This is a genomic window from Microvirgula curvata, from assembly GCF_054781615.1.
The window spans coordinates 281,579-334,923 of record NZ_BAAGUB010000004.1; the positions used below are offsets into that span (position 1 = coordinate 281,579).

Below are 53,345 nucleotides of genomic sequence, written 5' to 3' on the forward strand. Positions count from 1 at the left end.
GTCATTGAAATACGCGACGTCGCCCCATACTGATATTCGTCAATTTTTTTAAGCACTGACTAAGCACCACGCTGCAACATCTGCCCACATCAATACGGTCGTGGGCGATTTTCCGCCCCCGCCCGGACAACCGGAAACCGGCAGCGTCGGACCTGCCACCAGAGGAGTCCCACATGTCCCCGAAATCCCGCCAGCTGGTACTTTCACTCGCTTGCGCCGCATTGCTGGCCGCGCCATTCGCCGAGGCAGCCCGTATCGGCAAGGGCCGGTCGTCGGGCATGCAGCGCAGCGCCAAGCCCGCACCGACCTATCAACAGGCCGCCCCGACGCCGAACTACCCGGCCCAGGCCGCCCCGCAGCCGCGCAGCGGCCCGGGTGTCGGTACCGCCATCGCCGCCGGTGCCGCCGGTGCGGCAGCCGGCTACATGCTCGGCAATGCCATGAGCGACAAGGGCACCGCCCAGGCCAATACCGCCGCCGAGAAGCAGGCTGCCGGCGAGCCGGCCGCCCCGCAACAAAGCAGCGGCATGGGCATCGGTACCATCCTGCTGCTCGCCGTTGGCGGCTTCTTCCTGTTCCGCATGCTGCGTCGCCGCCGTGAACAGGCTGCAATGAATGCGCCGCTGCAGACGGCACCGCAGGCGCGTCCGATGGACCCGAACGCCTTCCGCGTGAACCCGACCGGCAGCGTGCCGGTCCCGCCGATCGGTGGCGGTTACGCACCGCAGGCCGCGCCGTCGCTGGCCCGTCTGCCGGACGGCACTGAAACGCCGCATTTCCTGCGCCAGGCCAAGGCGACCTTCATGCACCTGCAAAGCATGAACAACCCGGACAACGTCGAGGAAGTGCGCAAGTACATGACGCCGGAACTGTTCGAGCAACTGAAGGCCGACATCACCGAAAATGGCGAAACCGCCGATTTCCCGCAGCTCGACTGCCAGCTGATCGACGCCGAGTCGAACAGCAGCGGCCTGGTCGCCAGCGTGCGCTTCAGCGGCACCGTCAGCGAATCGGTCAATGCCCCGGCCGTGCCGTTCAGCGAAACCTGGCACTACATCAAGTCGCCGGCCACCAACGACAAGTGGGTCGTCGCCGGCATCCAGCAGTAATCCTGCCGGGTCACCATGAAAAACGCCGCTTCCATCCGGAAGCGGCGTTTTTGTCATCCCTCTCACCGCAAAGAGCGGACGGGGACGGAAGGTTCAGATTCAGCCGGGTTGTTGCGCGTCCGGCAGCATCTGGTTGGTCTGCGAGTCGATCAGCTGGAAGAAGGTGTGAACCTTCAGCACGCCGGCGGTCTCGCTGGCGATTTTGGTCGCTGCCGAGGCTTCGTCCGGCGTCACCAGCCCGAGCAGATAGGCTTCGCCACGCTCGCTGACCACCTTGACGTGGTTCGGCGAGAACAGGTTGGCGGTGACCATGCGTGCCTTGATCTTCGAGGTCAGCGAGCTGTCGTTCAGCCGGTTGCCGAGACTGGACACCGGCGACACCACGGTCTGGTCATACACGCGGCGCACGTTCGGCTGACCGCGGGCGAGCAGCTCGATGCCGCGCTTGGCGGCCTCGTCCGGCACTTCGCCGGTCAGCAGCACCACGCGGTTGTAGCTGGTCACGTTGACGTGGGCAGCCGGGTAGCTGTCGGACACCTGCTTGCCGATCTTCACCTCGGCGCTCTGGTCATCCACATAGACCCCGGTCGTGCGGCGATCTGCGCCGACCAGCAGTGCACCGCCGGCACCGGCGGCTACCACCGGAATGCAGGCGGACAGCGTCGTGGCGGCAGTCGCGGCCAGCAACAGGATGGCGAGCGTCTTTCGGGTCATTCAGTCTCCTCCCAACAGCATGTAGTCCACGGCGTCACACAGCGCATGGATGATGGTGATATGGACTTCCTGAATGCGCGCGGTCCGGTTGACCGGCACATTGATCAGGATGTCGTCGGCGGTCATCAGATCGGCGATCTGTCCGCCATCGCGTCCGGTCAGCGCGATGATGTCCATCTGCCGCTCGTGGGCGGCATGGATGGCTTCGATGACGTTCAGCGAGTTGCCCGAGGTCGAGATCGCCAGCAGCAGGTCGCCGTCGTGACCCAGCGCCCGTACCTGCTTGGAGAAGACGCGCTCGAAGTCGTAGTCGTTGCCGATGGCGGTCAGCGCCGACGAGTCGGTCGCCAGCGACAGCGCGGCCAGCCCCGGGCGCTCCTTCTCGAAGCGGCCGACCATCTCGGCGGCGAAATGCTGGGCATCCGCTGCCGAGCCGCCATTGCCGCAGGCGAGAATCTTGCCCTCGTTCATCAGACAGCCAACCATGCGTTCGGCCGCCTGCGCCATCACGCCCGGCAGGACGTCCATGGCAGCCTGCTTGGCGGCGATGCTTTCAATGAAATGCTCGTTGATGCGTTCTATCAGTTCCATCGCGGGCTCCTCTGCGGAGTCATAAATCGATCTGTTTCAACCATGCCGGATCGGCATCGCCGTCGAAACAGACCGCATCAAATCGGCAAGCCGGGACGGGGCCCGGCCACGTAAGCAGAAACGCCTCGGCGGCCCGCCGGAGTCGTTCTCGTTTGGATCGGGAAAGACTGGCGGCTGCACCGCCAAAACTCAAGCTTTTCCGTGCTCTCACTTCCACAAACACCAGGGTGTCGCCCTCGGTCATGACCAGATCGAGCTCGCCACCGCCGCCACGCCAGTTGCGCGCGACCGGCTTGAGGCCGGCGGCACGCAGCAGGACCAGTGCACGGTCCTCGGCGAGCCGGCCGGCATCATTCACTTATTGCCCTTCCAGCACCTGGACCGGCAGCGTGCGGGCAAACTGGCGGTCACGGCCGAGCTTCAGATCGCCGGTCACGCCATCGAGCCGCCAGCCGGGCGGCGGCGGCGTCACCGTCATGTCGCGGGCAACGCGATAGGCATCGATGCCGAGCGCGTACAGCCGCTCGGTGGCGCGGGTCAGCGCCTCGGCCGGGCGCGGATAGCGCTGGACGGCCGGGTGTCTGGCCATGACCAGCCACGGCATGTCGACCACCTTGACCCCGGTCAGCGCCGCCGGCACATGGGCCACCGCCAGTTGCGACACCGCATAGCGCGGCAGCGCCGAGACGGCAGCCGGCACGGCGGCCGGATCGATCAGCGCCAGGAACACGCTGTCGGCGCCGGCCAGGTGCCCGGCCAGGGCCGGGTCGTGCGCCGCCAGCGAGCGCGGCGGCGTCTGGGCGGCGCTGGTCCACTCGGAAGCGAACGCGGCCGCCAGACGACGGTCCAGCACGCCGCTCCCGGTGATGACCGCCGGACGCTGCATGCCGTCCTGGCGCATCAGCCGGGCGATCTGGCGCGCTTCGAGTTCGGCCGACACCGACAGACCGAACAGCTTCGGATTGGCGGTGGTGCCATCCAGCGTGTTCAGCGCCAGCGTCGGCACGGTGACCCGGGGCGCAAGCTGGGCAATGGCCGGACGCGTCAGCGGACCGATCACCACCCGGGCGCCATTGGCCACCGCCTCGCGATAACGCTGGGCAACATTGTCGACCGTGGTGTCGTACATGCGTACCGCCGGGCCCTGATCGGCGCCCTGCGCCGCCACAATGCCGGCGCGCACCACGTCGGCGGCGTCACCGAGCGCCTCGCTTTTCAGCGGCAGCAGCACCGCGATCGGCGCCCGCTCGGGCACGGCCGGCTGCGGTGCGGCGACGGCAGCCGGTGCGGCCGGCGGAACCGGCACGGCAGCCTGTCCGGGAGGGGGCGAGAACAGCGGCTTCAACGGCGCAGCGTTCTGCCAGATGATATAGTCCGCGGCCTGGGTGGGCGTTGCCGCCTGCGCACCCGTAAGCCAGATGGCGGCCAGAACGGCCAGAAGTGGAGCCAGTCGTTGCATTCTCCGTACTTTCAATTGCTTGACGATGCCAAAGCATCGTTCCGACGCGGCACATTATATGTGGCCGCCACACCGCTGGGAAACCTCGCCGACATTACCTTGCGTGCGCTGGCGGCATTTGATGCCGCCGACATCGTGCTGGCCGAGGATACCCGCGTCACCGGCCAGTTGCTGACACGCTATGGAATCCGCACCCAGCTGGTCAGCGTGCGCGAGCACAACGAGCGCGGCATGGCCGACAAGGTGGTCGGCTGGCTTGCCGAGGGCAAGCTGATCGTCCAGGTCTCCGACGCCGGCACGCCGGCCGTGTCCGATCCCGGCGCCCGCCTGGCGCGCACCGTGCGCGATGCCGGCTATGCCGTGTCGCCGCTGCCCGGCCCGTCGGCCGTCGTCGCCGCGCTGTCGGCATCCGGCACCCAGTGCGACCGCTGGCGCTTTCTCGGTTTCCTGTCGCCGAAGCGCAAGGCGCGCTGCGATGCCATCGCCGCCATCGCCGACTGCCGCGACGCCGTGGTCATCTACGAAGCCCCGCACCGGCTGATCGAGTGCGTGACCGATCTGGTCGACGTGCTTGGCGCCGGGCGGGTCATCGTGCTGGCGCGCGAACTGACCAAGACCTTCGAGACCATCCAGCGCCTGCCGGCCGCCGAACTCGCCGCCTTTATCGCCGCCGACCCGAACCAGTGCCGGGGCGAAATCGCGCTGATCATCGAGCCGGCCGCCGCCAGCGAAGACGAGGACGACGACACCGAGTCGCGCCGACTGCTCGAAATCCTGCTCGACGAGAAACTGCCGGTGAAGCAGGCAAGCCAGATCGTGTCGCGCATGACCGGCGCCAACCGCAAGGCGCTGTATGAACTGGCCCTGTCGATCCGGGCGCAGGACGACGACCAGGACTGAGCGCGCCCGATTTACAAGCGCCGGCCCCGCAGGTAACATGCGCCACCTGTTGCACCTGCCCAGGTGGCGAAATCGGTAGACGCAGGGGACTCAAAATCCCCCGCCGCAAGGTGTGTCGGTTCGAGTCCGACCCTGGGCACCAGATCTGCACGGCAAAAACCCGCATCCATGATGGACTGGCGGGTTTTTTGTTGTGCGCGAACGCATCGCGGGCCAACGCTGCTGACAGAAACTGGCAGTCGTCTCCATTACGCTCGGGGTTCCTGCAGGACCAACGCGTCCTCGGGCATCGCTCACCCTCCAGAGAGAAAGGACACGACAGTGATCCGTGCCATCACCATCCTCACCGAGAATTTTTCCGATTGGGAAACCGCGCTGATCAATGCGGTGGGTCGGGCCTATTATGGCTTCGACACCCGCTTCGCGACCCCGGGCGGCACCCCGGTCACCTCGTCCGGCGGCATGCTCGTCACCCCGCAACTGGCCGTTGAAGCCATTGACCTCGATGAACTGGAGCTGCTGATCGTCTGTGGCGGCACCATTTGGAAAACGGACCAGGCCCCGGACCTCTCGGCCCTGCTGGCTGCGGCACATGACAGAAATCTCGTGGTCGCCGGCATTTGCGACGGCACCCGGGTGCTGGCACAGGCGGGCGTGCTCGATCACCTCCGCCATACCTCCAATTCGGCAGCGAACCTGTCGGAACTGGATTACGGCGGCGCCGCCAGCTATCAGGACGTGCCTTGTGTAGTTGCCGATCAGCGCGTCGTCACTGCGCCCGGCACCGCCCCGGTCAGCTTCATGGCCGAAATCCTGCATACCCTGGGCCTTGGCGGCGAAGACCTCAACGGCTACCTGGCGATGCTTGCAGCCGAGCACGCCAGGCCAGTCTGAGCCGGGTGCCGGCATTGCACAGCAGGATGCCGGCAATGATCAGCCCGCCGCCGGCACAGCTCCGCCAGGTCAGCGTCTCGCCCAGCAACAGCGCGCCGGACAGGACGGCAGTCAGCGGATTCAGCGCGATAAAGCTGCCGGCCCGGGTCACGCCGATCCGGGCAATGCCGTCGTAGTACCAGATATAGGCCAGTGCCGAACCGACCACGCCCAGATACAGCAGGCTCAGCCACCCAGGCCCCGAAACCCGGGCCAGCGACGCCAGCTGCATCTGCCCCAGCGCGAGTGTGGCTGCGCACAGCATCGCGGTGCCCAGCAGAATGGAAAGGGTCACGGTCTGCAGCGGGCCGATGGTGGCCGACAGCTCTCTGGCGCACACGCTGTAGATGACCCAGCTCGCCACGCAGCCAAGGATCAGCGCATCCCCCCACCCGCTGCCCGCATTGCCGGCCAGCGCCGGTGCGGCATGTCCCAGTATCACCACCCCGGCCCCTGCCAGGCACAGTGCGATGCCGGACAGCTGCCCGATCGACAGGGTGTCGCGGAGAAACACCCGGGCCACCAGCGCCATCACAGCCGGGTTCAGCGCAACGATCAGCGCGGCACGCGACGCACCGATCTCGCGCAGCCCGTAAAAAAAGCACAGGTTGTACAGAAAGATCCCGAAGAAGCCGAGCAGCAGCAGTTGCAGGAATTGCCGGGTGTTCAGCCGGACCAGCGGTATCCGGCTCAGCAGCAGGAAACCGAGCAGGGCCAGGCTGGCCATGACGAAGCGCAGGCTGGCCGACAGCAGGGGCGGCATTTCATCGGACAGAAAACGCCCGGCGACAAAGGTACCGCCCCAGATCATGGAGACCAGGCACAGCTTCAGGCAGGTGATGGCATCGGCGGCAGGTTTCATCGCTTTCCGGCAGGGGGCTCATGAGCGGGGCACCATTCTTATGCTCATGATGGCTAATGGTAAAATGAGCAAAAACTCATGACAGATGCCGGATGCGATGACATTGACCCAATTGGAAATTTTCTCGCAGGTCGCGGCCTTGCGCGGCTTCACCCTGGCAGCCGCCCGACTCGGCATTTCCCAGTCGGCGGTATCGCATGCGATCAAGTCGCTGGAACAGGAACTGGGGGTCGAGCTGGTACAGCGCCATCAGGCGCGGGTCGAGCTGACTGATATCGGCCAGCGGCTGTTGCTGCGCGCGCGCAGCCTGCTCGGACTGGCCGAGACCATGCGCCAGGAAGCCGCCGATGCAAAAGGGATGAAACAGGGCACGCTGCGCATCGGCTCCTTCGGCCCGACCGCGTCGATGCGGCTGTTGCCGGCCCTGCTGGCCGACTATCGCCAGCGCTATCCGGGCATCGAGATCCATGTCGAGGAAGGGCCAGACCAGCAGGTCGTCCAGTGGCTGCGCGAGCGCCGCATCGACATCGGCTTTGTGGTGCTGCCGGACGAGAGCTTCGATAGCTGGCCGCTGCTGGAAGACCGGATGGTTGCGGTCGTGCCCCGCCGGCACCCGCTGGCGGCGCGCGATGCCCTCAGCCTGCGCGAGCTGTGCGACGATCCGTTCATCCTGACCGGCGCCGGGTCGGCCGAACTGGTCATGCGCCTGTTCACTGCCGCCGGGCTGACGCCGCAGATCCGTTACCGCTGTTCCCAGTTGCTCAGCACACTGGACACCGTGGCCCGCGGCGACGGGGTCACCCTGCTGGCCGAGCTGGCGCTGCCGGCGCACGACCAGACCGCTTATGTGTCCCGTCCGCTGGCGCCGCAGGTCGCCCGCCGGATCGGCCTGGCGGTCCTCGATCAACGCCAGTCGTCACCGGCCACGCTGGCTTTTGTCCGGCAGGCCCTCATGCTGCGGGATGCCGGCAGGCTGCTGAAACCATGATTCCGGCATTCAGTTTTCCATTTGCCCGGTGCGGGAATTCATTGTGCACATAGGTCCGGAAAACAACTTATATCTTCAACTGCCCTTCCGATAACAGTAAGTGGGTTCAATTTACCCATCTCTTCACTCTAGGCAGGGCACATCATGCGCGTCTCCACTCGGCTTGCCGTCATCATTCTCGCGAGTTTCCTGGGGTTGTTGCTACTGGCGGGCTTCTCGCTGTACAGCATCCACACGTCACTGAAAAAAGAAAAAGAAACCTTCATCATCAGCCAGCTGAAAGCGGCGGAAAGCATCCTCAAATACTACGAAGGCCAGGAAAAGCAGGGCAAGCTCGGCACCGCCGACGCACAGGCCAGAGCGGCCCAGGCGCTGGCGATGATGAAACACGGGGACTTCTATTACTTTGCCCGCACCCGGGACAATGTTCTTGTCGTGCATACCAAGGCCGAAAGGGTCGGCAAGGTCGACACCGGCAGCAAACTTCCCGATGGCCGTACCACGGTCGATGCTTACAACGATGCCCTGAAAGGCGGCACAACCTACGGGCTGACAGTGATTCTGACCTCGCGCAAGGGCAGCACGGAAGAACTGCCGAAGCTCAACGGGGTCTATCGCTTCGAGCCATGGGGCTGGGTCGTGGGCACCGGGATTTTCACGGACGATATCGAGAAGACGTTCTGGAGCAGCGCCCGGGTACTGCTGGGCATCGGCCTGGCCGTGCTGCTGGTCGTGGCCGGGCTGGCCATGGCCATGTCGCGGCAGATCATCGGCGCGCTCGGCGGCGAACCGGCCTATGCGGTGCAGGTCGTCGAGGCCATCGCCGCCGGCAGGCTGGGCGACGAGATTCACACCAGGGGCAAGCCGGGCAGTCTGCTGGCCGTCATGCGTGACATGCAGGGCAGCCTGCGCGGCATGATCGAACAGATCTCCCGTTCGGCCGGCCAGCTGGCGCAAACCGCCCACAGCCTGACCGGGCAGATGGAGCGGCTGGACCAGGCCTCCACCTCCGCCAACGAGTCGACCTCATCGGCCGCGGCGGCGATCGAGCAGTTGTCGGTCAGCATCGACCATGTGACGGCCAATGCCCGCGATACCGAGGTCGATTCGCGCGGCGTCGCCGAACTGGCCCGGCAGGGCCGCACGGTCGCCCGGGAAGTCTCGGCAGGCATCCGTTCCATTTCCGGCGAGATCGGCACGGCGTCGACCCAGGTCGTGTCGCTGGCCGAGCGCACGCGCAATATCAGCGGCATTGCCGACACCATCCGCGACATCGCCGACCAGACCAACCTGCTGGCGCTGAATGCCGCCATCGAGGCGGCACGCGCCGGCGAGCAGGGCCGGGGCTTCGCCGTGGTCGCCGATGAAGTACGCAAACTGGCCGAGCGCACCGCCCAGGCCACCAGCGAGATCACCAGCATCATCCAGACCGTGGTCAAGGAAACGGTCAGCGTGTCCGCCGTCATGGACCATATCAATCCGCTGGTCGATGCCGGCGTCACGCAAGTCAATCAGCTGGCGGTGTCGCTCGGCGACATCGACGACCGGATGGAAACGACGCTGGTCCGCTTCCGCAATGTGGCCGAAGCCCTGGCCGAGCAGAGCCAGGCCGGCACCAATCTGGCCGGCGATGTCGAACGGGTGGTCGGCGTGGTCGAGGAAACCCAGTCGACGGTGCATTTCACCCGCGATGCCGCCCGACAGCTCGAGTCGCTGTCGCTCGGCCTGCAGCAGCAGGTGTCGCGCTTCACGGTCTGAACGCAGCCGGCAGGCGGACGCGCCGGGGGGACCGGCGCGAACCGCTTACAGGAAGGTGAACACGTCTTCCTGCGGCAGACGCGACTTCGGCAGTCCGGCATTGAAGTCGCTGTCGCTGTGATAGCCGAGGCTGACCAGCACCACGCTGGTAAAACCGTGTTCGCGCAGGCCCAGTTCCTGGTCCAGCTTGCGGAAATCGCAGCCTTCCATCGGCGTGGCATCGATGCCGAGCGCGGCGGCACCGAGCAGCAGGGTGCCGAGTGCCAGATAGGTCTGCTTTTCCATCCAGTGCTGCAGGTCTTTCTGGTCGTAGCGGTGCAGGTTCACGTAGCCGAGGCGACCGTTGCGCTGGCCTTCCCGGGCCTCCGGGCTCGGGAAGCGGCCGTCGGCGGCCTCCTGTTCCAGCACGCGTGCCAGATGGTCGTCGGTCATGGCAGTGCGCGCGCACAGCACGATCACATGCGACGCGTTCAGCACCTTGGGCTCGTTGTAGACGAAATCGTCATGCACGCCGCGGGCGATGCGCGCCTTGCCTTCGGCACTGTCAGCCACGACAAAGTGCCACGGTTGCGAGTTGACCGACGACGGGCTGTGACGCAGCAGGGTCAGCAGTTCGTCGATCTTCGGCTGCGGAATGCGGCGTGCCGGATCGAAGGCCTTGGTGGTGTAGCGGGTCTTGGCGATATCAGAAAGGTTCATTGCCGGATTCTCCAGGTAGGGGTCAGGTCAGGCGCCGACGACGCCAAGCTGTTTCATCAGGGTCAGATTGTCCTCGATATGCCAGTTTTCGGCGATACGTCCGTCCGCCACCCGGTAGATGTCGGTGGCGATGAAGTCGACCGCCTGGCCCCGCCCCTGCAACTGGCCGAACTGGCCGCTGAAATGGCCACGGAAGCGCAGATGGACCACCACCCGGTCGCCGGCGACCACCATCTGTTCGATCTCGCAGCGCATGTCCGGTATGGCCGTGCGCATGAAGCGGGAGGCGGCCAGCGGCCCGGCCAGCCCTTGCGCCCGGCCCGGTGGCAGGGTGCGGTCGGTAAAGTCAGGCGCCAGCGCGGCGCGGGCCAGCGCTTCATCGCCAGTATTCCAGAAGCTGCCGTAGCGGCGGGCAGCCAGTGCCTGCGGCGAATCAGCCGTCGCCTGCCCGCTGGCGGCAACGACGACGCGTGGCAGCAGCAGCGGGAGGTCCTGTGCGCTGGCAGGCAGGGTCACGGCGGACAACAGCAGCGGCAGCAGCCAGCGTGCGGAAGAGGAAGGGAGCAGGGTCATGGCAGTGTCCTTTGCAGGGTAAGGGGAAAGTCAGGCGGCGGCCGGGTAGTCGCTGTAGCCACGGGCATCGCCGCCAAACAGCGTGTTGCCGTCGAATGAAGCCAGCGGCAGGCCGTCGGCCAGCCGGCGCGGCAGGTCCGGGTTGGCAATAAAGGCGCGGCCGAAGGCGACCAGGTCGGCATAACCGTTGCCGATCACCCACTCGGCGCGGGCACGGTCGTATTTGCCGGCCACGATGATCGGCCGGCTGAAGCGGGCACGAATGTCCTGGCGGAACGTCTCGGTAAACGGCGGCGCATCGTCCCAGTCGGCTTCGACCAGGTGCAGATAGGCAATGCCGCGCGCCTGCAGATAAGTGGCCGCCTCCAGCAGGGTCGGCAGAATGTCCGGGCAGGCCATCCCGCGCGCGGTCAGGAACGGCGCCAGGCGGATGGCAGTGCGTGCGGCACCGATTTCCCCGGCCACGGCATCGACCACTTCCCGCAGAAAGCGCAGCCGCTTGTCACGCGACCCGCCGTATTCATCGGTACGGGTGTTCGAGGTCGTGCGCAGGAACTGGTCGAGCAGATAGCCGTTGGCGCCATGGATCTCGACACCGTCGAAGCCGGCGTCCAGCGCCCGTCGCGCCGCGCGGCGAAAGTCGTCGACGATGCCGCGGATTTCATCCCGCTCCAGCGCGCGCGGCGTCGGGCAGGCGACCATGGCGCCGATCCCGGTCTGCGGATCAGCCCTCCATACCTGGCCGTCGAACGGCACGGCCGACGGCGCGACCGGCAGTTCACCATGGTGGAAATCCGGGTGGGACATGCGTCCCACATGCCAGAGCTGCAGGAAAATCCGCCCGCCAGCGGCATGGACGGCATCGGTCACCAGACGCCAGCCGGCCACCTGCGCGTCACTGTGGATACCGGGCGTGAACGAGTAACCCTTGCCTTGCGGCGAGATCTGCGTCGCCTCGGTCACGATCAGCGCAGCCGATGCGCGCTGGGCGTAGTAGCGCGCATTCAGCGCATTGGGCACATCGCCGGGCTGGGTGCTGCGGCAGCGGGTCATCGGCGCCATGACCACGCGGTGCGGCACGGCGTGACCGGCAATGACGGTCGGGGTGAACAACGGGGAAGCGGTAGGCATGGCGGCAGGGCTCCGGACTCGGTGGAAGAGGCCGTGCCATTCTGCCCGGCGAGCCGCATGCCGATAATCAGGCCGCCATTTGAATCATTTTCAAATGAAAACGGGAGATCGCTTCCCGATGCCGGCGGCGGTCAACGCCTTGTGAACAACGGCCTGTGTCAGACCACGCTGATTGACCAGATTGTTGAACCTGGCTGCCAGCAGGGCTTTTGCGGACCGTTTTTCAGCATCCGTGAATCCCGGATCCATCAATACCTTGTCGGTCCCGGCGGGCATGTCATTGCGCATCATGATCATTTTCTCCTGAGTCCATAGCGGGCCGGCATGGCTTCAGGCGTTGCCCGAGCCGGGTCATACCCGACGACAATGACACCAGCCGGCCCGGCAAGCCGTCAAAAAGGGGACGGCTTGCGGTTGCGGCAAGGCGACAGTCGGTCTTCCCCGGTCACGCCCCCTGCGCCAGTTCGACGCAACGACGCGCCAGTTCCCGGGTCGGGTCGACCAGACCGACCTCGCGACCGCCAAGGTTCAGCACGTCCTCGCCCGGCACGATCAGTGGCAGTTCGGTGCAGCCGAGGATCAGCACTTCGGCACCGCGATCGGCCAGATGGCGGGCAGCGGCCAGCAGGTCGGCGCGGCACTCGCCGTCGACAAAGCCGGCCTTGACCCCCTTGTCGCCGTAGATGGCATTCATCACCTGCGCCTGATGGGCGTCGTCCGGCACGATCAGCGTCAGGCCAGCGCGCTCGGCCGCCCGGCGGTAGACGCCGCTGCTCATCGTGCCGCTGGTGGCCAGCAGCCCGACTGGCGGACAGTGCGGGTAGCGTTCGGCAATCCGTGCCATGGTCACGTCCGGCATGCTGATGACCGGGATCGACAGATGCGGCTGCAGGTCGCCAAGGTAGGCATGCGCGGTATTGCACGGAATGGCGATCATCGCCGCACCGCCGGCCTCCAGCCGCTTGCAGGCGGCATACAGCGCGATCGACGGGTCCGGGCCGCGACCGAGGATGTGCGCGGTCCGGTCCGGAATCTGCGGATTGTGTTCGACCAGCAGCCGCACGTGTTCCTGGTCGCGCTGCGCCCGTGTCAGCCTGACCAGCTTGTCCATGAAATCCACCGTCGCCGCCGGTCCGACGCCGCCGACGATACCGACCTTGACCGGCTCACCGGCCGGCACGGCATCGCGCTCCAGCGCATGGTCGGCATAGACCCGGTTGCTGTCGATCAGCCGGATGCCGCGGGCGGCCAGTCGTTCGGCCAGCAGCGCCACTTCGGTCGAGGCGGCGAGGATGACCCCGACCCCGTCAGCCTGCAGACTGCGGCAGGCCTGCATCACGGCTTCCAGCGCGGCATCGTCGAGGTAGCCGGCCTTGAGCCCGCGCGGGCCGTAGATCGCCTCCATCAGCCCGGCCTGGGCGTCGGCGGACGGGTAATGCAGCGGATGGCGCGCGCCGAGATGGCTTTCGAGCAGGCCGGCACGGCGCACGTAGTCGCAGGTCAGCACGCCAAGCGGCGTGCCGGCCGGCAGCTCGCGTTCGAGATGGTCGGTGACTGCCGTCATCAGGTTGACGATCGGCAGCGCGGTTTCGGCCTGGATGTCGTCGAGGAAGGTATGGCAGATGAACGACGGCAACAGCACCCGGTCGACGCCCTGACTCTCGAAGTGCCGGACGATGTTGAATACGTAGAACTTGCTCTCGCGCGGATCGGCCTCGCCCCGGGCCACGGCGTCGCCTTCGCTCAGTGGCTGCTGCTCCAGCAGCACGTCAGGCTGGGCCTCGCCCTGGCGCGCCGCGCGCTGGACCAGCTTGAACAGCACGTCGGCGCCTGCCAGCGCACCGACCCCGCCGACGATGCCGAAGCGGCGCTGCCCCACCCTCTTGTCAACCGAATTCATTCCACCCTCACTCGCTGCGCGCCGGCCCATCCGGCGTCATGCGTCATGATGCAGACGGAAACGCGTCCGGCGATGCGTATTCAGATGCCGGGTATGCGTGGAATGAATAAGTGCCCATGCAGCCCCCGAATCCTGCGTCCGGTCGGGCCACACGGGGGGCGCGGACTCAGTCCGGCAGGTCGCGACCGCTCAGGTGCTGCCACAGCCGCACCAGCGCCGGCTTGCGATTGTTCAGGTCGCAATACAGGCGGATGCCGAGCGGCAATTGCCAGCGCTGGCCGCCAGCGCGGACCAGCCGGCCCTCGGCCAGTTCCTGGCTGACCACCATTTCCGGCAGCCAGGCCATGCCCAGCCCCTGCAGCACCAGCTCCTTGGCCTGGTCGGACATGTCCGACTCATAGCGTCGCAGCAGGGCATACGGCTGGCCGGCGTGGTCGAGCAGGTACTGCACGGCGCGACGCAGGTAGGCACCGGTCGCAAACGAGATCAGCGGTACCGGCACCTGGCGGGTCCCCGGCAGCGCGTAACGCGGCCGGCCGTCGAGGCCCGGCGCCGACACCGGCAACAGTACGGTGTCACCCAGCGGCAGGAACGCGTAGCGCGTCTCGTCCAGCAGCACCGGCAGTTCGGTATGGTGATAGCACAGCAGCAGATCGGCCGAGCCGTCCGACAGGGCCTTGATCGCCTTGTTGATGCTGGCGGTCACCGCCCGCACGCTGATGTCGCTGTAGTCCTGCCGTACCGTCTGCAGCCACGACGGCACGAAATTCACCGACAGTGAATGCCCGGCAATGACCCTCAATGAATGTGCGTCCGGATTGACCTCGCCGCGCAGCATGCTGCGCGTCTCCAGCAGCCGGCGCAGGAAGTGCTCGGCATTGTCACGGAACAGCACGCCTTCCGGCGTCAGCGTCAGTGGCAGGCCGCGACGCTCGATCAGCGGTACGCCGACCCAGTGTTCCAGCGCCTGAATGTGACGACTGAGCGACGGCTGCGAGATGTGCCGTTCCTCCGCCGCGCGTGAAAAGCTGCGGGAAGACGCCACACTCAGGAAATCCTCGATCCAGCGGATGTCCATAATTCGTTCGCTCACCACTCGTCAATGTTGAAAACGCGTCACTGTGCCGCATCGCTGGCCAGCGCGCATCGGGAAATCGAATATCTTTCGTCGATATACTGCATAAGTGATTGCTGATTTACATGATCCATCTCAATAAAATTCCGGATCGCCTCAACTAGCCTAAGATTTTCCACGAGGCATTACATCAGGATGGACACTCAGACTAGCGCCGCCCCACTGACCAATGACGTGGTCGACCCCTATTACGAAGGTGTGCCCGATTACATGGTCGACGTCTATGACTGGGCCTATGTCAATCCGGTCCAGGTCGATCGGCTCGACCACAACCTTGTGGTTCGCGTCCTGCTGTTCGGCAACGACCAGCGCCTGATGCGGGCCTATCTGAACGAGATCCGCCCCGGCATGCGCGTCTGGCAGGTCGCCCATGTCTACGGTGATCTGGTGACCCGCGTCGCCGACAAGGTCGGTCCGCAGGGCAGCTTCCACCTGACCGACATCACGCCGGCACAGGTCGAGCACGCCGAACGCAAGCTGGCCGGCCGGCCATGGGCGCAAGTGTATCGTGCCGACGCCGCCCATTTCGACGGACATGGTGAATATGACCTGATCTGCAGCTTCTTTTTGCTGCATGAAGTGCCGGAAGACAAGAAGCGCGAAATCGTCGACCACATGCTGGCGCGGGTGCCGGTCGGTGGCAAGGCGGTGTTCGTCGACTACCACCGGCCGTCGATGTGGCAGCCGATCCGCTGGATCCTGAAGGTGGTCAACGCCTGGCTGGAACCGTTCGCCAACGCGGTGTGGAAGCACGAACTCAGCCATTACGCGACCCATGCCGACCGTTTCGACTGGAACAAGCGCACCTTCTTCGGCGGCGTGTACCAGTGCACGGTGGTCACCCACAAGGCCGCCCCGGACGCCTGATTCCTCCTGCCGCCGGCCACCCGGCCGGCGGCAATCCGCCTTCCCGCCTTCCGTCACTGCCCGCCCGGCGTCATGCCGGCACCTTGACGCGAATCAATGAGCATTTTCCGCTTGTCCATCAGCATGTCATCGTCAATGGAATGACTGTCATGCCCTCGCACCCCATGGACATGACGCCAGCCCGGCCGGCGCCATTCCAGGTCACGGTTTTCCCCTCTTTCTCCAACCTGCAACAGAAAGAAGAACCATGAAAGCGAGACGGTTCCCCCGCTGGATTCTCCCGGCGCTGGCGCTGCTGCCACTGATGGTCGGGCAGGCTTACGCCGCCGACGACGGCCTGCACAAGAATGCCAATCCCAAAGCGCCGAAGATGACCGAGGCCGAATTCACCAAGGCCAGGCAGATCTATTTCGAACGCTGCGCCGGCTGTCACGGCGTGCTGCGCAAGGGCGCTACCGGCAAGCCGCTGACACCGGACATCACCCTGGAGCGCGGCAGCGAGTATCTGAAGACCTTCATCAAGTACGGCAGCCCGGCCGGCATGCCGAACTGGGGCACGTCCGGCGACTTCACCGACGAGGAAGTCGACCTGATGGCGCGCTACGTCCAGCAGGAACCGCCGACACCGCCGGAGTACTCGCTGGCGGACATGGAGAAGAGCTACAAGGAACTCGTTCCGGTCAGCAAGCGTCCGACCCGGAAGATGAACAAGCTGAACCTCGACAACCTGTTCTCGGTCACCCTGCGCGACGCGGGTGAGGTTGCGCTGATCGACGGCGACAGCAAGAAGATCATCAACATCATCAAGACCGGCTACGCCGTCCACATTTCGCGCATGTCGGCCTCGGGACGCTACCTGTTCGTGATCGGCCGCGACGCCAAGATCGACCTGATCGACCTGTGGATGCCGGTGCCTGACCGGGTTGCGGAAGTCAAGGTCGGCCTGGAAGCGCGCTCGGTCGAAACCTCCAAGTTCAAGGGCTACGAAGACAAGTACGCGATCGCCGGCACCTACTGGCCGCCGCAGTACGTCATCATGGAAGGCAGCACGCTGAAGCCGCTGAAGATCGTGTCGACCCGCGGGATGACGGTCGATGGCGAATATCACCCCGAGCCGCGCGTGGCCTCCATCGCCGCCAGCCACTACCGCCCCGAGTTCGTGGTCAATGCCAAGGAAACCGGCAAGATCATGATGGTCGACTACACCGACCTGAAGAACCTGAAAACCACCACCATCGACTCGGCCAAGTTCCTGCATGACGGCGGTTTCGACTCCACCGGCCGCTACTTCCTGGTTGCCGCCAACGCGTCGAACAAGGTCGCCGTGGTCGATACCAAGGAAGACAAGCTGGCCGCACTGGTCGACGTCGGCAAGACGCCGCACCCGGGTCGCGGCGCGAACTTCGTCCATCCGAAATTCGGTCCGGTCTGGGCCACCAGCCATCTCGGCGACGACACGATCAGCCTGATCGGTACCGATCCGGTCAAGCACAAGGCCAGTGCCTGGAAGGTGGTCGAGACGCTGAAGGGCCAGGGTGGCGGTTCGCTGTTCATCAAGACCAATCCGAAGTCGAAGAACCTGTGGGTCGACACTCCGCTGAACCCGGACGCGAAGCTGAACCAGTCGGTGGCCGTGTTCGATATCAGCAAGCTGCAGAGCGGCTATGAAGTACTGCCGATCGTCGAGTGGGCCCAGTTGAAGGGCGCCGGCGCCAAGCGCGTGGTGCAGGCCGAGTACAACCAGGCCGGCGACGAAGTGTGGTTCTCGGTCTGGGGCACCAAGGACCAGGAGTCCGCACTGGTCGTGGTCGATGACAAGACCCGCAAGCTGAAGGCCGTGATCAAGGATCCGAAGCTGATCACGCCGACCGGCAAATTCAACGTCCACAATACCCAGCACGACGTGTATTGATCCGATGGCGGGCAGGGAGCCCTTCCCTGCCCGCCTGTTTTTGTCCGCCAACCGGAGTTCCACCATGCACAACCTTATCGTGACCGCTTTCGCCTTCGGCGCCCTGCTCGTCAGCGGCGCCGCCCAGGCCAACGAAGCCCTGGCCAAGAGCAAGAACTGCATGTCTTGCCACACCGTCGACAAGAAACTGGTCGGTCCGGCGTACAAGGACATCGCCACAAAATACAAGGGCAAGAACATGGAAGCCCAGATGGTGCAGTCGATCATCAAGGGCAGCAGCGGCAAGTGGGGTCCGATCCCGATGCCGGCCAACAATGTGTCCGAAGGCGATGCCAGGACGCTGGCCAAATGGATCCTGTCGCTGTAAACCGGTGCCGGCTCGCCGGCATGGCGCTGTTCGCCATGCTGGTCTCGGCACCGGCCTTCGCCACCGACCCGCCCTCGCCACAGCGCCAGCGCCAGCTCGCGCACTGGCTGCGCGACGACTGCGGCGCCTGCCACGGCATGACGCGCCAGGGCGGGCTCGGCTCGCCGCTGACCGCTGCCGCCCTGGCGGACAAGCCGGCGTCGGGTCTGGTGGCCACGCTGCTTGACGGGCGTCCCGGCACGGCAATGCCGCCGTGGCGACCGTTTCTGACTGAAGACGAGGCCGTATGGCTGATCGAACGATTGCAGCGCGGCGATCCTCTCGCCGTGCCCTGATTCCCGCGCTTGCGCTGGCCTGCCTGAGCGCACTGGCCGGTTGCAGCACTGCCCCGGCCGCACGCGGTACCGGCGACCTGGGCCTGATCATCGAACGGGCGACCGGCCGCGCCCAGATTGTCGATACCACGCAGCATCAGCGCCTGGCCACCGTCAGCGGGCTGGGCGACCTGTCGCACGCGTCGGTAGTGTTCTCGCGCGACACCCGCTATGCGTATGTGTTCGGCCGTGATGGCGGTCTGACGCGCATCGATCTGCTGTCGGCCCGCATCACCCATCGCGTGGTGCAGGCCGGCAATTCCATTGGCGGCGCCATCAGCCAGGATGGCCGCATCGTGGCCGCGCAGAACTACGAACCGGGCGGCATCCGCCTGTTCGATGCCGCCACGCTGAAGCCGCTGGCGGACATCCCGGCCATCGGCGCGGACGGCCGCCGCTCGAAGGTGGTCGGTCTGGTCGACCTGCCCGGCCAGCGCTTCGCCGCCAGCCTGTTCGAGTCGGGAGAGATCTGGCTGATCGACGCCAGCGACCCCGCGCACCCGAAAGTGGACAAACTCGCCGCCGGCAAGCAGCCGTACGATGCACTGGTCACGCCGGACGGGCGCCATTATCTGGCCGGCCTGTACGGCGAGGACGGGCTGGCCCGGGTCGATCTGTGGCAGGACCCGCCGGCGGTACGCAAGGTCATGTCCGGCTATGGCCGGGGAGAAACGCCGCTGCCGGTGTACAAGATGCCGCACCTGCGCGGCTGGGCCATCGCCCAGGGCGAAGCCTGGCTGCCGGCCATCGGCCGCCATGAAGTGCTGGTCGCCGACACCCGCGACGGCTGGAAGGAAAATGCCCGCGTCGCGGTCGCCGGCCAGCCGGTCTTCGTCATGGCGCGCCCGGATGGCCGCCAGGTCTGGGTCAATTTCGCCTTCCCCGACAATGACACCCTGCAGGTCATCGACACCCGGAGCCGGCGCGTGGTCCGCACGCTGAAACCGTGCCGGGGCGTGCTGCACATGGAGTTCACGCCGAAGGGCGAGGAAATCTGGTTCTCGTGCCGCGACGACAACCGGGTCGAGGTCTACCGTACCGACACGCTGACCCCGGTCGCCTCGCTGCCGGCCGACAACCCGAGCGGCGTGTTCTTCACCCCGCGCGCCTACCGCTTCGGCATGTAGCGCCCATGTCCGATGATCGCGCCCTGTTCGACACGCTGCAGCGCGATTTTCCGCTGCAGTCCCGCCCGTATCATGTCGCCGCCGCGGCCTGTGGTCTCGACGAGGCGGACCTGCTGGCCCGGCTGGCGGCCGGGCTGCAGTCCGGCCGCATCAGCCGCATCGGCGCGGTATTCGCGCCGAACGTGATCGGCGCCAGCACACTGGCCGCGCTGGCTGTGCCGCCCGATGCACTGGACGAGATGGCCGCGCGGGTCAATGCCTGTCCGCTGGTCAACCACAACTATGCCCGCCATGGTCATGCCTGCAACCTGTGGTTCGTGCTGACCGGCCGCGACCGGGGGCAGCTCGATGCCGCGCTGGACGATATTGCCGTCGCAACCGGTCTCCCGCCGCTCGACCTGCCGCTGGAGCGCGAATATCACATTGATCTCGGTTTCGCCCTCGACGGCCCGCAACGGCAGCGAACGCCCCGGACACCGGTGGCGCGACCGGCGCTTGATGCAGCGGACTGGCGGCTGATCGCGGCGCTGGAGCGCGGCCTGCCACTGGTGGCGCAGCCGTACGAGGCACTGGCGGCCATGGCCGGCCTGAGTCCCGGGCAGGTTGGCGAACGGCTGCGCACCTGGTGCGACAGCGGCGTGATCCGTCGTTTCGGCGTGGTGCTGCGCCACCGCGAATTCGGCTACCGCAGCAATGCCATGTGCGTCTGGGACGTGCCGGACACCGACGTCGACGCCATCGGCAAGCGCCTCGCCGCCCACCCGGCGGTAAACCTGTGCTACCGGCGACCGCGCCGGCCCGGCTGGCCGTACAACCTGTTCGCCATGATCCACGCCCGTTCCGGGCAGGCAATGGCGGACGATATCGCCGGCGTGGTCCGCCATGCCGGCCTGGCCCCCCATCCCCGGTTGGTGCTGCCCAGCACCACCTGCTACCGCCAGCGCGGCGCACGCTATGCCTGCGAGGAGTCCCCATGCGACACAACGACGCCAGCCTGATGCCGCTCGACGACACCGACCGCCTGATCATCAACCGGCTGCAGGACGGTTTTCCGCTGGTTTCACGCCCGTATGCGGCTGCGGCAGCCGCACTGGGGCTGGACGAAGACACGCTGCTGGCGCGGCTCGATGCGCTGCTGGCGCGCGGCGTGCTGACCCGCTTCGGCCCGCTGTTCCAGATCGAGCGTGCCGGCGGCCGTTTCGTGCTGTGTGCGTGTCATGCACCGGCAGAACGGTTCGACGCCATTGTCGACGCCATCAACGCGTTCCCGGAAGTTGCGCACAATTACGCGCGCGAACACCACCTGAACCTGTGGTTCGTGGTTGCCATCGAGTTCGCCGGCACACTGGACGATACCCTGGCCCGGATCGCCGCCGCGGCCGGCGTGCCGGTGCTGCCGTTCCCGAAACAGCGCGAATTCATCGTCCATCTGCGGCTGGAAGCCTGAGATCCGGACCGGGCCCGACCGCCGCCATTGATCTGCGTTAAGGCGCCTGCCCCCCGGTCATTTTTATGCTGTCAGCACAATGCCACGCAAGGGAAACGACATGCTCGACCCGCTGGACCGGGCGCTGATACGCGCCACGCAGTCGGGGTTGCCGCTGGTGCCGGAACCCTACCTTGCCCTCGCCAGCGCGCTCGGCACCACCGAGGCCGATATCATCGCCCGGCTGGCAGCCATGCGCGAAGACGGCCTGCTGCGGCGCATCGCCGCGGTACCGAACCACTATGCGCTCGGCTATCTCGCCAATGGCATGACGGTCTGGAACGTCGACGACGCAGAGGCCGATGCACTCGGCGCGGAAGTGGCCCGGCTGCCCTTCGTCAGCCACTGCTACCTGCGCCCGCGCCGTCTGCCGGACTGGCCGTACAACCTGTTCGCCATGGTCCACGCCCACGACCGCGTCGAAGCGGCGGCCCTCGGCGACCGCATCGCCGCCGTACTCGGCGCCGCCTGCCATGGACGCGATGTGCTCTATTCGACCCGAATCCTGAAAAAAACCGGCCTGCGCCTGACCGGGGAGTAATGTCATGTTCCGTCTGTCCCGATTCATGGAAGCACTGCGCGGCAACGGTCCCATTGCCACCCCGCGGCGGCCGCGCGGCCCGGTGGTGATCTGGAACCTGATCCGCCGCTGCAACCTGACCTGCAAGCACTGCTATTCGACCTCGGCCGACACCGACTTTGCCGGTGAGCTGTCCACGGCCGAGGTATTCACCGTCCTCGACCAGCTGCATGCCGCCGGCGTGCCGGCGGTGATCCTGTCCGGCGGCGAGCCGCTGCTGCGGCCGGACCTGTTCGCTATCGCCCGCCGGGCCAAGGCGCTCGGCCTGCATGTGTCGGTGTCCAGCAACGGTACCCTGCTCGACCCTGCCATCGCCCGCGAACTGGCCGATTGCGGCGTCGACTACTACGGCGTCAGCCTCGACGGACTGAAGCCGGTGCACGACGTGTTCCGCCAGCGTGCCGGTGCCTTCGACGACGCCCTGGCCGGTATCCGCATCGCCCGCGACGCCGGCCTGCGCGTCGGCGTGCGCATGACCCTGACCGAATCCAATGCCGCCGATCTGCCGGCGCTGGTCGCCCTGACCGAGGACGAGGGGCTGGACAAGTTCTACCTGTCCCACTTCAACTACGCCGGACGCGGTCGCAAGCACCAGCGCCAGGATGCCCGCCACGTCGCCACCCGTCAGGCGATGGACTGGCTGTTCGCCCATGTCTGGTCGCGCGCGCGGCAGGAACGCGCCGGCGATTTCGTGACCGGCAACAACGATGCCGATGGCGTCTACCTGCTGCACTGGGTCGCCCGGCGCTTCCCGCACCGCGTCGACGACCTGCGCGCCCGGCTGCTGCAGTGGGGCGGCAACGCCACCGGCATCGGCGTCGCCAATATCGACAATCTCGGCAACGTCCATCCGGACACCATGTGGTGGCAGGTCGGGCTGGGCAATGTGCGCGAACGGCCGTTCGGCGAGATCTGGGCCGACCGCAGCCATCCGCTGATGGACGGGCTGAAATCGCGGCCGCGACCGCTGGAGGGCCGCTGCGCGGGCTGTGCGCACCGCGAGATCTGCAATGGCAATACCCGGGTGCGCGCCTTCGCCGTCAGTGGCAACCCGTGGGCGGAGGACCCCGGCTGTTACCTGAGCGATGCCGAAACCCGGCCGCTGCGATGCGGGGTGACGGCATGACACTGCGCCTGCTGCTCGCCTGCTGTTCGCTGGCCGTCGCTACCCTGGCGACGGCCGCCCCGCCCGATGCGCCGGTCCTGTACCGGCAGCAGTGCGCAAGCTGTCACGGCACCGACCGCCTCGGCGCCATGGGGCCGGCGCTGTTGCCGCAAAGCCTGGAACGGCTGAAACCGGCCGAGCTGCTGGCCACCATCCGTGACGGCCGCCCGGCCACGCAGATGGCCGGCTTCGCCGCCACGCTGTCGGCGGCCGATATCGACGCGCTGGCCACCTTCCTGCGCAGCGATCCGCCGTCGCCGCCGCGCTGGCGCGACAGCGACATCCGCGCGTCGCGTATCGTCCATGTCCGGCCCGGCAGCCTGCCGGACCGGCCGCAATTCCGCGCCGATCCGGCCAATCTGTTCCTGGTGGTCGAGGCCGGCAGCCATCACGTCACCGTGCTCGACGGTGACACGCTGGAGCCGATCCATCGCTTCCAGAGCCGCTTCGCCCTGCATGGCGGTCCCAAGTACAGCCGCGACGGCCGCTATGTGTACTTTGCCAGCCGCGACGGCTGGATCAGCAAGTACGACCTGTGGAACCTGAAGACCGTGGCCGAGATCCGCGCCGGTCTCAACACCCGCAATCTGGCGGTCAGTGACGACGGACGCTGGGTGCTGGTCGGCAACTATCTGCCGAACACGCTGGTCCTGCTCGACGCCAGAACGCTGGAACTGCGCCGCAGCCTGACGGTGCGCGGCACGGACGGTGCGCCGTCGCGGGTATCGGCGGTCTATGACGCCGCGCCGCGCGGCAGCTTCATCGTGGCGCTGAAGGATCTGGCCGAGGTCTGGGAAATACCGTACCGCAACGGACGGGCCGGTGCCGCCCCGCAGCTTGCGCCGCGCCGGATCGCCTTCGACGATGTGCTCGACGACTTTTTCTTCGACCAGTCCTACCGCCACATCCTCGGCGCCTCGCGCAGCGGACGCGGCCAGGTCATCGACCTCGACGCCGGCCGCAAGGTCGCCGATCTCGCGCTGAGCGGCATGCCGCACCTCGGCAGCGGCATTACCTGGCAGCGCGACGGCCATGACGTGATGGCGTCGCCAAACCTGAAGGACGGCCGCATCAGCGTGATCGACATGCAGAACTGGCAGACGGTCGGCGAAATCGCCACCAATGGCCCGGGGTTCTTTATCCGCAGCCACGAACGCACGCCGTATGCGTGGACCGACGCGATGATGAGTCCGCGCCGCGATACCCTGCAGATCATCGACAAGCAGAGCCTGGCCGTGGTCGGCAGCGTGACACCGAGCCCCGGCCGTACGGCCGCGCATGTGGAGTTCACCCGTGACGGCAAATACGCGCTGGTCAGCGTGATGGAGCGCGATGGCGCGCTGGTGGTTTACGATGCGGCGACTTTCCGCGAGATCAAGCGCTTGCCGATGGACAAGCCGATCGGCAAATACAATGTATTCAACAAGACCACCCGTTCGTCGGGAACCAGTCACTGAGGAGTCCGCACATGGAAAGAGCAACCCAACCGGGCAAGGTCTGGCTGGTCGGCGCCGGCCCCGGCAGCGCCGATCTGCTGACCCTGCGCGCCGCCCGCGTGCTGGGCCAGGTCGATGTCTGGCTGATCGATGATCTGGTCGGCGAGGAGATCCACCAGCATGCGCGTCCCGACGCCGTGCTCGAATACGTCGGCAAGCGCGGCGGGCGCTGTTCGATGCGCCAGGCCGACATCAACGAACGCGCGCTGGCCCATGCGCTGGCCGGCCGCTCGGTCGCCCGGGTCAAGGGCGGCGACCCGACCCTGTTCGGCCGTGGCGGCGAGGAGCTCGCCTATCTGGCCGCGCACGGCATCGAGGTCGAGATCGTCAACGGGCTGACCAGCGGCATGGCGGCGGCACAATCGCTCGGCGTCGGTCTGACCCACCGCGATTTCGGTCATGGCGTGACATTTGTCACCGCGCACACCGCCGACGACGGTGGCCCGGACTGGCCGGCGCTGTGTGCCGGCGGCACCACGCTGGTGATCTACATGGGCATGAGCCGGCTGGCCGACATCCGCGATGCCCTGTGCCGCGCCGGCAAGCCGGCCGACACGCCGGCCGCCGTAGTGATGAACGCCAGCCGCGTCGACGAGCGGCAATGGTGTGGCTCGCTGGCGACGCTGACCGATGCGCTCGACGCCGGGCTGGCCAGCCCGGCCATCATCCTGGTCGGCGGCGTGCTCGCCCACGCCCGCCACCCGCAACCGGCCGCGTTCGCGCTGCCGCTGGCGCACGCCACCGGCGACTCGCTGGCCTGTTGCTGAGGCGGTTCAGGCGAACTCGGCCGACAGCAGCACGCACAGCGCCACCAGCACGACCTGCCGCGCCGGGGTAAAGAAACCGGCCGGCGCCGCCTCGGCGTCGATAATGCCGGCCACCGTACCGTCGGCGGCATACACCGGCAGGCAGGCTTCGGCGCGCACCTTCGGATCGCACACGTAGTAGCTGCCGCCGCCGGCCGCATGGATGGCCACGTCATCGATGACCATGCCCCGTCCGGACAGGCCGACCGTGCTGTTGTTGCTGTGGGCGGCAAATGCCGCGTCGAGCGGGAACTCGGCCCGGCTCGGCAGCCCGACACAGGCCAGTTTGACCAGCGCCTCGCCAGCGGCGACCGGCAGCCGGCGATAGATGCCAAGCCAGTCGGCACCCACCTGCGCGTTGACGGTCTGCACCAGCCGGTTCAGGCGTTGCAGCAAGCGGGTTCTGGCCGCATCACGGCCGCCGAGCACGCCGGCCAGGTCGTACGGCTGTGCCGCCAGCTGGTCGAACAGCGAACAGGCGCCATCGGCCGACACTTCCGGTACCCGGTAACGGTACAGCGCGTCTTCGTCGTCGACCGCCACCGGTACCGCCAGCGCGGCGTGCAGGGTGCCGATACTGGCGACGATCGCGTCGACGGACAGATCCAGCGCATTGCGCCGCAGGTAGTCACTGACCAGGCTCGATGTCATCGGTGAATCACTCCGGGAAAAGATCGCCCACTGTGCCGCGAGCCGGGGCCGGCGGGCAACTACATCCGCAACATCAGCACCCCGCCCACCATCAGCACGCAGGCGGCGACACGCAGCGGCGTCGGCTTCTCGCCCAGCCACAGCCAGCCAAGCAGCACGCCGAACAGGCTGCTCAGTTCGCGCAGCGCCGACACCTGGCCCATCGGCAGCACGCGCAGCGCCGAAATCACCAGCCCGTACGCACACAGCGACACCACGCCGCCGAGCATGCCGGTCAGCACGGCGCGACGATCGGCCAGACGCGGGCGCGGATCGCCGCCGGCGCGAAGCACCAGCGCCAGCAGCGGCAGGTTGAACAGCAGGTAGACCCAGGCGATATACGCGAACGGATCGCCGGCCAGCCGCACGCCGATGCCGTCGACCACGGTATAGGAGGCGATAAAGCAGCCGGTCAGCACCGCCGCGCCCATCCCGCCGCTGGCGGCCAGCCCACGGCGGCGATAGGCCAGCGACACGATGCCGGCCGACACCATCAGGATGCCGCCAGCCACGACCAGCCCCGGCCGCTCGCCGCCAAAGGCCCAGGCGCCGAGCGTGACCAGCAGCGGCGACATGCCGCGCGCCACCGGATACACCCGGCCGAAGTCGCCGCTGCGGTAGGCACGGATCAGCGCCAGCGAATAACCGAGCTCCAGCAGCGCCGACGCACCGATATACGGCCAGCTGGCCGCTGCCGGCGCCGGCAGCAGCAGCACGCCGGCCAGCCCGGCCAGCCCGCACGGCACCGCCATCATGCCGGTCTGCCACAGCTTGTCCCGACTCTGGTGCAGCAGCGCATTCCAGCTGGCATGCAGCAGGGCCGAGAACAGCACCAGCGCAACGTACAGGCTTTCCACCCGGCCATCCCCGAGATCTAAAGACGCCAGCCTATCAGTCCGGCCAGCCGGACGACAGAAACCGCCGCGCAAGGCGCGGCGGTTTCTGGTCCCGGCATGGCGGATAGCGTTACAGCGTCAGCCCCAGCGCCTTCGCCACGCCGGCGCCATAGGCCGGGTCGGCTTTGGAGAAATGGGCGATCTGGCGGCGCTGGATCGCTTCCGGCACCTCGCGCATGTCGTCAGCGATATTGTCGAACAGCCGTTGCTGCTGGGCCGCATCGAGCAGCCGGAACAGCGCGCCCGGCTGCGAGTAGTAGTCCTCGTCGACGCGATGGTTCCAGTGGTCGGCCGCGCCTTCCAGCGTCAACGGCGGTTCGGCGAAGTCCGGCTGTTCCTGCCATTGGTCGAAGCTGTTCGGCTCATAGCTGACGCGCCTGTCGCCATTGTTGCCATCGACGCGCATCGCGCCGTCGCGGTGGTAGGTATGGAACGGACAGCGCGGCGCGTTGACCGGGATCTGCTGGTGATTGACGCCGAGCCGGTAGCGGTGGGCATCGCCATACGAGAACAGCCGGCCCTGCAGCATCTTGTCCGGCGAGAAGCCGATGCCCGGCACGACATTGCCCGGGTTGAATGCCGACTGCTCGACTTCGGCGAAGTAGTTGTCCGGGTTGCGGTTCAGTTCGAACTCGCCGACCTCGATCAGCGGGTAGTCGCCATGCGGCCAGACCTTGGTCAGGTCGAACGGATTGATCCGGTACGAGCCCGCTTCCTGCTCCGGCATGATCTGCACGAACAGTTTCCAGCGCGGAAAGTCGCCGCGTTCGATCGCGTCGTACAGGTCGCGCTGCGAGCTTTCACGGTCGCGGGCAATGATCGCCTCGGCCTCGGCGCTGCCCAGACAGGCGATACCCTGCTGGGTCTTGAAGTGGAACTTGACCCAGAAGCGCTCGTTCTGCGCGTTGATGAAGCTGAAGGTATGGCTGCCGAAGCCATGCATGTGCCGGTACGAACGCGGCAGGCCGCGGTCGCTGAAGTCGATCGTCAGCTGGTGCAGCGATTCCGGCAGCAGCGAGAAGAAATCCCACTTGAAAGTCGCATTGCGCAGATTGGTGCGCGGGTCGCGCTTGACCACATGATTGAGGTCGGGGAACTTCAGCGGATCGCGCAGGTAGAACACCGGGGTGTTGTTGCCGACCAGGTCCCAGTTGCCTTCCTCGGTGTAGAACTTCATCGCGAAACCGCGAATGTCGCGCTCGGCATCCGCCGCACCGCGCTCGCCGGCCACGGTCGAGAAACGCACGAACAGGTCGGTCTGCTTGCCGACCTGCGAGAACAGCCTGGCCCGGGTATAGCGGCTGATGTCATGGGTGACGGTAAAGGTGCCGTAGGCAGCCGACCCCTTGGCGTGCATGCGTCGCTCGGGGATGACTTCACGATCGAAATGGGCCAGTTTTTCCAGGAACCAGACATCCTGCAGCAACATCGGTCCTCGCGGACCGGCAGTCATCACATTGTTGTTGTCAGCCACCGGTGCGCCGGCACCGGTTGTCAGGGGTAGTCGTGCCATCAGAGGATCTCCTGGCCGTCTTGGCAACGGCCTCAGATTGCAACATGGGCAGACCGCTGGCGGAACAGCAGCCTGTCCGGCGAAAGCCGTGCACGTCGTCCGGGGCTGCGGGAAGGACGGTCGGGCGACGGAGATCTGCAGTGTCGACCGCCACCGGCGATTAATCCAATTTAATGTTTCTACTTTTCCGATGTGGACAGACTATGCCGTCATTCTGCGTTACATCGCTGATTCTATTGGTTTTAAAACGCGCATGATGGCTGCTTATTTTTCCGGCAGCGGTATCCATTCGCTCTCGCCCGGCACCGGTTCGAAGCGGTCCGCCTTCCAGTCGGCCTTCGCCTGTTCGATGCGCGCCCTGGAGCTGGACACGAAGTTCCACCACATATAGCGCGGCCCGTCGAGCGGATCGCCGCCGACCAGCATCAGCCGCGCGGCCGTGTCGGCCCGGACCGGCACGTCGGTGCCGGGTTCCAGCACCACCAGCGTGCCGGCCTCGACCCGTTCGCCGCCGACCGTCGCACAGCCGGAGACCACGTAGACGGCACGTTCCGGGTGCCCGGCCGGCAGCGTGAACGTCGCGTCGGCCTCAAGCTCGGCCGCCACGAACAGCGTGCGGTCATAGGTCCTGACCGGCGATGTCAGCCCGAACGCATCGCCGACCAGCACCCGCAGTGCCACGCCGGGCAAAGTCAGCGTCGGCAACGTCCCGGCCGGGTGATGCCAGAAGCCCGGCGCATCGTCCTCATGCGCCTGCGGCAGGGCGACCCACATCTGGATGCCTTCTACCGCTTCGCCCCGGGCGCGGACATCGGCCGGGATGCGCTCCGAATGCACCACGCCGCGACCGGCGGTCATCCAGTTGATCGCGCCCGGTTCGATGCGCTGCAGCGTGCCAAGACTGTCGCGATGCATGAAGGCGCCGGAGAACAGATAGGTGACCGTGGCCAGACCGATATGCGGGTGCGGCCGCACATCGCCCTCAGTGCCGGTACGGGCGAACCCGGCCGGGCCCATATGGTCGAGAAACACGAACGGGCCGACCGAACGGGCCTCGAAGGCCGGCAACAGGCGACGCACCGGAAAACCGATGTCGCGGATCCTGGAAGCAATGCGCGTGCGGATCTGGGTCATGCTGGACTCCTGCGGGATAACGCGTTGAAAGGATCAGAAACGGCCGTTGCGGAAATCGTCGATGGCCTGTTCGACCTCGCCACGGCTGTTCATCACGAACGGGCCCCACTGCGCGATCGGTTCGCCCAGTGGCCGGCCGGCCAGCACCAGCACGCGGGCGCCACTGACCGTCGACAGCGTCACGCCATCGGCGGCGGGGTCATTGCCGAGCACGGCCAGCCGCTGTTCGCCGACGGTTCGCCCGCCAATCGTCGCTTCACCGGCGTACACATACACGAAGGCATTGTGCGACGGCGGCAGCGGCAGCGAATGGGTCGCGCCGGCCGGCAGTTCGAGGTCGAGATACAGCGGCTCGGTATCGGCCTCCTGCACCGCGCCACGCAGGCCATCGGCCTCGCCGGCAATGACCTTGATCGTCACGCCGCCGGCCGTTGTCGTCTGCGGGATCGCCGACGCCGGGATATCACGGTAGCCCGGCTCGCTCATCTTGCGGGCCGCCGGCAGGTTGATCCACAGCTGGAAGCCGTGCATCAGCCCGTCCGCCTGCTCCGGCAGTTCCGAGTGCACCAGTCCGCGGCCGGCATTCATCCACTGCACGCCGCCCGGGCCGAGCAGGCCTTCGTTGCCGTGGCTGTCGCGATGGCGCATGCGGCCATCGAGCATATAGGTCACGGTCTGAAAACCGCGGTGCGGGTGGTCGGGAAAGCCGGCGATATAGTCGTCCGGGTTGTCGGAGCGGAATTCGTCCAGCATCAGGAACGGGTCGAGCCGGCGCTGCAGTTCCTGGGTCAGCACCCGCAGCAGCCGCACCCCGGCACCGTCGGAGGTCGGCATGCCGGCCTGCAGGCGTTCCACTTCGCGGCTGCGGTTGACGACAGCATTCATGATTCGGCTCCTTTGATCGACCGAGGCAATATTTACCGGCCCCGTTCCGGTGAAAACCCACAACAACGGAAGGTTGACCATTGAATGGTAGCCATCTGGCCGTCACGGAAATAGCGAAATAATCCGCGCCATTGATTCAGTATTTCTGAACATGATTTACCCATTGAGTACACGCATGGCCGTCATGTACACCCGCCATGCTTTCTTGATAGCCGATATCGGCACACCGGGGCGGGGACAGGTCTGATTCTTGCCTTTCCTTTTCCCCGTCACCCCGTCTACCATACGCATAAGTATTTACTGATATATATCCCGTGCATTCCGTCTTCCGCCGCGTCCAGCGCCTGCTGTCGCCCTATTCGATCCACCAGCACTATCCGGCCCTGCACGCTTTGCGGGTCGCACTCGGCTATCTGGTCACCGTCGCCCTGTCGGTCGTGTTCAAGGTGCCGGACGGCGCCTGGATGTCGGTCACCCTGCTGATTGTCATGGGCTCGCTGCCACATCTGGGCAGCGTGTACCAGAAGGCGCGCCAGCGCGGCATCGGTACCGTTGGCGGCGCCCTGGCCGGCATCGTTGCCATTTATCTGTACGGCCGTTCGCCGCTGGCCTGCTATCTGTGGATGGGTGCCTGCGCGGCCGCCAGCGGCTACCTGGCCATCGGCAAGCTCGGCTATATCGCGCTGATTGCGGGGGTCACGCTGACCATCGTCGCCGGGCATGGCGACAACTCGTTCGAGACCGCGCTGTGGCGCGCGCTGAACGTGCAGCTTGGCGGCATGATTGCGCTGATGTTCGCCCGTCTGCTGCCGCAGCGGGCGGTCAATCACTGGAAATACCTGCTGGCCGACAATCTGCGCGACTGCGCGGCACTCTACGGCCGGGTCGCCGTGCTGGATCTGCCGGACGAGGCCACGGTGCAGGAAACCTTCGACCGGCTCAACAAGCGGCTGATCGCCCAGCGCGGGCTGATGAGTGCCGTGGCCGGCGAAGTGTCACTGACGGTTGCCGAGCTGGACCGCATCCAGCGCACCCAGCGCAATATGCTCGGCCTGCTGGAACTGATGGTCGAGGTCTGCCGCAACCCGAGCCGCCATGCCGAGTTCGCGTCGATGCGCAAGCAGGTGGAACATAACCAGCGCCGGGCCCAGGCGCTGATGCGCACCACGGCCCATGCGCTGAAATTCGACCGGCTCGACCGGCTGACGCGCATCGGCTACGCGCCGCAGGCCGAAGTCACCGCGCTGCCGGCCGGCGCCAGCGACGCCGGTTTCGAGGCGGTCGGCTATGTGTGGCTGAACATCAAGCTGCTGCGCCAGGTCGAGCGCATCAATGCCGCGCTGCTCGAAACCGCCTCGGCCTGGTACCGGCCGCCGGTCCGGGCCTGACCGGCCCGGGACAGCAGCAGGCGCTAGAGCGACGCCAGCGGATGCACCGGCCACGGCGGCGCAAAGAAGCCGTCGATCCAGTCCGCATCCAGGCCGGCGAGATCGGCCGGTTTCCAGCGCGGTGCATTGTCCTTGTCGATCAGCCGCGCCCGCACCCCTTCGACGAATTCGCCGCGCAGGCAGCACTGCACCGCAAGGATCAGTTCCAGCCGGAACACATCGGCCAGGCCCAGATGCCGGGCGCGCCGGCGGATCTCCCACACCAGCCCGGCCGTGGTCGGGCAGCCGGCGGCAAAGGTACGCACCGCATCACGGATCCACGGGTCGATGTCATCGGAAGCCGTCCGGAAGCGGGCCGCCACATCACTCAGGCTGTCGGCATCGGTCAGTTCCTGGATGCGGTCATAATGGGCGTGGACCCGGCCGGCCGGCATGGCCTCGGCGGCAATGGCAGCCCGCTCGCGCAGCAAGGCCGACAGCCGGGCACTGTCCTGCCCGGTCTCGCCGCTCCAGTCCGTCGACAGCAGGGCATCGCTCAGCGCCGGCAGCTCGGTCGAACGCAGGGCAAAATCGGCCAGGCCGACGAACTGCGCGTCGGCGGCATTCAGCGGCGCCCCGGTCAGGCCGAGGAACAGCCCGATGCGGCCAGGCATGCGGTTCAGGAACCAGCTGCCGCCGACATCCGGGAACAGGCCGATACTGATTTCCGGCATGGCGATGCGCGAGGTTTCCGTCACGACGCGATGGCTGGCGCCGGCCATCAGCCCCAGACCGCCGCCCATGACGATGCCGCTGCCCCAGACCAGAATCGGTTTTGGATAGCCGTGCATTGCATAGTCGAGTGCGTACTCGTCATGAAAATAGGTCGTCGCAAACGGACCGGCCGACGCCGGGTCGCGGGACAGGGTCTGCGCCAGCGCACGCACGTCACCACCAGCGCAGAATGCGCGCTCGCCGCTGCCGGTCAGCAGCACCAGCACCACCGCAGGATCGTCGCGCCAGCGCGTCAGCTGCGCGTGCAGCAGCCGGATCATGTCCAGCGTCAGCGCATTCAGCGTGCGTTCGCTGTTCAGCGTCGCCTGGGCGATCACCCGGCCGTTGGCCGCGCGGTGTTCATGGAAAATCACGCAGGAATCAGGATCGGTTTTTGTGGTCATGGTTTCTCCTTCAGTCAGCGGTTTTTCCATACCGGATCGCGTTTGTCCAGAAACGCGCGAACGCCTTCGCGCTGATCCTCGGTCGAGAACAGCTGGATGAACAGCTCGCGCTCCAGCGGCAGATTGGTTTCCGGCGGCGCGGTTCGCGCCGCCTGCAGCAGGGTCTTGCAGGCGGCGACGCTGGACGGGCTCTGGCGTTCGACCCGCCCGGCCATCTCCAGCGCCGTGCCCAGCGCCTGCCCGGTCGGCACCACCGCCTCGACCAGACCGATGCGCTCGGCCTGTGCCGCATCGACCCGCTCGCCGAGCAGCACCATGCGCTTGGCCCAGCCCTCGCCGACCAGATGCGGCAGCAACTGGGTGCCGCCAGCGCACGGCAGCAGGCCGACGCTGGCTTCCGGCAGTGCCATGACCGCCTGGCTTTCGGCCACGCGCAGGTCACAGGCCAGCGCGACCTCCAGCCCGCCGCCCATGGCGTAGCCGTTGATGGCGGCGATGCTGACGCCGCGGAAATGCGCGAGGGCGGTGAAGGCGCGGCCAAAGCGCAGCGCCATGTCGGCGGCGGTGCCAAGGTCGCCGTCGGCGAACAGCTTCAGGTCGGCACCGGCGGAAAAGAACCGCTCTCCGTCGCCGGTCAGCACCAGCGCGCGGACGTCGGGATCGGCATTCAGGTCGGCCACCAGCGTTTCCAGCGCCGCCAGGCTGTCACGGGTCCAGGTATTGGCCGGCGGATTGCTCATGCGGACGATGGCGACATGGCCGCGTTTTTCCAGCTGCAGATGGGTGTAATTCATCAACGGATCTCCCCGGTCGGATCATTGAGCAGCGCGCGCGACACGATCACGCGCATGACTTCGTTGCTGCCTTCGAGAATGCGGTGCACACGCAGGTCGCGCACATGGCGCTCCAGCGGGAACTCGCGCAGATAACCATAGCCGCCATGCAGCTGCAGCGCCTCGTCGGCCACCTGGAAGCAGGCATCGGTCGCGTAGCGTTTGGCCATGGCGCAATACACGCCGGCATCCGCCGCCGCGCTGTCCAGTTTCCACGCCGCCAGCCGCACCATCTGCCGCGCGGCCACCAGTCCGGTCTGCATGTCGGCCAGTTTGAACTGCAGCGCCTGGAAGGTGGCCAGCGGCTGGCCGAACTGCCGCCGCGCCTGCACATACTCGCGCGCCCGGTCCAGCGCGGCCTGGGCAGTGCCGACCGAGCAGGTGGCGATATTGACCCGGCCGCCATCCAGCCCCTTCATGGCAAAGCGGAAGCCCTCGCCTTCGTCGCCGAGCCGGTACTCAAGCGGGATGTCGACCGCGTCGAAGGTCACGGCACGGGTCGGCTGGCTGTTCCAGCCCATCTTGTGCTCCAGCTTGCCGTAGCCGATGCCCGGGCTGTCGGCCGGCACCAGGAACGCCGAAACGCCGCGCGCGCCGGCGCCGCCGGTGCGGGCCATCACCACCAGCACATCGGTGCTGCCGGCGCCGGAAATGAACATCTTGCTGCCGCTGAGCCGATAGCCGTCCGCCGTGCGTTCGGCACGGGTCGTCAGCGAGGCCGCATCGGAACCCGCATTCGGCTCGGTCAGGCAGTAGCTGCCGAGCAGCTCGCCACTGGTCATGCGCGGCGCCCAGCGCGCGGCGACTTCGGGGCGGGCAAAGCTGGCGATCATCCAGCTCACCATGTTGTGGATGGTCAGGTAGGCGGCCGTCGACGTGCAGCCCCATGCCAGTTCCTCGAACACGATCGCCGCGTCCAGCCGGCCGGCGCCGAGGCCACCGTATTCGACCGGCGTGTACAGACCGCAGAAGCCGAGTTCGCCGGCCTTGCGGATCACGTCGAGCGGGAAATGTGCGTCGGCATCCCAGCGTGCGGCATGCGGGGCCAGTTCGGCACGGGCAAAGTCACGGGCTGCAGCCTGGAACGCGCGCTGCTCATCGCTCAGGGCAAAATCCATCTGTCTCTCCTTGGTGCGGGCGTCTTTGGCGCGCCCTTGCGGTCAGGACCGGCTCAGGACCGGTCGGTGTAGTCGTAGAAACCGCGACCGCTCTTGCGGCCGAGGCGACCGGCGGCGACATAGCGCGCCAGCAGCGGGCAGACCCGGTATTTGCTGTCGCGGAATTCGCTGTACAGCACATCGAGAATCGCCACGCAGGTATCCAGGCCGATCAGGTCGGCCAGCGCCAGCGGTCCCAGCGGATGACGCATGCCCAGCGTCATCACCGCATCGACCGCCGCCGGGTCGGCCACGCCGTCATGCACGCAGAACGCCGCCTCGTTGATCATCGGCATCAGCACCCGGTTGGAGACGAACCCCGGTGCATCGCCGACCGTCACCGGCGTCTTGCCGAGCCGGGTCGTCAGCGCCTCGATCGCCCGATGGGTCGCGTCATCGGTCTGCTCGGCGCGGATGATTTCCACCAGTGGCATCAGCGGCACCGGATTCATGAAATGCATGCCGATCACCCGCTGCGGTGAGGGCACCGCCGCCGCCAGCCGGGTCAGCGAAATCGACGAGGTATTGGAGGCGATGATGGCATCGGGCCCGACCGCCGCGGCCGCCTCCCCCAGCAGCCGCAGTTTCAGCGCCAGTTGTTCGCTGGCCGCCTCCACGACCAGCTCGCAGCCGGCCAGCGCCCCGGGACCGGACACCGTCGCCACCCGCGCCAGCACCGCGTCCGGCTCCAGACCGGCCTGACCGGCCGCCAGCTTGTCCAGCGAGCGGCGCATCTGCGCCATCGCACGCGCCTGCTGCGCCGGATCGATATCGCACAACCGTACCGCCAGCCCGGCCTGCGCACACACCTGGGCGATGCCGCCGCCCATCTGCCCGGCACCGATCACGCCAACCTGTCGAATTTCCATTGTTTGCTTCCCTCCGCTCGAGCGCACACACTAATATCCAGTTTACGTTAACGTCAACATGGCAGCAGAAACGTTGACCCGGTTTCCGTCCTGCCATGGACTGACGAGCCCGCCACCAGCCGACGCTTACGTTGCAGCACAGCATGGATGGCGTCATCGCGATAAAATGCCCCGATAGCCAGGAGCGCCTGAATGAGCGGCAACGATAAAACTTACACCATCAGCGAACTGGCACGGGAATTCGACGTCACCACCCGCACCATTCGCCATTACGAAGAACAGGGACTGATTGCGCCGGAACGACGCGGCCAGCACCGGATCTACTCGCGTCGCGACCGCATCCGTTTGCTGCTGACCCTGCGCGGAAAGCGCATCGGGCTGACCCTGAACGAAGTCCGCGAGCTGTTCGAGCTGTATGACGCCGCACGTGACGATGCACCGCAACTGCTCGAATTCATGCGCATTCTCGACCTGCGCGAGCAGCGCCTGATGCAGCAGATCGAGGATATCAACGTCGTCATGCGCGAAGTCCAGGGACTGAAGGCGCAGTGCGAACGCCTGCTGGAAAAAAAATCCGCTGATGCCGATTCGCCACAGCCGTGACGGATACGGGTGCCCGCGCGCGGCGCTGGCGCGCCTTTTTTCCCGCCGTTATATTACGTTAACGTAAAAGACAACAATGCAAAGGAGCAGCAAAATGCAGCAACAGGATCCTGTCGTCATCGTTTCCGCCGTCCGTACCCCGATCGGCGGCTTTCAGGGCCACCTGGCCCCGGTCGCTGCCCCGACCCTCGGTGCCGCCGCCCTGCGCGCGGCCATCACCCGTGCCGGCATCGGTGCCGATGACGTCGACGAGTTGCTGATGGGCTGCGTGCTGCCGGCCGGGCTCGGCCAGGCACCGGCCCGCCAGGCCGCGCTCGGCGCCGGGCTGTCCGAGCACACGCCGTGCACCACGGTGAACAAGATGTGCGGCTCCGGCATGAAAACCCTGATGCAGGCGCACGATGCCCTGCTCGCCGGCAGTGCCCGGGTCGTGGCCGCCGGCGGCATGGAAAGCATGTCCAATGCGCCGTATCTGCTGCCGAAAGCACGCACCGGCCTGCGCATGGGGCATGGCGAGGTCAAGGACCACATGTTCCTGGACGGGCTGGAAGACGTGTACGAGAAAGGCACGCTGATGGGAGTGTTCGCCGAACGCTGCGCCGCGCATTACGGCTTTACCCGCGAGCAGCAGGACACCTTTGCCATCCGCTCGCTGCTGCGGGCGCAGGAAGCCATCCGCGAAGGTGCCTTCCGCGACGAGATCGTGCCGGTCGACGTGCCGCAGCGCGGCGGCAACCAGGTAATCGACACCGACGAGCAGCCGCTGGCCGCCCGCCTCGACCGCATTCCGACGCTGAAACCGGCCTTTGCCGCGGACGGTACGGTCACGGCCGCCAATGCCAGCTCGATTTCCGATGGCGCCGCCGCGCTGGTGCTGATGCGTGAAAGCGAAGCCGCCCGTCGCGGGCTGAAGCCGATCGCCCGCATCGACGGCCACACCAGTTTCGCCCACGCACCGTCGTGGTTCACCACCGCCCCGGTCGGTGCGATGCGCGCGCTGTTCGAACGCACCGGCTGGCGTCAGGCCGATGTCGATCTGTACGAGATCAATGAAGCCTTTGCCGTGGTCACACTGGCGGCCATCACCGAGCTGGACCTGCCGGCCGACAAGGTCAACGTCAATGGCGGCGCCTGCGCACTCGGCCACCCGGTCGGCGCCTCCGGTGCCCGCATTGTCGTCACCCTGATCCATGCGCTGCGCCAGCGCGGACTGAAGCGCGGCATCGCCAGCCTGTGCATCGGCGGCGGCGAGGCCACGGCGATGGCCATTACCCTGCTGTAACGGCGGCCACCGCGGCGGCGTCCGCTGCCGGCGGCGACGGAATCTCCACGGAGTTTGTCGCCGTCTGCGCGCCGGACGGGCCAACCCGTTACAATTCCCCCCATGCTGACAGACAAAATCAGGGACCTCGCCGTGAACCCTCGCATCACTTTTGTTGAAGACGACGCCGAACTCGCCGAACTGATCGGCGACTACCTCAGAAGTTACGGATTCGACATCGCGGTCATCGACCGTGGCGACACTGCGCTGGAGGCCATTCTGGCCGACCCGCCGGACCTGGTGCTGCTCGACATCATGCTGCCGGGCAAGGACGGGCTGACGTTGTGTCGCGAGCTGCGGGTCGACTATCAGGGTCCGATCGTGATGCTGACTTCGCTGAACAGCGACATGAACCAGATTCTCGGCTTCGAGCTCGGTGCCAACGACTATGTGCTGAAGACCACGCCGCCTTCGGTGCTGCTGGCCCGCATCCGTGCCCACCTGCGCCAGTCGCACGCGGCGCCGGAACCGGGCCCGGCCGGCAAGAAGGCCGACAAGATTCTCGACTTCGGCACGCTGCAGATCGACCACATGAACCGCAGCGTGCGTTTCCTGAACGAACCGATCCCGCTGTCGACTGGCGACTTCGACCTGCTGTGGGAGCTGGCCAGCCATGCCGGCGAGGTGCTGACCCGCGACGACCTGCTGATGACGCTGCGCGGCGTGCGCTACGACGGTCTGGACCGTTCGATCGACGTGGCCATTTCGCGGCTGCGCAAGAAGCTTGGCGACGACACGGCCGATCCGCGCAAGATCAAGACCATCCGCCACAAGGGCTATCTGTTCGCCAACGACGTCTGGCGCTGAAGCCCCCGCCATGCGCAAGCTGTTCTTCCGCTTCTACATTACGGTTGTCGTCAGTTTCCTGATTTCGGTGCTGGTCATCGGCGCGATCTACAAGAACGAGGTGCGCGGCACGACCCAGCGCTACCTGATCGACATCTTCGAGACCTCGCTGTACCTGATCGAGCGCGAGCTGTCCGACTACCCGGAATCGGAGTGGGAGGATGCGCTGAACAATATCCGCAACCGCATCCCGCTACCGGTCGAGATCGAGGCGCTGGATGCCTACGTGCTGTCGCCGGAAAACCAGAAGGCGCTGCGTGAAGGCAGCATCATCCGGCTCGAGGACAGCAATCTGTTCCTGCAGCGCATCCCGCACAGCGAATACCTGGTGGCGATGGGACCGGTCAGCTACCTGCACTATGTCGGCACCCTGCAGTGGATCGACGTGTTCGCCATTCTCAGCCTGTGCCTGACACTCGGCGTGCCGACCTTCCTGTGGATCAGGCCGCTGTGGCGGCATGCGCGTGAGCTGACCCAGGTGTCGCGCCGTCTCGGCAGCGGCGACTTCGCCGCGCGCGCGGTGCTGCCGGACACCTCGGCGCTGGCCGATCTCGGCAATACCGTCAACGGCATGGCAAGCAATATCGAGGAGCTGATCGCCGGCCGCAAGGTGATGATCAATGCCGTATCGCACGACCTGCGCACGCCGATCGCCCGTCTGCGCTACCGGCTGGAAATGCTGCGGGGCGTCACCGCCGAGGCCACCGGCGCCGAGAAGGTCATCGAGCAGATCGGTCGCGACCTCGACAATCTGACCGACATGACCGAAGAACTGCTGCTGCTCGGCAATCTGGAACGGCCGGAGCTGGAGCTGAACACCCAGCCGATCGTCATCCGCCCGTGGCTGGACGAGATGCTGGCCGGCTTCGACTGGGGCGACACGCCGCCGACGCTGAGCTGCAACCTGCAGGACGACCAGGCGGTGCTCGGCGACCCGTACTACCTTGGCCGCGCCGTCGCCAACCTGATCGTCAACGCCCGCCGGCATGGCGGCGGCCAGGTCGCCATCAGCGCACTGTGGCGCGACCAGCAGATGACCATCCACGTCGATGACGACGGCCCCGGCATCCCGGCCGAAAGCCGCGACCAGGTACTGCAGCCGTTTACCCGCCTCGACGTGTCGCGCAGTCGCAAGACCGGCGGCTACGGGCTGGGCCTGGCCATCGTGCAGCGGATCATGCGCTGGCATCGCGGCGAAGTCCGGGTCGGCGATGCGCCGCTGGGCGGCGCCCGGCTGACTCTGGTCTGGCCGACACCGCTAACCCAATGATGTAAAAAGCGTTTATCTACACCGCGTTACAAACCAAAAAAATCACCTTCTGTACAGCGGATGACATAAAAAAAATAATGAACGCTCTGATCCTGCCGGCATGTCGCCGGCCGGCGGCCTTTGACGGGAGACGTTCATGAACAAACTGTGTGTCCTCCTGCTGGCGGCCTGCTGTAGCGCCGGTGCCGTCGCGCTGGCCGCCGCGTCTGCGCCGGACCCGTTCGTCCAGGTCGCCGACGTCAAGGTGGAAAAGAAAACCCTGAAGAAGCCCGGCTCGCGCAAGCCGGTCCCGTCGTCCTCCGCCATTCCGTACATGAGCAAGCGTCCCGACATCAAGGCCGACCACAGCGCGCAGAACCGCGTGGCCGGCCCGGTCGCCCACTCCAGCCCCAAGATCCTGCACTGATGTCCGTGCTGTTGCGCGTACTCGCGCTCTGCCTGGCCCTGCTGCCCATGGTCGCCGGTGCGGACAGCGCGGCGCAGCGGCGCCAGTTGCTGTTCGGCCACGACGACCGCGTGGCCGTCGACGACAACAGCGTCGCGCCGTACGCGGCCATCGGCAAACTGGAGATGCAGAGCGGCGCCCGCTGCTCGGCCACGCTGATTGCGCCGGACCTGGTCGCCACGGCCGCCCACTGTTTTGCGACCGAGCCCGGCCGCGTCGACCGGCCGGTCAGCTTTATGGCCGGCTACCGCGACGGCCGTGGCCAGGCCATCTACCGCGCCACCGGCATGCAGGTGCCACCGGGCTTTCGCCACGGCGTGCATCAGGTCGGCGAACGCCTGTTCATCCGCACCCGGGCAGCACCCTTCGATATTGCGCTGGTCCGCGTCACCAGATTGCGCGGCCGCGCCGACATCGCCCCCATGCCGGCTTTCGACGGCGATCGTGACGCACTGCGCGATGCGCTGACCCGCCGTGACAACCGCGTCGAGCAGGCCGGCTATGCCTACGACCACCGCGAACAGCTGTACACCCACCGTGACTGCCGGGTCACCGCACTGAACGACGACAATACCCTGTCCCATCGCTGCGACACCCTGTCCGGCGACAGCGGCTCGCCCATCTGGCTCGAGACTGCCGACGGCCCGCGCCTGATCGCCGTGCAGAGCGCTGCACCGACGGCGGACCGCCGCGCCAGCGCCGACAATACCGCCGTCACCCTGCTGCAAATCATGCCCCACCCCTGATCCGGCAGCGGAAATCATCGCGGCAGCCACCCTGCAGCCCTACACTGTGCCCATGATGCTGATCGATACCCACTGCCATCTCGACGCGCCCGAATTCGACCGCGAGCGGGACGCGCTGGTCGACGCCGCGCGCGGGGCCGGCGTGACCGATATCGTGGTGCCGGCCGTCACGGTTGCCAACTTCGCCACCACCCGCGACATGCGCGACCGCTACGGCTGTCTGCCGGCGTTCGGTCTGCATCCGATCTACACCGATCAGCATCTGGACAGCGACCTGGAACAGCTGGACGAGTGGCTGACGCGCGAGAAACCGGTAGCGGTCGGCGAAATCGGCCTGGATTTCTATCTGGAGCAGATCGACCCGGCGCGACAGGAACGCCTGTTTGCCGAGCAATTGCGGCTGGCGAAAAAACACGACCTGCCGGTGCTGCTGCATGTGCGGCGCTCCGCCGACCGGGTATTGAAGTATCTGCGCCGCTTTGGCATCGAGCGCGGCATCGCCCACGCTTTCAACGGCAGTGAGGAGCAGGCACGCGCCTGTCTGCGTCAGGGACTGAAACTCGGCTTTGGCGGCGCGATGACCTATTCCGGTTCCCTGCGCATCCGCCGGCTGGCGGCCACGCTGCCACTCGACGCGCTGGTACTGGAAACCGATGCACCGGACATCCCGCCTGCCTGGGCCGCCCGCAGCGAACCAGCCGATGTCGCCCGCTACGCCAGCGAACTCGCCAGCCTGCGCCAGCTCGACAGCGAACAGGTGGCCGAGGCCACCAGCGCCAATGCGCGGGCAGCACTCGGCCTGCCGCTCATGCCTCGCGCCAGCTGAAAGACACAAAGCGCTCGCGCCAGTAGTCGAGCACTGCGGCACCGGGCCAGCGCGCCGGGTCGGACAGCGGCAGTCCGTCGGCCTGCCGGCCCAGTTGCAGGGCCACCTGCCGGATGCCGCGTGCCGCCAGCGTGTCGGCCAGCCGGTACAGATCTTCGGCATTCATGCAGCCCGGGTCGAGCGTGGTCCGGCACTCGAACGGGGTGCCGCTGGCCTGGACAATGTCCAGCGCACGCCACACCCGCGCTTCACTGCCCGGTACCCGGGTCACGGCGTCGATGCCGCCCGGCGCCGCCTTGACGTCCAGACCGATCCAGTCGGCCCGTTTCGCCACCCGCGCCAGCCGGTCCGGATAAATGCCGGCCGTATGCAGGCCAATGCCGAAACCCAGCGCCCGCATCTCGTCCATCCAGTCCGGCAGCTGCGGCGCCAGCGTCGGTTCGCCACCGGAGAACACCACACCATCAAGAAAACCGGCGCGTGGCGCCAGCCGCCGGCGCACCGTGTCCCAGTCCAGCGTACCGGCATCGCGCGACTGGATGCCGGCATTGTGGCAATAGCCGCAGCGCCACGGGCAACCGGCGACGAATACGGTCGCGACCAGCCGCCCGGGCCAGTCGCAAGTGGAAAACGGTTCGACACCGGCGACCGGCAGGCCGCCGGTCACCGCTGTCGCCTGCCGCTCAATGACGGGTACGGGATTCATCGAAGTGGACACGTTCTTCGAACTCGCCCTGCTTGCCGACATTGAACGCCGACACCGGGCGGAAATAGCCCATTACCCGGGTCCACACTTCGCAGCGGGTGCGCTCTTCCGGCGCCAGCGTGGAACGGGTCGATTGTTGGTCGTGCTGAGTCATGGATTTCTCTCCTCGGATGGAAGTGGACGGAATGGCGGCGTTCAGGCCGCACACCCGCATTGGCCCGCCGCGCGGCTGGCCAGCTTCTCGGCGTCGCACTTGGGGCAGTATTCGTGATGGCCGCTGAGGTAGCCGTGCACCGGGCAGACCGAGAAGGTCGGCGTGACCGTCAGGTACGGCAGGCGGAAGCGCTCCAGCGAACGCCGCACCAGCCGCTTGCATGCATCAGCCGAGCTGATCGCCTCGGTCATGTACAGGTGCAGGACCGTGCCGCCGGTATAGCGGCGCTGCAGCGGCTCCTGATGCGCCAGTGCCGCGAACGGATCGTCGGTATAACCGGCCGGCAACTGGCTGGAATTGGTGTAGTACGGCTTGTCGGCCGTGCCGGCCTGCAGGATGTCCGGGAAGCGCTTGCGGTCCTCGCGGGCAAAGCGGTAGGTCGTGCCTTCCGCCGGCGTGGCTTCGAGGTTGTACAGATGGCCGGTTTCTTCCTGGAAGCGGACCATGGCAGCACGAATATGGTCGAGCAGATCCACTGCCAGCTGCAGTCCGTCCTCGCTGGCGATATCCCAGGCGCCGCCGCTGAAGTTGCGCACCATCTCGTTGATGCCGTTCACCCCCACCGTCGAGAAGTGATTGCGCAGCGTGCCGAGGTAGCGACGCGAATACGGGTACAGCCCGGCATCCATCCAGCCCTGAACTTTCTCGCGCTTGATCTCCAGGCTGTCGCGCGCCAGTTCCAGCAGCCGGTCGGTGGCAGCGAACAGCGCATCGCGATCACCGGCGAAGCGATAACCGAGCCGGGCGCAGTTCAGCGTCACCACGCCGAGCGAACCGGTCTGCTCGGCGCTGCCGAACAGACCATTGCCGCGCTTCAGCAGTTCGCGCAGGTCGAGCTGCAGCCGGCAGCACATCGAACGCACCATCTGCGGTTCCAGATCCGAGTTCAGGAAGTTCTGGAAGTACGGCAGGCCATACTTGGCGGTCATCGCGAACAAGCGGTCGGCGTTGTCGCTATCCCAGTCGAAGTCCGGAGTGATGTTGTAGGTCGGAATCGGAAAAGTGAACGCGCGGCCATGCACGTCACCCTGCGACATCACATCGAGGAACACGCGATTGATGCGGTCCATTTCCGGCTGACAGTCGCCATAGCTGAAAGGCATTTCCTCGCCGGCGATGACCGGAATCTGCTCGCGCAGGTCCACCGGGCAGGTCCAGTCGAAGGTCAGGTTGGTAAACGGCGTCTGCGTGCCCCAGCGCGACGGCACATTGAGGTTGTAGACGAACTCCTGCATCGCCTGCTCGATGGCACGGTCGTCGAGCCCGTCGCGGCGAACGAACGGCGCCAGATAGGTGTCGACACTGGAGAACGCCTGCGCACCGGCCCATTCGTTCTGCAGCGTGCCAAGGAAGTTCACCATCTGACCGAGCGCCGACGACAGGTGCTTCGGCGCCCCTGCCTCGATCCGTCCCGGTACGCCGTTGAACCCTTCATGCAGCAACTGGCGCAACGACCACCCGGCGCAATAGCCGGCCAGCACGTCAAGATCGTGCAGGTGGAAGTCCGCGTCGCGGTGCGCCCGGGCAATCTCCGCCGTGTAGATGCCATCCAGCCAGTAGTTGGCAGTCAGCTTGCCGGCCGCGTTCAGGATCATGCCGCCGAGGCTGTAGCCCTGGTTCGCGTTGGCGGAGACGCGCCAGTCGGCGCGGCTGAGGTATTCGTCGAGCGTACTCAACGGATTGATAAGCGTCGTGTCAGTCATCACAACATCTAGTGTTTTAAGTCAGGTTTGCACTATATGTTGATTTTTTGTCCATGACACGGGTAAGACAGAAAGGCTTGATCGGGGTCAAAAGCCGCGCAAAGGAGGCTGACTCATCCCTGCGACGGTGGTACGGCGGGCGATTACCGGGCATGCCGGCCAGTACTTCCGGACCTGCTGCGACCACCACCATCGGTAGCGACTGACTCAGGTTACTGGCCTGCTGGTAGTGCCAGGCCGGTGGCAGTCCCGGCGCACTGGCCGATGGCAATCGGGCCGGACCCGGCCAATCCAGATTTTCCCATCCACCGACAGGCACACGTCGCGACCAGCCTGCCGGGGCTTGAGCAGTCGTTCAGGGAAGCACGTGCGAAGTCCTTTTTCACAGAGGGCATGTAGCTTATGGCTGTCCCCCTTATCTACAGCGACTGAATGCCAGCCGGAGTGCAGCGCCAATTTCTGCCTCAGAGCTGTTTGACGGGATAATGACTTTGTCGCTTTCTTTTATTCCGGTTCCGCTCCACGCCTCTAGCTGTGCATGCCATGTAGGATTTATTTTTATGGTCATTTCATCATTCTCAACCACACAAGTTCGCATAATTCTGAATAAGGTTTTTTTCGTTTTATATTTATATTTTTCTTTTAACAACATTACCCACTTTTCGTGTTCAATTTTCCGTTTTTTATAATCAAAAAAATTCCATATTCCTCTAGCGTCAATTCACGGCTTTTTGAAAGTGCCACAAGTAGCGCAATGCCCAATTCTTTATCAGTAGCCTCTGCCGAAAGCAAACATTGCGCGCCTGCATAATCTCTTCCTAGCAAGCCCAGCCCCGAATATGTCTCAATACAAAAAAAATCACCGTTCCAAAGTGCATTGGCCCATTTTTTCTTTTCCATATTACCTCACCATTGTAAAGACAATTTTTACACTTTGCGATTCCCCATACTCAACTGCTTTATGAAGTCGCTCCTGTGGATAAATGCTCGCGACAGGGTATAAATTCCAGTTTGCCGTGGGGTAAAAATCCGGGAGCAGATCAGGTCAGAAAGGGGATAAAAAGTCACAAGCACCTGTCAATGATTGACAAAATTTCATTTTTTAGTTGACCATCGTTAAATTCGTATACCTCACGGGTTTCATCATCTGCGCAGTACATATCAGCAGCGCAAAATATGCTAGATAAGCACTCACTTAGGTGGGGTTCATCATTCAGAATGATTCCACTATCTCTCTCAACCCTCCATAAATTAATATATATATCAGAGAAGTCAGAGGCAGATATTTCCCCATCAACAAAAGACTTAGCTAAATCTAAAAGGGTAGCACTCATCGTAGAATTCCATTTTTTATATAATTTTCAAATTGTGGCGTATTAGGATCTAATTTGAATCCCGTAACAAATTTACCTGCACTATCCAGCACTACAACATTATTTGTTTTTGGATTAAAAAATACCTTTGAGTCTTTTAAAAATCCATAAGTCCCATGAGGCTCCGTGTGTTTAGAATTTAAATGAGATTCGATGGCTGCTCCAAATTGACCAAGTGTGCTAGGATTTTTCTTTGCAGTTACCACACCAAAATCAGCAGCATGTTTGAATTTTCTGTCTAGCTGCTGCTGAGAAATGCTTGTTGATTCACCTGAAATAGGTTCTTTGGAATAGCTGTTCGGATCATAGACCCTGACAGCGCCGCCGAGGTTTTCAATAAGGTACTGCGCCCATCCTGCTTGCGTCAGCGGAATTCCCTCAAGCCCCTTGCCCATCAGCTCGGCAAGCTGCTCAGCAAACCCTCTTGGTTCCAGCCCGAGATCCCGCTCGGCTTTGTCGTACCCGGCAAGAGAAACGGTAGCGCCAGCGCATTGTTTTCCGTCTCCAGCTTTGCCGCGATGGTGGCGGCAGCCGTCTCGCCTCCCGTGGCAGCCGCCGTGCCGGCCACAATGCTGCTGATGAGCTTGGATCGGGCTTCTTTTTCTTCCGCCGTCAGGCTGCCAACCGCCTTGCCGTTCAGGCCATCCAGTAAATTGTTCAACACCACGCTGGCCGCGGCGCCGCTGGCTCCTGCGCCACAACTGCCACCCTGAGCGGCGGCTCCTGCGCAGCCCACCAGTCCCTGCAACGCGGCACGGGCCACTTCGCTGTCCAGCTTGTCGGCGATCTCCTTGACCTTCTCCGCCGCCAGTCCCTGCAGGTAGTTGACCGTCGCCCCCTGCAGCATCTGCGCGGCACCCCCGCTGACGTTGCCCCCGGCGGCAGCCGTCAGTGCCGTGACCACCCGCCGGTAGTCGCCGCCCGGCCCCCACCTGGCCGCTTCCCGGTACTGCTGTGCCAGGGTCAGGCGGCGCGCCGGGTCGGTCTCGTCGTCCAGTTGTGCTTTCAGTGCATCCGCTTCCTGCGCCCGGTTGCCCAGGAAGGTCCCGGCCTCCCGCTGCAGCGCGCCAACGATGGCGAAGCCGGCTTCGATCTGCTTCTGGTCGAAGATCGGTTTCAGGGCGTTGCCGGTGGCGCGGGTATCCCGGCTCAGGCTGGCCAGGGCAGCAGGCTGGGCTGGCTGCTGTTGACCTCGTTGATGATCAGCCGGGCACTGCCGCTGGCCAGGGCCGGATTGCTGCGCACCCAGCCGCCAAGCTCGGTCTACACGTCGTGGCGGGCGTTGTTGAGGATGGCGCCGCGCGGGCCGACGTCGAACTGGCGGTAATGGTTGTGCGAAACGCCAGCGGCGTTGGGGGTCTGGATGTCGACCTGCGGCAGGCCGCTGGCGGTGCGCTGCACCACCGGCTGCTGCGTGCTTGCGGCCCCCGGGTCGGCGACGATGCCGTCCGCGCCGGCGCCGGCAGCCAGCAGGAACAGCAGCGGAAGCAGCAGGGACGGCACGCAGCGGCGGACGAGGGGCATGGTGACGGCGCGGGACGGATTGGACTCCGTCACGCTACGCGGCACCGGCGCGCATGCCATCTGCCGGATTCCCGAGTTGCAACGGGAAGCCGCTGATTATTTGCTGGTTTTTACTGCAGAAAGCAGCAGGAAAGACGGCATTGACCGGGTCAATGCCGGGGGATCAGCGCACCGGGATGCCGGCCATCCGGGCGAATCTGGCGTAGTAGACCGCCGAGGCGAAGAACAGGGTGCACAGCGCGATCTCGATGCCGGCGCAGACACGGGACAGGAGTACGGTGTCCGACCAGGCCCGCATCACGCCTTCGGCAAAGAAGAACAGGATGAACATGCTCGCCCACTGGTAGGTGTAGACCCGGCCGCGCAGGACGCCGAACAGCGGCGCCAGCAGCAGCAGGCTCTTCAGCGCCATCAGGCTGCCGCCCGGACGCAGCGGCGCCAGCCACAGCTCCCATGCCAGGGTCAGCACGATCAGGCCGATCAGGCTGGTGATCGCCCCCCAGTGGCACACGGCGATCCGGTTCATGCGTCCTGCTCCTTGCGTGGCTGCGGCTTGCCGAGCCAGCCCGAGCAGATGATGCCCAGTTCGTACAGCAGCCACAGCGGCAGTGCCAGCATGATCTGCGACAGCACGTCCGGCGGTGTGACCACGGCGGCGACGACAAACGAGCCGACGATCACGTACGGACGGGCTTCGCGCAGTTTTTCGACGGTGATGATGCCGAAACGCGTCAGCAGCACGACGATGACCGGCACTTCGAAGGTGATGCCGAAGGCGAGGAACATGCCGAGCACGAACGACAGGTATTTGTCGATGTCGGTCATCATCGCCACGCCATGCGGGGTGACGGCGGTCATGAAGCCGAATACCACCGGGAATACCAGGAAGTAGGCGAACGACATGCCGATCAGGAACAGCGAGATCGACGCCACCATCACCGGCAGGATCAGCCGCTTCTCGTGGCTGTACAGCCCCGGGGCGACAAAGGACCACAGCTGGTACAGCGTGTTCGGCAGCGCCAGCACGAAGGCGACCATCATCGTCACCTTCAGCGGGACGAAGAACGGCGTGGTGACGTCGGTGGCGATCATCTGCGCACCGGCCGGCATCACCTGCATCATCGGTCGCGCCAGCAGCGCGTAGATGTCGCCGGACCAGTGGAACAGCGCAAGAAAGACGATGACGATGCCGAGGATCACGCGCACCAGGCGCGTGCGCAACTCGAGCAGGTGCGCGACGAGGGGTTGTTCGGTAGCGGGTTCGGTCATGCGGCCTTGCTGGAAACGTCGCCGGCCGCAGGCGGGGTGGCCGGCGGCGGCGGGGCGGTGGCAAACAGGTCGAGCTGGCCGTCGTCGACGTCCGGCGCCGGCTGACCGTCGGTCGCCGGGGTATCGCTGGCGGCGACGCTGACCGTGTCGGTCGCAGTGGCGGCAGGCACGGTGTCAGCCGTTGCGGCATCGGCGCGCAGGTCGAAGGCGGCGGCCACGCTGTCGCCGGCTTCACGCACGGCGGCGCCGGCCTCGGCCAGCGGTGCCTCGATGCCGGACTTGACGTCGTTGACCGCGCCTTCCACTTCGCTCATCTGGCGATGGATGGTCTGGCGCAGGTTGTCGGCGGCATCGGTCATTTCGCTGCCCAGTTGCCTGAGTTCGCTGAAACTGGTCTCGCGCTGGATGTCGGTCTTGACGTCATTGACGTAGCGCTGGAGCCGGCCGACCAGGGCGCCGACGGTACGGGCGACACTGGGCAGCTTCTCCGGCCCGATGACCACCAGCGCGACGATGCCGATGACCAGCAGCTCGCCGAAACTGATGTCGAACACGGCTTACTTCTTGTCAGTCGGTTCGGCGTCGATCACGCGGCCTTCCTTCTGCGCCGCGCTGTCGTCGGCCTTGGCGGCGGGAGTGGCGTCACTGTTCATGCCGTCCTTGAAGCCCTTGACGGCGGAGCCCAGGTCCTGACCGACGTTGCGCAGCTTCTTGGTGCCGAAAATCAGCACCACAACGACCAGCACGATGAGCCAGTGCCAAATGCTGAACGATCCCATAATGTCCTGCCTTCAGATATCGATGTTGCCCCCGCGCGGCGGGTGCGGATGGTAAGTAAATGCCCGTCCCGGCGGGAAGCGGGGGATTGGCGGCGTCGCCGCGCGCGATTTTACGCTGCTTCGCCCAGTACGTGGACGTGCAGATGAAACACTTCCTGCCCGCCGGCCTCGCCGGTATGCACGATGGTCTTGTAGCCTTCGCTGAGGCCCTGCTCGCGCGCGAGTTTCGACGCGGTGACCATCAGTTTGCCGAGCAGCGGTGCATCGCTGTCGTCGACCACGAACAGCGAGTCGATATGCCGTTTCGGGATCACCAGAAAGTGCACCGGTGCCTTCGGATGGATGTCGTGGAAGGCCAGCACGTCGTCGTCTTCATACAGCTTGCTCGACGGGATGTCGCCGTGGGCGATCTTGCAGAAAATGCAGTCGGTCATGGGGGAAAACCTTGCGGATGCGGTCAGGAAGCGGTCCGCGACGCTTTTTCGTCGTGGCCCGAGATGCCTTCGCGGCGCTTGAGCTCGGCCAGCACGTCCTCGGGACGCAGGCCGTGGAAGGCAAGCAGCACCATCGAGTGGAACCACAGATCCGCCACTTCCCGCACCAGGTGCAGCTTGTCGCCGTCCTTGGACGCCATCAGCGTCTCGGCGGCTTCTTCCGCAACCTTCTTCAGGATGGCATCTTCGCCCTTGTTGAACAGGCTCGCCACGTAGGACGAGCTCGGGGCCGCGCTTTTGCGCGCTTCGAGCGTGTCGGCAATGCTGTACAGCACTTCGGCGGGAATCATGGTTCGCACTTTCGTGAGTCTGGGGAGTTACCGGCGCCAGTCTAACGGCGCCGGATGACAAAAGCAGCCCGGCAGGTCAAGAAAACCGCATGCCGGGCCCGGATTCAATGCGCGTCCGGTTTGCCGTAGATCGCTTGCGGATCCTTTTTCACCGCGTCGGTCACGATCCAGGCACTGCCTTCGAGCCGGCGGTAGAAGCAGCTTTCGCGGCCGGTGTGGCAGGCAATGCCGCCAACCTGCTCGATCAGCAGCAGCACGGCGTCGCCATCACAGTCGAGGCGGATTTCCTCCACGCGCTGCAGATGGCCGGACTCTTCGCCCTTTTTCCACAGTTTGGCGCGCGAGCGGCTCCAGTAATGCGCGATATGGGTGTCGGCGGTCAGCTGCAACGCTTCGCGGTTCATCCACGCCACCATCAGGATGCGGCCGGTGCGCGCATCCTGGGCAATGACGTTGACCAGCCCCTGTTCGTTGTAATGGACCAGATCGGCCCAGTCCTGCGGGTGCATCGTACTCATCGTGCTTCTCCTGGCTGCCGGGCCGGCGATACGTTCGCCGGCTTAAATGCTTAGAGTCGGACTTCAATGCCCTGCGCGCGCATCAGCGCCTTGGCCTCGCCGACAGTATGCTCCCCGAAGTGGAAGATGCTGGCGGCCAGCACGGCATCGGCATGGCCTTCGATGACGCCGTCGGCCAGATGCTGCAGGTTGCCGACGCCGCCGGATGCAATCACCGGCACGTCGACGGCATCGCTGACCGCTCGGGTCAGCGGCAGGTTGAAGCCGATGCGGGTGCCGTCGCGGTCCATTGACGTCAGCAGGATTTCACCGGCGCCCAGCGCCTGCATCCTGCGCGCCCATTCGACCGCATCGAGCCCGGTGGCGTTGCGGCCGCCATGGGTGAACACTTCCCAGCGGTCATTCTCCGGCGAGACGCTCTTGGCGTCGATGGCGACGACGATGGCCTGCGAGCCGAAGCGGGCGGCGCAGTCGGCCACCAGTTGCGGGTTGGTGACCGCCGAGGTGTTGATGCTGACCTTGTCGGCACCGGCATTCAGCAGCCGGCGGACATCGTCCACCGCGCGGACGCCGCCGCCGACGGTCAGCGGAATGAAGACTTCCGCCGCCACCGACTCGATCACGTGCAGGATGATGTCGCGTGCGTCGCTGGAGGCGGTGATGTCGAGAAAGGTCAGTTCGTCCGCGCCCTGCTCGTTGTAGCGTCGCGCGATTTCGACCGGATCGCCGGCATCGCGCAGGCCGACGAAATTGACACCCTTGACCACCCGTCCGGCGGTCACGTCAAGGCAGGGGATGATACGTTTGGCTAGCGACATGGAGTCGGTCTGTTCCTGTTGGGTGAACGCGCGGCACGCCGCGACACCCGCCCCCTCGCGAGGGCGGGCCGGTACGCGGCGGCCGCGCCGCCGGGCCCCTTACGCGGCCAGCGTGTCGGCCAGATCCTGCGCGGCCTTGAAGTCGAGCGTGCCTTCGTAGATGGCGCGACCGGTGATCGCCCCCTCGATGCCTTCGCTCTCGACGGCAGACAGCGCGCGCACGTCGTCGAGGTTGGTCAGGCCGCCGGAGGCAATGACCGGGATGGTCAGCGCCTGGGCCAGCTTGACGGTCGCTTCGACGTTGACACCGGACAGCATGCCGTCGCGGCCGATATCGGTGTACACCACCGACTCGGCACCGTAGTCCTGGAAGCGTTTCGCCAGGTCGACGACGTTCTGGCCGGTCAGTTTGGCCCAGCCGTCGACGGCGACATTGCCGTCCTTGGCGTCGAGACCGACGATGACATGGCCGGGGAAGGCGTCGCAGGCGTCACGCAGGAAACCGGGGGTCTTGACCGCAGCAGTGCCGATGATGACGTAGGTCAGGCCGAGGTCGAGATAGCGCTCGATGGTGTCGAGATCGCGAATCCCGCCCCCCAGCTGGACCGGCATGTCATCAGCCACTTCGGTCAGGATGTCGCGGATCACGCCGAGATTCTTCGGCTTGCCGGCAAAGGCACCGTTGAGATCGACGAGGTGCAGGCGACGAGCCCCCTGATCGCGCCAGTGCGTGGCGACTTCGACCGGGTTGTCGGAGAACACGGTGGCATCTTCCATGACACCTTGGCGCAAACGGACGCATTGTCCGTCTTTCAGATCGATGGCGGGAATGAGCAGCATGATTGCCAGATTTACAAATGGTTGGGTTGAGTCCACTGTTCCAGCGGACAATCCGGACTCGCCGGGATACTGGCGGTGTCCGACAAAAGCACGGTACGAGCCTCGCGGCGATCGCGTCCGAGCACGGCAGCGTACAGCACCCGGTCATGACCGAGCGCCCCACGCCAGTTAACTTTGATGATGCCGGCGCGATCCGCGCCATACCGGCGTGCGCCGCCCCAGGCCGACTGCGTCAGCTGGACATCGTGCACATCGCCGGACGGGTGATAGCAGCCGAGCACGGCACGGCCGACATCGTCGAGCAGCGCGGGTTTCGGTACATGTTCGGGCGGGCGGTCGGCCAGCGGCAGCAGGTTCACCAGCATCAGCAGCGCCATGGCACTCATGTCCGGGCCACGCATCCGCGGGCAGTGACGGATGTCATGCGTCGCTCCCGTCCCAGCCGATGAAATTGTCCAGCAGCCGCAGACCGGCCGCCGCGCTTTTCTCCGGGTGGAACTGGGTGGCGAACACATTGCCGCGCCCGAGGATGGCCGAAAAGGCAAACGGATATTCCGCAAAGCCGAGGCTCAATGCAGGGTCGGCCGGCGCCATGTAGTAACTATGGACGAAATAAAACCGCGCGCCATCTTCCACGCCGTCGAACAGCGGGTGACGGCGGGTCTGCCAGACTTCGTTCCAGCCCATGTGCGGCACCTTGAGCCGTGCACCGGCCGCATCGAGCTGGCCGCTCGGGAAACGCTTGACCGTGCCGGGGTAAAAACCGAGCGCGGCGGTGTCGCCTTCCTCGCTGTGGTCGAGCAGCAGTTGCGCGCCGACGCAGACACCAAAGAACGGCTTGTTGCGGGCGGCGTCCAGCACCACGTCGCGCAGCCCGGACTGCACCAGCCCGGCCATGCAGTCGCGCATCGCGCCCTGCCCCGGAAACACCACCTTGTCGGCAGCGGCCACCAGCTCGGGCCGGTCTGTCAGCAGGATCTCGGCCCGCCCGGCGGACACATGCTCCAGCGCCTGGGTGACCGAGCGCAGATTGCCCATACCATAATCGACGACTGCGATTTTCATGCCGTCAGCGTCCCTTTGGTCGACGGCGTGCGGCCGGCCATGCGTTCATCGGGTTCGACCGCCATGCGCAAGGCACGGCCAAAGGCCTTGAACACGGTCTCGGCCTGGTGATGGCTGTTGACGCCGCGCAGGTTGTCGATATGCAGCGTGACCATCGCGTGATTGACGAAACCGTGGAAGAACTCGCTGAACAGGTCGACGTCGAAGCTGCCGATCGTCGCGCGGGTGAATTCCAGGTTGT

The 53,345-nt window shown here is 65.7% G+C and carries 64 protein-coding genes, 1 tRNA gene and 1 pseudogene (2 of these 66 running past the window's edge); 26 read left to right on the forward strand and 40 right to left on the reverse strand.

Annotated elements, in window-relative coordinates; all coding sequences use genetic code 11:
* Positions 1-33 carry the final stretch of a tRNA (N6-threonylcarbamoyladenosine(37)-N6)-methyltransferase TrmO gene (gene tsaA / locus ACYVG8_RS03445; RefSeq protein WP_460745023.1) on the forward strand. Its footprint begins 669 nt before the window's first position, so the window shows 33 of its 702 coding nt (coding positions 670-702); the start codon falls outside the window, past its left edge; the stop codon is at positions 31-33.
* A 140-nt stretch (positions 34-173) separates the two neighbouring features.
* Positions 174-1,109: a Tim44 domain-containing protein gene (locus tag ACYVG8_RS03450; RefSeq protein WP_028499242.1), complete on the forward strand. Its 936-nt coding sequence runs from the start codon at positions 174-176 to the stop codon at positions 1,107-1,109.
* A gap of 99 nt (positions 1,110-1,208) precedes the next feature.
* Here the strand turns inward: ACYVG8_RS03450 and ACYVG8_RS03455 are convergent, their stop codons facing one another.
* The 4 genes from ACYVG8_RS03455 to ACYVG8_RS03470 are packed head-to-tail and all read right to left on the reverse strand — an operon-like array spanning position 1,209 to position 3,873.
* Positions 1,209-1,823: a BON domain-containing protein gene (locus ACYVG8_RS03455; RefSeq protein ID WP_036385957.1), complete on the reverse strand. Its 615-nt coding sequence runs from the start codon at positions 1,821-1,823 to the stop codon at positions 1,209-1,211.
* Positions 1,824-2,414 (reverse strand): phosphoheptose isomerase, encoded by a 591-nt coding sequence (locus tag ACYVG8_RS03460; protein WP_028499241.1) that lies wholly within the window; start codon positions 2,412-2,414, stop codon positions 1,824-1,826.
* A gap of 19 nt (positions 2,415-2,433) precedes the next feature.
* Positions 2,434-2,772 (reverse strand): YraN family protein, encoded by a 339-nt coding sequence (locus ACYVG8_RS03465; protein WP_028499240.1) that lies wholly within the window; start codon positions 2,770-2,772, stop codon positions 2,434-2,436.
* The gene (locus tag ACYVG8_RS03470; protein ID WP_460745024.1) at positions 2,773-3,873 is read right to left on the reverse strand and encodes a penicillin-binding protein activator; all 1,101 of its coding nucleotides are present in this window, start codon (positions 3,871-3,873) and stop codon (positions 2,773-2,775) included.
* Between the two features lie 15 nt (positions 3,874-3,888).
* Here ACYVG8_RS03470 and rsmI point away from each other — a divergent pair, with 15 nt between their 5' ends.
* The 3 genes from rsmI to ACYVG8_RS03485 all read left to right on the forward strand — a co-directional run bounded on the left by rsmI (position 3,889) and on the right by ACYVG8_RS03485 (position 5,667).
* The gene (gene rsmI, locus ACYVG8_RS03475; protein ID WP_234413031.1) at positions 3,889-4,773 is read left to right on the forward strand and encodes a 16S rRNA (cytidine(1402)-2'-O)-methyltransferase; all 885 of its coding nucleotides are present in this window, start codon (positions 3,889-3,891) and stop codon (positions 4,771-4,773) included.
* Between the two features lie 57 nt (positions 4,774-4,830).
* A tRNA-Leu gene (locus ACYVG8_RS03480) sits at positions 4,831-4,915 on the forward strand.
* A gap of 179 nt (positions 4,916-5,094) precedes the next feature.
* Positions 5,095-5,667 carry a type 1 glutamine amidotransferase family protein gene (locus ACYVG8_RS03485; protein ID WP_460745025.1) on the forward strand — a complete coding sequence of 191 codons (573 nt, stop codon included), beginning with the start codon at positions 5,095-5,097 and terminating at the stop codon, positions 5,665-5,667.
* On the opposite strand, the gene ACYVG8_RS03490 is transcribed toward ACYVG8_RS03485, so the two are convergent.
* A complete protein-coding gene (locus tag ACYVG8_RS03490) occupies positions 5,618-6,568 on the reverse strand; it encodes a DMT family transporter (RefSeq protein WP_460745026.1) in 951 nt (316 codons plus the stop codon). The two genes, ACYVG8_RS03485 and ACYVG8_RS03490, sit on opposite strands and share 50 nt — an antisense overlap.
* Before the next feature lie 97 nt (positions 6,569-6,665).
* On the opposite strand from ACYVG8_RS03490, the gene ACYVG8_RS03495 reads away from it, so the two are divergent.
* Both ACYVG8_RS03495 and ACYVG8_RS03500 read left to right on the forward strand, forming a co-directional pair.
* A complete protein-coding gene (locus ACYVG8_RS03495; protein WP_107890307.1) occupies positions 6,666-7,556 on the forward strand; it encodes a LysR substrate-binding domain-containing protein in 891 nt (296 codons plus the stop codon).
* Between the two features lie 144 nt (positions 7,557-7,700).
* Positions 7,701-9,314: a methyl-accepting chemotaxis protein gene (locus ACYVG8_RS03500; RefSeq protein WP_460745027.1), complete on the forward strand. Its 1,614-nt coding sequence runs from the start codon at positions 7,701-7,703 to the stop codon at positions 9,312-9,314.
* Positions 9,315-9,359: 45 nt separating this feature from the next.
* Here ACYVG8_RS03500 and nfsB read toward each other — a convergent pair whose 3' ends face one another.
* From nfsB to ACYVG8_RS03530, 6 genes are all read right to left on the reverse strand, one after another.
* A complete protein-coding gene (nfsB, locus tag ACYVG8_RS03505) occupies positions 9,360-10,013 on the reverse strand; it encodes an oxygen-insensitive NAD(P)H nitroreductase (protein ID WP_028499233.1) in 654 nt (217 codons plus the stop codon).
* Between the two features lie 27 nt (positions 10,014-10,040).
* Complete coding sequence (locus ACYVG8_RS03510) at positions 10,041-10,586, reverse strand: ester cyclase (protein WP_315385159.1); 546 nt, start codon at positions 10,584-10,586, stop codon at positions 10,041-10,043.
* A gap of 30 nt (positions 10,587-10,616) precedes the next feature.
* Positions 10,617-11,717, reverse strand: a complete 1,101-nt coding sequence (locus ACYVG8_RS03515) for an alkene reductase (RefSeq protein WP_028499231.1) — start codon at positions 11,715-11,717, stop codon at positions 10,617-10,619.
* A 90-nt stretch (positions 11,718-11,807) separates the two neighbouring features.
* On the reverse strand, positions 11,808-12,008 hold the full coding sequence (locus ACYVG8_RS03520) for a helix-turn-helix domain-containing protein (RefSeq protein WP_146745127.1): 201 nt from the start codon (positions 12,006-12,008) through the stop codon (positions 11,808-11,810).
* A 154-nt stretch (positions 12,009-12,162) separates the two neighbouring features.
* Positions 12,163-13,617 carry a cysteate racemase gene (gene cuyB, locus ACYVG8_RS03525; RefSeq protein WP_028499230.1) on the reverse strand — a complete coding sequence of 485 codons (1,455 nt, stop codon included), beginning with the start codon at positions 13,615-13,617 and terminating at the stop codon, positions 12,163-12,165.
* Between the two features lie 166 nt (positions 13,618-13,783).
* Complete coding sequence (locus ACYVG8_RS03530) at positions 13,784-14,710, reverse strand: LysR substrate-binding domain-containing protein (protein WP_146745128.1); 927 nt, start codon at positions 14,708-14,710, stop codon at positions 13,784-13,786.
* 177 nt (positions 14,711-14,887) lie between these two features.
* Here ACYVG8_RS03530 and rquA point away from each other — a divergent pair, with 177 nt between their 5' ends.
* The 11 genes from rquA to cobA all read left to right on the forward strand — a co-directional run bounded on the left by rquA (position 14,888) and on the right by cobA (position 24,893).
* Positions 14,888-15,619: a rhodoquinone biosynthesis methyltransferase RquA gene (gene rquA, locus ACYVG8_RS03535; RefSeq protein ID WP_051528847.1), complete on the forward strand. Its 732-nt coding sequence runs from the start codon at positions 14,888-14,890 to the stop codon at positions 15,617-15,619.
* A 304-nt stretch (positions 15,620-15,923) separates the two neighbouring features.
* Positions 15,924-17,531 (forward strand): cytochrome D1 domain-containing protein, encoded by a 1,608-nt coding sequence (locus ACYVG8_RS03540; protein ID WP_460745049.1) that lies wholly within the window; start codon positions 15,924-15,926, stop codon positions 17,529-17,531.
* A 64-nt stretch (positions 17,532-17,595) separates the two neighbouring features.
* A complete protein-coding gene (locus tag ACYVG8_RS03545) occupies positions 17,596-17,898 on the forward strand; it encodes a c-type cytochrome (protein ID WP_028499226.1) in 303 nt (100 codons plus the stop codon).
* A complete protein-coding gene (locus ACYVG8_RS03550; RefSeq protein WP_028499225.1) occupies positions 17,880-18,233 on the forward strand; it encodes a c-type cytochrome in 354 nt (117 codons plus the stop codon). Before ACYVG8_RS03545 ends, ACYVG8_RS03550 begins: the two co-directional genes overlap by 19 nt.
* Positions 18,185-19,399, forward strand: coding sequence for a cytochrome D1 domain-containing protein (locus ACYVG8_RS03555; RefSeq protein WP_107889098.1), 1,215 nt, complete (start codon positions 18,185-18,187; stop codon positions 19,397-19,399). Before ACYVG8_RS03550 ends, ACYVG8_RS03555 begins: the two co-directional genes overlap by 49 nt.
* Positions 19,400-19,404: 5 nt before the next feature.
* Positions 19,405-20,397, forward strand: coding sequence for a siroheme decarboxylase subunit beta (gene ahbB / locus ACYVG8_RS03560; RefSeq protein ID WP_460745028.1), 993 nt, complete (start codon positions 19,405-19,407; stop codon positions 20,395-20,397).
* Positions 20,373-20,846: an AsnC family transcriptional regulator gene (locus ACYVG8_RS03565; RefSeq protein ID WP_199489881.1), complete on the forward strand. Its 474-nt coding sequence runs from the start codon at positions 20,373-20,375 to the stop codon at positions 20,844-20,846. Before ahbB (ACYVG8_RS03560) ends, ACYVG8_RS03565 begins: the two co-directional genes overlap by 25 nt.
* Before the next feature lie 100 nt (positions 20,847-20,946).
* Positions 20,947-21,426, forward strand: coding sequence for a siroheme decarboxylase subunit beta (gene ahbB / locus ACYVG8_RS03570; RefSeq protein ID WP_107889097.1), 480 nt, complete (start codon positions 20,947-20,949; stop codon positions 21,424-21,426).
* Positions 21,427-21,430: 4 nt separating this feature from the next.
* Positions 21,431-22,591 (forward strand): heme d1 biosynthesis radical SAM protein NirJ, encoded by a 1,161-nt coding sequence (nirJ, locus tag ACYVG8_RS03575; RefSeq protein ID WP_460745029.1) that lies wholly within the window; start codon positions 21,431-21,433, stop codon positions 22,589-22,591.
* The gene (locus tag ACYVG8_RS03580; RefSeq protein WP_460745030.1) at positions 22,588-24,087 is read left to right on the forward strand and encodes a cytochrome D1 domain-containing protein; all 1,500 of its coding nucleotides are present in this window, start codon (positions 22,588-22,590) and stop codon (positions 24,085-24,087) included. Before nirJ ends, ACYVG8_RS03580 begins: the two co-directional genes overlap by 4 nt.
* Positions 24,088-24,098: 11 nt before the next feature.
* A complete protein-coding gene (cobA, locus tag ACYVG8_RS03585; protein ID WP_084300051.1) occupies positions 24,099-24,893 on the forward strand; it encodes a uroporphyrinogen-III C-methyltransferase in 795 nt (264 codons plus the stop codon).
* A 6-nt stretch (positions 24,894-24,899) separates the two neighbouring features.
* Here the strand turns inward: cobA and ACYVG8_RS03590 are convergent, their stop codons facing one another.
* From ACYVG8_RS03590 to ACYVG8_RS03610, 5 genes are all read right to left on the reverse strand, one after another.
* A complete protein-coding gene (locus tag ACYVG8_RS03590; RefSeq protein ID WP_460745031.1) occupies positions 24,900-25,583 on the reverse strand; it encodes a GAF domain-containing protein in 684 nt (227 codons plus the stop codon).
* 59 nt (positions 25,584-25,642) lie between these two features.
* The gene (locus ACYVG8_RS03595; RefSeq protein ID WP_028499217.1) at positions 25,643-26,479 is read right to left on the reverse strand and encodes a DMT family transporter; all 837 of its coding nucleotides are present in this window, start codon (positions 26,477-26,479) and stop codon (positions 25,643-25,645) included.
* A gap of 109 nt (positions 26,480-26,588) precedes the next feature.
* Positions 26,589-28,031 (reverse strand): catalase KatA, encoded by a 1,443-nt coding sequence (gene katA, locus ACYVG8_RS03600; RefSeq protein ID WP_028499216.1) that lies wholly within the window; start codon positions 28,029-28,031, stop codon positions 26,589-26,591.
* Between the two features lie 264 nt (positions 28,032-28,295).
* Complete coding sequence (locus tag ACYVG8_RS03605; RefSeq protein WP_107889093.1) at positions 28,296-29,165, reverse strand: pirin family protein; 870 nt, start codon at positions 29,163-29,165, stop codon at positions 28,296-28,298.
* Between the two features lie 33 nt (positions 29,166-29,198).
* Complete coding sequence (locus ACYVG8_RS03610; protein WP_028499214.1) at positions 29,199-30,050, reverse strand: pirin family protein; 852 nt, start codon at positions 30,048-30,050, stop codon at positions 29,199-29,201.
* A 314-nt stretch (positions 30,051-30,364) separates the two neighbouring features.
* Between ACYVG8_RS03610 and ACYVG8_RS03615 the strand changes: the two genes are divergently transcribed.
* Positions 30,365-31,438, forward strand: a complete 1,074-nt coding sequence (locus ACYVG8_RS03615) for an FUSC family protein (RefSeq protein WP_158537492.1) — start codon at positions 30,365-30,367, stop codon at positions 31,436-31,438.
* 23 nt (positions 31,439-31,461) lie between these two features.
* Here the strand turns inward: ACYVG8_RS03615 and ACYVG8_RS03620 are convergent, their stop codons facing one another.
* The 4 genes from ACYVG8_RS03620 to ACYVG8_RS03635 are packed head-to-tail and all read right to left on the reverse strand — an operon-like array spanning position 31,462 to position 35,454.
* On the reverse strand, positions 31,462-32,595 hold the full coding sequence (locus tag ACYVG8_RS03620; RefSeq protein ID WP_460745032.1) for an enoyl-CoA hydratase/isomerase family protein: 1,134 nt from the start codon (positions 32,593-32,595) through the stop codon (positions 31,462-31,464).
* A 14-nt stretch (positions 32,596-32,609) separates the two neighbouring features.
* Complete coding sequence (locus ACYVG8_RS03625; RefSeq protein WP_107889090.1) at positions 32,610-33,389, reverse strand: enoyl-CoA hydratase; 780 nt, start codon at positions 33,387-33,389, stop codon at positions 32,610-32,612.
* Positions 33,389-34,546, reverse strand: a complete 1,158-nt coding sequence (locus ACYVG8_RS03630; RefSeq protein ID WP_028499210.1) for an acyl-CoA dehydrogenase family protein — start codon at positions 34,544-34,546, stop codon at positions 33,389-33,391. Before ACYVG8_RS03630 ends, ACYVG8_RS03625 begins: the two co-directional genes overlap by 1 nt.
* 53 nt (positions 34,547-34,599) lie before the next feature.
* The gene (locus ACYVG8_RS03635) at positions 34,600-35,454 is read right to left on the reverse strand and encodes a 3-hydroxyacyl-CoA dehydrogenase family protein (RefSeq protein ID WP_028499209.1); all 855 of its coding nucleotides are present in this window, start codon (positions 35,452-35,454) and stop codon (positions 34,600-34,602) included.
* Positions 35,455-35,646: 192 nt separating this feature from the next.
* Between ACYVG8_RS03635 and ACYVG8_RS03640 the strand changes: the two genes are divergently transcribed.
* The 7 genes from ACYVG8_RS03640 to ACYVG8_RS03670 all read left to right on the forward strand — a co-directional run bounded on the left by ACYVG8_RS03640 (position 35,647) and on the right by ACYVG8_RS03670 (position 41,511).
* The gene (locus ACYVG8_RS03640) at positions 35,647-36,057 is read left to right on the forward strand and encodes a MerR family transcriptional regulator (protein WP_028499208.1); all 411 of its coding nucleotides are present in this window, start codon (positions 35,647-35,649) and stop codon (positions 36,055-36,057) included.
* Positions 36,058-36,151: 94 nt separating this feature from the next.
* Positions 36,152-37,339: an acetyl-CoA C-acyltransferase gene (locus tag ACYVG8_RS03645; RefSeq protein ID WP_028499207.1), complete on the forward strand. Its 1,188-nt coding sequence runs from the start codon at positions 36,152-36,154 to the stop codon at positions 37,337-37,339.
* A gap of 132 nt (positions 37,340-37,471) precedes the next feature.
* Positions 37,472-38,185, forward strand: coding sequence for a two-component system response regulator RstA (rstA, locus tag ACYVG8_RS03650; protein WP_028499206.1), 714 nt, complete (start codon positions 37,472-37,474; stop codon positions 38,183-38,185).
* A gap of 10 nt (positions 38,186-38,195) precedes the next feature.
* Positions 38,196-39,494, forward strand: a complete 1,299-nt coding sequence (gene rstB / locus ACYVG8_RS03655; protein WP_028499205.1) for a two-component system sensor histidine kinase RstB — start codon at positions 38,196-38,198, stop codon at positions 39,492-39,494.
* Positions 39,495-39,630: 136 nt separating this feature from the next.
* Entirely contained in the window at positions 39,631-39,900 is a 270-nt protein-coding gene (locus ACYVG8_RS03660; protein ID WP_028499204.1) for a hypothetical protein, read from the forward strand.
* Positions 39,900-40,685 carry a trypsin-like serine peptidase gene (locus tag ACYVG8_RS03665; RefSeq protein WP_028499203.1) on the forward strand — a complete coding sequence of 262 codons (786 nt, stop codon included), beginning with the start codon at positions 39,900-39,902 and terminating at the stop codon, positions 40,683-40,685. The genes ACYVG8_RS03660 and ACYVG8_RS03665 overlap by 1 nt, the downstream gene beginning before the upstream one ends.
* 52 nt (positions 40,686-40,737) lie before the next feature.
* Entirely contained in the window at positions 40,738-41,511 is a 774-nt protein-coding gene (locus ACYVG8_RS03670) for a TatD family hydrolase (protein ID WP_084300065.1), read from the forward strand.
* On the opposite strand, the gene ACYVG8_RS03675 is transcribed toward ACYVG8_RS03670, so the two are convergent.
* From ACYVG8_RS03675 to hisB, 20 genes and pseudogenes are all read right to left on the reverse strand, one after another.
* Positions 41,492-42,217: an anaerobic ribonucleoside-triphosphate reductase activating protein gene (locus tag ACYVG8_RS03675; protein ID WP_051528843.1), complete on the reverse strand. Its 726-nt coding sequence runs from the start codon at positions 42,215-42,217 to the stop codon at positions 41,492-41,494. The genes ACYVG8_RS03670 and ACYVG8_RS03675 overlap by 20 nt on opposite strands.
* Entirely contained in the window at positions 42,195-42,371 is a 177-nt protein-coding gene (gene nrdD, locus ACYVG8_RS03680) for an anaerobic ribonucleoside-triphosphate reductase (protein WP_107890306.1), read from the reverse strand. Before nrdD ends, ACYVG8_RS03675 begins: the two co-directional genes overlap by 23 nt.
* A gap of 41 nt (positions 42,372-42,412) precedes the next feature.
* Positions 42,413-44,134, reverse strand: a complete 1,722-nt coding sequence (locus tag ACYVG8_RS03685) for a ribonucleoside triphosphate reductase (protein ID WP_036385947.1) — start codon at positions 44,132-44,134, stop codon at positions 42,413-42,415.
* 415 nt (positions 44,135-44,549) lie between these two features.
* Positions 44,550-45,034: pseudogene (locus ACYVG8_RS03690) on the reverse strand (contact-dependent growth inhibition system immunity protein).
* Positions 45,035-45,198: 164 nt separating this feature from the next.
* Positions 45,199-45,468, reverse strand: coding sequence for a colicin immunity domain-containing protein (locus ACYVG8_RS03695; protein ID WP_460745033.1), 270 nt, complete (start codon positions 45,466-45,468; stop codon positions 45,199-45,201).
* Complete coding sequence (locus tag ACYVG8_RS03700; protein ID WP_460745034.1) at positions 45,465-45,902, reverse strand: colicin D domain-containing protein; 438 nt, start codon at positions 45,900-45,902, stop codon at positions 45,465-45,467. The genes ACYVG8_RS03695 and ACYVG8_RS03700 overlap by 4 nt, the downstream gene beginning before the upstream one ends.
* Entirely contained in the window at positions 45,902-46,411 is a 510-nt protein-coding gene (locus tag ACYVG8_RS03705; RefSeq protein WP_460745035.1) for a hypothetical protein, read from the reverse strand. Before ACYVG8_RS03705 ends, ACYVG8_RS03700 begins: the two co-directional genes overlap by 1 nt.
* A gap of 359 nt (positions 46,412-46,770) precedes the next feature.
* Positions 46,771-47,031 carry a two-partner secretion domain-containing protein gene (locus ACYVG8_RS03710; RefSeq protein WP_460745036.1) on the reverse strand — a complete coding sequence of 87 codons (261 nt, stop codon included), beginning with the start codon at positions 47,029-47,031 and terminating at the stop codon, positions 46,771-46,773.
* A gap of 163 nt (positions 47,032-47,194) precedes the next feature.
* Positions 47,195-47,557 carry a DUF2069 domain-containing protein gene (locus tag ACYVG8_RS03715; RefSeq protein ID WP_028499400.1) on the reverse strand — a complete coding sequence of 121 codons (363 nt, stop codon included), beginning with the start codon at positions 47,555-47,557 and terminating at the stop codon, positions 47,195-47,197.
* Complete coding sequence (gene tatC / locus ACYVG8_RS03720; RefSeq protein ID WP_028499401.1) at positions 47,554-48,300, reverse strand: twin-arginine translocase subunit TatC; 747 nt, start codon at positions 48,298-48,300, stop codon at positions 47,554-47,556. The genes ACYVG8_RS03715 and tatC overlap by 4 nt, the downstream gene beginning before the upstream one ends.
* On the reverse strand, positions 48,297-48,854 hold the full coding sequence (gene tatB / locus ACYVG8_RS03725) for a Sec-independent protein translocase protein TatB (protein WP_112692933.1): 558 nt from the start codon (positions 48,852-48,854) through the stop codon (positions 48,297-48,299). The genes tatC and tatB overlap by 4 nt, the downstream gene beginning before the upstream one ends.
* A gap of 3 nt (positions 48,855-48,857) precedes the next feature.
* Positions 48,858-49,079, reverse strand: a complete 222-nt coding sequence (tatA, locus tag ACYVG8_RS03730; protein WP_028499403.1) for a Sec-independent protein translocase subunit TatA — start codon at positions 49,077-49,079, stop codon at positions 48,858-48,860.
* A 110-nt stretch (positions 49,080-49,189) separates the two neighbouring features.
* Positions 49,190-49,513, reverse strand: coding sequence for a histidine triad nucleotide-binding protein (locus tag ACYVG8_RS03735; RefSeq protein ID WP_028499404.1), 324 nt, complete (start codon positions 49,511-49,513; stop codon positions 49,190-49,192).
* A 23-nt stretch (positions 49,514-49,536) separates the two neighbouring features.
* A complete protein-coding gene (locus ACYVG8_RS03740; protein WP_028499405.1) occupies positions 49,537-49,863 on the reverse strand; it encodes a phosphoribosyl-ATP diphosphatase in 327 nt (108 codons plus the stop codon).
* Between the two features lie 104 nt (positions 49,864-49,967).
* Positions 49,968-50,372, reverse strand: coding sequence for a phosphoribosyl-AMP cyclohydrolase (gene hisI / locus ACYVG8_RS03745; protein WP_036386105.1), 405 nt, complete (start codon positions 50,370-50,372; stop codon positions 49,968-49,970).
* Positions 50,373-50,431: 59 nt separating this feature from the next.
* The gene (gene hisF / locus ACYVG8_RS03750; protein ID WP_028499407.1) at positions 50,432-51,199 is read right to left on the reverse strand and encodes an imidazole glycerol phosphate synthase subunit HisF; all 768 of its coding nucleotides are present in this window, start codon (positions 51,197-51,199) and stop codon (positions 50,432-50,434) included.
* Positions 51,200-51,298: 99 nt separating this feature from the next.
* Complete coding sequence (gene hisA, locus ACYVG8_RS03755; RefSeq protein ID WP_028499408.1) at positions 51,299-52,039, reverse strand: 1-(5-phosphoribosyl)-5-[(5-phosphoribosylamino)methylideneamino]imidazole-4-carboxamide isomerase; 741 nt, start codon at positions 52,037-52,039, stop codon at positions 51,299-51,301.
* A gap of 11 nt (positions 52,040-52,050) precedes the next feature.
* Positions 52,051-52,416: a hypothetical protein gene (locus ACYVG8_RS03760; RefSeq protein WP_146745134.1), complete on the reverse strand. Its 366-nt coding sequence runs from the start codon at positions 52,414-52,416 to the stop codon at positions 52,051-52,053.
* A 43-nt stretch (positions 52,417-52,459) separates the two neighbouring features.
* Positions 52,460-53,104 carry an imidazole glycerol phosphate synthase subunit HisH gene (hisH, locus tag ACYVG8_RS03765; RefSeq protein ID WP_028499410.1) on the reverse strand — a complete coding sequence of 215 codons (645 nt, stop codon included), beginning with the start codon at positions 53,102-53,104 and terminating at the stop codon, positions 52,460-52,462.
* Positions 53,101-53,345: the end of an imidazoleglycerol-phosphate dehydratase HisB gene (hisB, locus tag ACYVG8_RS03770; protein WP_028499411.1), read on the reverse strand. 349 nt of this gene lie beyond the right edge of the window; the window shows 245 of its 594 coding nt (coding positions 350-594); its start codon lies beyond the right edge, outside the window; its stop codon occupies positions 53,101-53,103. Before hisB ends, hisH begins: the two co-directional genes overlap by 4 nt.

Excerpts from the sequence above, each read along its gene's own strand:
- ACYVG8_RS03450 (WP_028499242.1), top strand. The coding sequence starts at position 174 with ATGTCCCCGAAATCCCGCCAGCTGGTACTTTCACTCGCTTGCGCCGCA.
- ACYVG8_RS03455 (WP_036385957.1), bottom strand. The coding sequence starts at position 1,823 with ATGACCCGAAAGACGCTCGCCATCCTGTTGCTGGCCGCGACTGCCGCC.
- ACYVG8_RS03460 (WP_028499241.1), bottom strand. The coding sequence starts at position 2,414 with ATGGAACTGATAGAACGCATCAACGAGCATTTCATTGAAAGCATCGCC.
- ACYVG8_RS03470 (WP_460745024.1), bottom strand. The coding sequence starts at position 3,873 with ATGCAACGACTGGCTCCACTTCTGGCCGTTCTGGCCGCCATCTGGCTT.
- ACYVG8_RS03490 (WP_460745026.1), bottom strand. The coding sequence starts at position 6,568 with ATGAAACCTGCCGCCGATGCCATCACCTGCCTGAAGCTGTGCCTGGTC.
- ACYVG8_RS03495 (WP_107890307.1), top strand. The coding sequence starts at position 6,666 with ATGACATTGACCCAATTGGAAATTTTCTCGCAGGTCGCGGCCTTGCGC.
- ACYVG8_RS03500 (WP_460745027.1), top strand. The coding sequence starts at position 7,701 with ATGCGCGTCTCCACTCGGCTTGCCGTCATCATTCTCGCGAGTTTCCTG.
- nfsB (WP_028499233.1), bottom strand. The coding sequence starts at position 10,013 with ATGAACCTTTCTGATATCGCCAAGACCCGCTACACCACCAAGGCCTTC.
- ACYVG8_RS03510 (WP_315385159.1), bottom strand. The coding sequence starts at position 10,586 with ATGACCCTGCTCCCTTCCTCTTCCGCACGCTGGCTGCTGCCGCTGCTG.
- ACYVG8_RS03515 (WP_028499231.1), bottom strand. The coding sequence starts at position 11,717 with ATGCCTACCGCTTCCCCGTTGTTCACCCCGACCGTCATTGCCGGTCAC.
- ACYVG8_RS03520 (WP_146745127.1), bottom strand. The coding sequence starts at position 12,008 with ATGATGCGCAATGACATGCCCGCCGGGACCGACAAGGTATTGATGGAT.
- cuyB (WP_028499230.1), bottom strand. The coding sequence starts at position 13,617 with ATGAATTCGGTTGACAAGAGGGTGGGGCAGCGCCGCTTCGGCATCGTC.
- rquA (WP_051528847.1), top strand. The coding sequence starts at position 14,888 with ATGGACACTCAGACTAGCGCCGCCCCACTGACCAATGACGTGGTCGAC.
- ACYVG8_RS03540 (WP_460745049.1), top strand. The coding sequence starts at position 15,924 with ATGGTCGGGCAGGCTTACGCCGCCGACGACGGCCTGCACAAGAATGCC.
- ACYVG8_RS03545 (WP_028499226.1), top strand. The coding sequence starts at position 17,596 with ATGCACAACCTTATCGTGACCGCTTTCGCCTTCGGCGCCCTGCTCGTC.
- ACYVG8_RS03550 (WP_028499225.1), top strand. The coding sequence starts at position 17,880 with ATGGATCCTGTCGCTGTAAACCGGTGCCGGCTCGCCGGCATGGCGCTG.
- ACYVG8_RS03555 (WP_107889098.1), top strand. The coding sequence starts at position 18,185 with ATGGCTGATCGAACGATTGCAGCGCGGCGATCCTCTCGCCGTGCCCTG.
- ahbB (WP_460745028.1), top strand. The coding sequence starts at position 19,405 with ATGTCCGATGATCGCGCCCTGTTCGACACGCTGCAGCGCGATTTTCCG.
- ACYVG8_RS03565 (WP_199489881.1), top strand. The coding sequence starts at position 20,373 with ATGCGACACAACGACGCCAGCCTGATGCCGCTCGACGACACCGACCGC.
- ahbB (WP_107889097.1), top strand. The coding sequence starts at position 20,947 with ATGCTCGACCCGCTGGACCGGGCGCTGATACGCGCCACGCAGTCGGGG.
- nirJ (WP_460745029.1), top strand. The coding sequence starts at position 21,431 with ATGTTCCGTCTGTCCCGATTCATGGAAGCACTGCGCGGCAACGGTCCC.
- ACYVG8_RS03580 (WP_460745030.1), top strand. The coding sequence starts at position 22,588 with ATGACACTGCGCCTGCTGCTCGCCTGCTGTTCGCTGGCCGTCGCTACC.
- cobA (WP_084300051.1), top strand. The coding sequence starts at position 24,099 with ATGGAAAGAGCAACCCAACCGGGCAAGGTCTGGCTGGTCGGCGCCGGC.
- ACYVG8_RS03590 (WP_460745031.1), bottom strand. The coding sequence starts at position 25,583 with ATGACATCGAGCCTGGTCAGTGACTACCTGCGGCGCAATGCGCTGGAT.
- katA (WP_028499216.1), bottom strand. The coding sequence starts at position 28,031 with ATGGCACGACTACCCCTGACAACCGGTGCCGGCGCACCGGTGGCTGAC.
- ACYVG8_RS03605 (WP_107889093.1), bottom strand. The coding sequence starts at position 29,165 with ATGACCCAGATCCGCACGCGCATTGCTTCCAGGATCCGCGACATCGGT.
- ACYVG8_RS03610 (WP_028499214.1), bottom strand. The coding sequence starts at position 30,050 with ATGAATGCTGTCGTCAACCGCAGCCGCGAAGTGGAACGCCTGCAGGCC.
- ACYVG8_RS03620 (WP_460745032.1), bottom strand. The coding sequence starts at position 32,595 with ATGACCACAAAAACCGATCCTGATTCCTGCGTGATTTTCCATGAACAC.
- ACYVG8_RS03625 (WP_107889090.1), bottom strand. The coding sequence starts at position 33,389 with ATGAATTACACCCATCTGCAGCTGGAAAAACGCGGCCATGTCGCCATC.
- ACYVG8_RS03630 (WP_028499210.1), bottom strand. The coding sequence starts at position 34,546 with ATGGATTTTGCCCTGAGCGATGAGCAGCGCGCGTTCCAGGCTGCAGCC.
- ACYVG8_RS03635 (WP_028499209.1), bottom strand. The coding sequence starts at position 35,454 with ATGGAAATTCGACAGGTTGGCGTGATCGGTGCCGGGCAGATGGGCGGC.
- ACYVG8_RS03640 (WP_028499208.1), top strand. The coding sequence starts at position 35,647 with ATGAGCGGCAACGATAAAACTTACACCATCAGCGAACTGGCACGGGAA.
- ACYVG8_RS03645 (WP_028499207.1), top strand. The coding sequence starts at position 36,152 with ATGCAGCAACAGGATCCTGTCGTCATCGTTTCCGCCGTCCGTACCCCG.
- rstB (WP_028499205.1), top strand. The coding sequence starts at position 38,196 with ATGCGCAAGCTGTTCTTCCGCTTCTACATTACGGTTGTCGTCAGTTTC.
- ACYVG8_RS03660 (WP_028499204.1), top strand. The coding sequence starts at position 39,631 with ATGAACAAACTGTGTGTCCTCCTGCTGGCGGCCTGCTGTAGCGCCGGT.
- ACYVG8_RS03665 (WP_028499203.1), top strand. The coding sequence starts at position 39,900 with ATGTCCGTGCTGTTGCGCGTACTCGCGCTCTGCCTGGCCCTGCTGCCC.
- ACYVG8_RS03670 (WP_084300065.1), top strand. The coding sequence starts at position 40,738 with ATGATGCTGATCGATACCCACTGCCATCTCGACGCGCCCGAATTCGAC.
- ACYVG8_RS03675 (WP_051528843.1), bottom strand. The coding sequence starts at position 42,217 with ATGAATCCCGTACCCGTCATTGAGCGGCAGGCGACAGCGGTGACCGGC.
- nrdD (WP_107890306.1), bottom strand. The coding sequence starts at position 42,371 with ATGACTCAGCACGACCAACAATCGACCCGTTCCACGCTGGCGCCGGAA.
- ACYVG8_RS03685 (WP_036385947.1), bottom strand. The coding sequence starts at position 44,134 with ATGACTGACACGACGCTTATCAATCCGTTGAGTACGCTCGACGAATAC.
- ACYVG8_RS03695 (WP_460745033.1), bottom strand. The coding sequence starts at position 45,468 with ATGAGTGCTACCCTTTTAGATTTAGCTAAGTCTTTTGTTGATGGGGAA.
- ACYVG8_RS03700 (WP_460745034.1), bottom strand. The coding sequence starts at position 45,902 with ATGGGCAAGGGGCTTGAGGGAATTCCGCTGACGCAAGCAGGATGGGCG.
- ACYVG8_RS03710 (WP_460745036.1), bottom strand. The coding sequence starts at position 47,031 with ATGCCCCTCGTCCGCCGCTGCGTGCCGTCCCTGCTGCTTCCGCTGCTG.
- ACYVG8_RS03715 (WP_028499400.1), bottom strand. The coding sequence starts at position 47,557 with ATGAACCGGATCGCCGTGTGCCACTGGGGGGCGATCACCAGCCTGATC.
- tatC (WP_028499401.1), bottom strand. The coding sequence starts at position 48,300 with ATGACCGAACCCGCTACCGAACAACCCCTCGTCGCGCACCTGCTCGAG.
- tatA (WP_028499403.1), bottom strand. The coding sequence starts at position 49,079 with ATGGGATCGTTCAGCATTTGGCACTGGCTCATCGTGCTGGTCGTTGTG.
- ACYVG8_RS03735 (WP_028499404.1), bottom strand. The coding sequence starts at position 49,513 with ATGACCGACTGCATTTTCTGCAAGATCGCCCACGGCGACATCCCGTCG.
- ACYVG8_RS03740 (WP_028499405.1), bottom strand. The coding sequence starts at position 49,863 with ATGATTCCCGCCGAAGTGCTGTACAGCATTGCCGACACGCTCGAAGCG.
- hisI (WP_036386105.1), bottom strand. The coding sequence starts at position 50,372 with ATGCACCCGCAGGACTGGGCCGATCTGGTCCATTACAACGAACAGGGG.
- hisF (WP_028499407.1), bottom strand. The coding sequence starts at position 51,199 with ATGTCGCTAGCCAAACGTATCATCCCCTGCCTTGACGTGACCGCCGGA.
- hisA (WP_028499408.1), bottom strand. The coding sequence starts at position 52,039 with ATGCTGCTCATTCCCGCCATCGATCTGAAAGACGGACAATGCGTCCGT.
- ACYVG8_RS03760 (WP_146745134.1), bottom strand. The coding sequence starts at position 52,416 with ATGGCGCTGCTGATGCTGGTGAACCTGCTGCCGCTGGCCGACCGCCCG.
- hisH (WP_028499410.1), bottom strand. The coding sequence starts at position 53,104 with ATGAAAATCGCAGTCGTCGATTATGGTATGGGCAATCTGCGCTCGGTC.